Here is a 57671-nt window from a genome sequence, read left to right on the forward strand (position 1 = left end):
CCCTGATAGTTTTTCGTCTAGGGTTTTAATTTCCCCTGATAGTTTTTTATCTAAGGTTTTAATTTCCCCTGATAGTTCTGCTTGTCCAATTTCCAGTTTATTTAGTCTACCATCAATAGTTTCTAGTTTTTGGTTGACTTCGGTAAATTGCCGATCCATTTTTTGGTTGACTTCAGCAAATTGCCGATCCATTTTTTGATTGACTTCGGTAAATTGCTTCTCTATCTTTTGATCCAAACGAGATAATATTTCTTCCAGAGTATAAGTGAGAATTGGTGGGTTGGTTGTCATATATTTTGGTGATCAGTAGGTTGGCGTTAAAAATTGTCGTTATGACAAGGTAACAAGGAACAGGTTTTGGGCAACTTTACTTTTCGTTACATATTTCGGTTTTTTTCCGTTCACCATTGAGGAGATTGGGATCAATATCCGCAGTGGTGACGTTATAGTTATTTTGTCTGAGTGTTTCTGTAAATAAAGAATTAAAAATACCAATTTCTAGAACATTTTCAACCTGACTACCCAACGAAAACAATAACCGCGACTGATGATGATAACTAATAAATCTTTCTTGGGAAAGATATTGCGAACCTGTCATCACCTGAGTTCGACATAAGATAATTTGTGGAAAACTGCCCCAAGTATGAGTCTCAAACCCTGATGATCTCGTTGAAAAAAACATAACTCCGTTCGCGTAGCGTCTCCGAAGGAGAAACTCCTAACACCGAACTCAGGTGTCATCCCTAATGAAGAAATCAGTTCCATAGAAAGCCCCCTATTTATTAATGAAAATTTATTTAAAGTTTTTTACTAAAACTTAACCCGGTTTCAGCTTTATCAATGATGATAGTATCACCAGCAATGAAAGTATTTTCCAGTAACTTTGTCGCTAGGGGATTTTCAACCTCTCGCTGAATTGACCGTTTTAATGGACGTGCGCCGTAAATCGGATCATAACCAGCTTCGATAAGATGATCACAAGCGGACTGGGATATTTCAAAGGAGATTTTTTGTTCTTTAAGGAGATTTTCCACCCGTTTGAGTTGAATACGGATAATATGCCCCATTTCTGAACGATTAAGCGCGTGGAATAGAATTAAGTCATCAATACGGTTGAGAAATTCGGGGCGGAAGTGACTTCGCAAACCTTCCATAACTCTATTTCGCATCATATCATACTTAGAGTCATCACCAGCTACATCCAAAATATGTTCACTACCGATGTTGCTAGTCATGACTATGACAGTATTCCGAAAATCTACCGCCCGTCCTTGGGAATCCGTAACTCTACCATCATCCAATACCTGTAACAAAATATTAAAGATATCGGGATGGGCTTTTTCTACTTCATCTAAAAGCACAACTGAGTAAGGATGTCTGCGAATTGCTTCGGAAAGTTGTCCCCCTTCTTCATAACCAACATATCCGGGAGGCGCACCCACGAGGCGGGAAACTGAGTGTTTTTCCATGTATTCGGACATATCTAAACGCACCAAAGCATCATCAGAATCAAAGAGAAACTGAGCTAAGGCGCGGGCGAGTTCGGTTTTACCCACGCCAGTTGGTCCCATAAACAAAAATGAACCAATGGGGCGAGCCGGGTCTTTCATCCCCGCACGGGCGCGACGGATAGCCGCAGAGACGGCGGAAACGGCTTCTTCTTGACCGATTACCCGTTCGTGTAAATGACTTTCTAATTGCAGTAATTTTTGCCGTTCGGATTCTAAAAGCCGATTTACCGGGATTCCTGTCCATTTAGCAACAATTTCGGCAATATCGGCTTCCGTAACTTGTTCGCGCAACAGAGTTGAACCTTGGGTTTGAATTTCTAAAAGTTTCGCTTCTTTGACTTCTCGTTCTCTTTGCACTCCCTCTAATTTACCGTACTTGAGTTGAGCGGCTTTATTTAAATCATAGTCTCGCTCTGCTTGTTCAATTTGTACCCGCATTGCATCTTCTTCTTTTTTCAACCCGCTAATAGCTTCTAACAACTGCTTCTCACCTTGCCATTGTTCGTTAAATATTTGCTGTTTGACTGTTAAAGTAGCAATTTCTTGTTGAATCCGTTCTAATCGTTCTCTTGTTGGGGAAATACTCTGTTCCTCTCCAGATAATGACAGCTTTTCCATTTCTAGCTGCATTAAGCGTCTATCAATGGTTTCCAATTCCGCAGGTTTGGATGTAATCTCCATTTTCAATTTCGCTGCGGCTTCATCAACTAAGTCTATGGCTTTGTCTGGTAGAAAGCGATCAGCAATGTACCGCGCTGATAAGGTTGCAGCAGCGACTAAAGCGGAATCGGAAATTTTAACATTATGATGCACTTCATAACGTTCTTTCAAACCTCGCAAAATCGAAATTGTATTTTCAACTGTTGGCTGATCTACATATACCTGTTGAAATCTTCTTTCTAGTGCTGCATCTTTTTCAATAAATTTGCGATATTCATCTAAGGTGGTTGCCCCAATACAACGCAATTCACCCCGCGCTAACATTGGCTTAAGTAAGTTTCCGGCATCCATTGAACCTTGTTGATTAGAACCAGCGCCGACAACGGTATGGAGTTCATCAATAAAGAGGACTACTTGCCCATTTGATTCCGTAACTTCACGGAGGACATTTTTTAAGCGGTCTTCAAATTCACCTCTATATTTTGCTCCAGCAATCAGGCTACCGATATCCAAAGAGATTAATTGGCGGTTCTTCAAAGATTCAGGAACGTCACCATTGACCATTCTTTGGGCTAAAGCTTCGGCGATCGCAGTTTTGCCAACTCCCGGCTCACCAATTAATACAGGGTTGTTTTTGCTACGTCGAGACAATACCTGAATTACCCGGCGAATCTCATCATCTCTCCCAATCACAGGATCTAATTTTCCTGCTTTTGCTTGTTCTGTCAAATCTCGTCCAAATCTTTTCAAAGCCTCCTCTGCTACATCTGCTTCTGCTTTTGAAGATGCTTTTGCTTTGGGACTATTGCGAGTAGATTTAACCCCAAGTTCTACCTGAGCAAGATCTATATTTAAGCTTTTAAATAATCGTCTACCAACACGTTCATCATCTGCAAACGCTAAAATTATATGCCCTTCTGAGATTTCCTCCTCTCTCATTTTGGCTCTAATTTCATTAGCTTTGTCTAAGAGGATATCTAAATTTCTCCCTAGGTAAAGTTGATCACTTTTACCAACCTTGGGTTGACGTTGGGTAAAGGCCTCTAGTTGTTGTTTGAAGCGCACAGAATCAACTTCCGCACGGGTGAGAATGGCTGTAGCTAGGCTGGTAGGTTCTTCTAAAAGGGCGAGAATTAAATGTTCAACTTCTAATTGTTGTTGTTTATAAGCACGAACCACGTCTTGGGATTTCGTTACCGCTTCCCAGGCTGTATCAGTAAATTTATCAGGATCTGTAGGCTGCATTTGTAAAATTTTAGATTTTAGACTTGTAATTTAAGTTTAGGGGGGAATTGAGTAATGGGTAAAGAAGTTCTCTTCCTACCCGCTACCCTCAATTATGCTGGAGTTTTCGACTGAATCAATTCAACCTTATAACCATCTGGGTCTTCCACGAAAGCAATGACGGTTGAACCATGTTTCATAGGTCCTGGTTCTCGAACTACTTTACCACCCAGTTGTTTAATAGTCTCACAGGTAGCGTAAATATCATCCACACCCAAAGCAATATGACCATAGGCATTACCTAAATCATACTTTTCTACGCCCCAGTTGTGGGTGAGTTCTAAAACTGAATGATCACTTTCTTCTCCATAACCGACAAAAGCCAGGGTAAATTCTCCCGCTGGGTAATCTTTACGGCGAAGTAACTTCATTCCCAGAACATCACAGTAAAATTTCAAGGAATCTTCTAAATTACCGACGCGAAGCATTGTGTGTAGTAATCGCATATTTAACTTTTATTCAATTCTTATATTTTATATCTGATAGGGAATTTTCCCGAAATCTGCGTTTAATTCTGCTTTTAATTGCTAAATTGTTGATAATTCTATCTTAACTAATTTCAGCAGCGGCTTGTGGTAAAATTGATTTTAATTTCAGATGTAAGAAATTAGGACTTACGTACTGTACAAATTAACCATTATGTATAGGAATCCGGTTTGATTCTGTGAATTTACTTGTGTGGTCAGGGAACAGGGAACAGAAAAATCAGTTGTGTAATTAATTCTGTCCCATTACTTAGCTCAAAAATAGATCCCCGACTTCTTTAAGAAGTCGGGGATCTGGTATTTAGTGAAATAAGTTTTTATGGGAAAAGCTAACTTTTTTTGGCACGTATTCAGAACAGTCTATGGCTTCTTCTGTGAGAACAGTATCAGGCTTGACGGCACATTTTAAATAATGGTTATTGGCAAAAAATTGACATTTTTTACAAGGGACTTTTTGTAGAATTTTGTTTTTTACACATACCTGATCATCTGCATTGGTGCGGATTTTATGAAAAAGCAGGAGAAAAATAGCCCAAACAAAAATAAATCCCAGAGGAGCTAAAGATAGTGCTAAATCTGGTATTTGGATGTTGTGATATTGCACTTGGACTTTTTCTTGTTGAACTGCACCTTGACGAATGGACAAGTTGGTATTGTCGGTCATGAATGTATTTCCCAATACCTGCTCTATATACATCTTATTTTCCTTAATTATCTATAATGGTTCTTACAGCAATTCTCGTTTTTATGAAATACAATGGAGGGCGCAGGCCCTGCCCACATACGGATATAAAAACCGTACATCATAACATCAGAAAGCGCTGTAATTGACAACTGTGACAGAACCAAGTAGCAAACCCCTCAATATAAAGTCTGTTTTAATTGTGACTGATGTTCGATGTTGAAACTTTTAATTTAGGTCTATGATTGGTTTGGGTAAAGCTGTATATGGCTTCTGATTATAGGTTTATCAAAAGTAAAGATTAGTTATCTCTGTCAATAGTTTTGTTTTTTATTATGTGAATATATACCTGAAGTAGTACGTGGATATTAAAAATACAGTTAGTAACTCAAGTTGCTAGTTATCTCGTTGAGGCTGGTAATAAGTAATTGGTAATAAAAGCTCTGGTTTCATCCTGTTCATCCTTTAATCCTGGACATCCTGTATCCCTTACGGGAGGAGTTAGCCAATTTCGTCTTCTAGGGGACGAATAATAGTTGCTGGTGGTGCGAGTTCTGGTTGAAAGATTCCTTGTAGTGATTGTTCTAGGGTGGGTGCCATGATGATGCGATTTTCATAGGCTACTACTACTCTCACTAATGTTGGTAAACTATTTTGTGTGGCTTCTAAATAAATTGGTTCAACGTAGAGTAATGATTGTTCAATAGGAATTACTAAAAGATTACCTTGAATTACTCTTGAACCTTGACGATTCCAGAGGGAAATTTGTTGAGAAATAACTGGATCTTGATTTATTCTAGCTTCAATTTGTTCTTGTCCATAAATTAAGCGTTCTTTGGGAAAGTTATATAATACTAATTTGCCATAGTTTTCACTGTCGGAACGTGCTGCTAACCAAGCGATTAAGTTGGTGCGTTGTTTGGGTGTGTAGGGAAGTAGGAGGATGAATTCTTCAAAGGAAACGTTGGGGAGACTGGTGATTAAATAGTATGGTTCAACCTTACGGCTTTCGTTACCATAGATTTCATTGGGAATTTGCCATTGATCTTCTCGATTATAAAATACTTGGGGATCTGTCATGTGGTAGATCATTAAGCGTTCAGACTGAATTTTAAAATAATCTACTGGATAGCGGAGATGAGTGCGGAGATTGACGGGTAGATTCTTCAGTGGTTGAAACATTTTAGGAAATATTTTTGACCAAGCCGTAATTAATGGATCGGAAGCATCAGCAATGTAAAATCTGACTGTACCGTTATTAGCATCAATGACGACTTTAACAGAGTTACGGATATAGTTAATACTATTTTTACCGGTGTCTGAGTAAGGATAGCGATCGCTTGTGGTGTAAGCATCAACTATCCAATAAAGATAATTTTCTTTACCAGGAAATTGTTGATTTTGACCATCTATATGGGCATCTGCTACAACTAAATAAGGATCACTATCAAATTTTAAAAAAGGAGCAATGGTGCGAATTCGTTGATTAATATTTCGTCGAAATAATACTTTAGTTTCTGGCAGAAAATCCTGTGTAAATATCATCCTCCAGTCTTTTAAATATATGGAAAATAGCCATCTTTTCCATAGGGAGTTGATCTGAATACCACCTAATCCATCATAGCTATTATAAACATTATCGCTACCACTGGGATAATCTAATTCTTTAACTTTTGTTCCAGTCATGACATGAGTATTACTAATTTCTCCATAATAAATTCGGGGTTGTCCGATGGGAATACTGGCACGAATATTAGCACTAGAAGTATTTAATACGCTACCATTTTCGCCAATATCTTTAACAAAATATTCCGGTAATCCACCAGCAGCAACGGTATTCACGGGACTCATAGTGAAGCCATAACCATGCGTGTAAATCATATTTTGGTTTACCCATGTTTGTGCTTGGGGAGGAACATCTGGATAATTTAATTCTCTGGCGGCAATTAGTACCTGTTGTTTTTCTTGATTACCGTTACTTTTAATTAAATATCTATCAATATCAGCATCGGTAAATTTATAATAAGGGCGAATTTGTTGTAATTGACGGTTGGTTTTTAATAATGGTTCTTGATCCCAAAGCCGAATATTTCTAATTGTCAATTCATTGGCTTCGATATCTGCTTTTGTGAGTTTTCCCGTGGGGTTAAATATTTGAGAGTCAATCACATCCAAATTAAATGCTTGACGAGTTAGGGCGATATTTCGCATTATATAAGGTTGTTCTTTTTGTAATTCATTTGGCTCAACGATAAAATTTTGTACAGTCATAGGTACAATAAAGTTACCTATAGGTATCAAAGTTATATAAATACCTAAAGCATAAATTAGCCGGCGATGATGTGAAGATTTTTGTTGCCAAAATACAGTTAACCATAATAAGTATAAGGCTATAGCTAATGATAGAATATATAGTATTGTATCTGCTGGTAGTTGGGCTTGAACATCAGTATAACTAGCTCCATAGCTCACACCGCGAACCGAGTAAAGCAGTTGATAACGACTGAGCCAATAATTTAAAGATACGACTAACATTAAACAACCGACTAATCCCGATAAATGGCGCATTTGTGGAGCAGAAAACCCAGGAAAAACAGCTTTACTGAGACTATTTGCTGATAATAAATAGGTGAGAATAACGCTAATACAAGCATATAGGGATAATCCTATTAACCAAAATCCTAAAAGTTCCCAAAAGGGGAGATGGAAAATATAAAAACTGATATCCTTACCAAATAATGGTTCAGGATGATCAAAGGAAATAGGATGAAAAGATAAGAGAATTTTTGACCAATGTTGAGATAATATCCAGCCAAAACTGAGACTAAAAATAATAGCGATCGCTCCCAGGCACAATTTGCTATAAATTAATATAGCCATAGACAACCCCCCCAATAGTCCTAAAGACCAAGGTTGAGAAATTATCTGTTTTCCTAACTGTAAAATTATCTCAGACCGAAATAACAGTGGTACTGATAAACTAGATTGATTAACTTGCTCTAACCAATAGGAGAGGGCAACGTTTCCATAGTGTGTTAGCATCAGACACACCAAAAAAATTAACCCTAATATTAGAGGTAAGAGCGATCGCAATTTAATTTTACTGGTATAGTTGTCCCATTGAGGAGATTGATTATTTCTAGGATACTGAGGACTAAGAAAACTTGTTAATTTTCGACTAATTTTTAGCTCCTGTACTGACATAAAATTAGGAGAGGGAGGATATTTCCACCTTTGAGCTAAAGAGAGATTTCCTAACAAGTAAACAGCACTCACACTCACAACAAACAACCATAAACCCCCCTGAATTAACAATCGTTGCCAAAATACTTCTATATAACCAACTTCCTGAAACCAAAAAATTTCCGCACCCAAATGAGCAGCTATATCTAAGAATAGCCACACACCCAAACATCCTATCAAAACTTGAATAGTTTTCATATGCGAACCTCAACACTTCCGGTGCTGTGTAGATAATTGTAAGTTTCTGTGGGAGAATAATTTTCTAGAAAGTAGATCATAAGTCGGTAATTTTCTCACAATTGTCATCAGTAATTATGCTTACCAGTGTTGATCGGTTATTGTTTGTAAGACAAGTCCCCATTTTTAAAGAACTGCGGGATGATTTCATTGTCAGGCTGGCTTCTGTAATGAATGAGTTATCCTACCCAGCTAATTATACAATCTTTCAGCAAGGACAAGAAGGGCGATCGCTGTATATCTTAGTATCTGGTCGGGTTAAAGTCCATATTAGTGATACCAAGTTAGCAGAAGTTGACAAGGGAAACTACTTTGGTGAAATGGCGGTATTCGATACTCAACCTCGTTCCGCTGCTATTACTACTTTAGAATCTTGTGAATGTTTGGAACTTACCCAAGAACAACTTTATGATGCTATTGAAGAAACTCCAGAAATTGCGGTGAATATTATTCGTGAGTTATCTCGTTTAATTCGGAAACTCAATGAAAATATTAACTCAAGTTGCTAGTTATCTCCTTGAGGCTGGTAATGGGTAATTAGTGATAAAAGCTCTGGTTTCATCCTGGACATCCTGATTCTGACAATAGTTAAGCAGATAAACACATTGAAAAAACACTCGACGAATCATGTCTGAAAGAATGTCTAAAAGTGCTAATGGTAACATTTCTGGCTTTTCTGGATCAGATATAAGTTTGATAGCTTGATATAAAATTGATTACTGATTTAACCCTGTGGATACTGAGTAAGTATGTATTTTCATATACTCAATAAGTGTATTTATGCACGCTTACTTACATTTTTTGTATAGTCTCATTGATGATTTATTTGGGGATAAGAATAAATACTTACTGGTGATAGATCACTGTTATTGCTTGACAGTAATTGTATTAATTACGACTAATTATTCAGGCAACTTCAATATATTTACTTACTAAAACCAGAGATAAAAAACTAGGTGTGGGGTGAAAAGAGTCCAAGGATGTTGACGCTGGTGATATCTTTTGAGGAGTAAACTATTGGCAGTAAAATTTCATCTAGATACAAAAGAGATAGATGATTTTTTCGATACTTCAGAATTTACAACTACTGAGGATAAATATTAGGTAGTCATGGTGGAATTAGGCGATCGCTTAATATGAAGTTTCCCGAAGAAAATATAAAAATCTTCAAAAAAACGTTACATAGCCAAAATCCTGACTTGAAGACGGTTTACAAGCTTAAACTCAACTATAAATTTAGCCATATCCTGGAGACTTCCGCTAAAACCCTGATCCCCAAGCCCGAAAATTCATGTTAATGTATTCGAGTTACAAAACACAAAGTGAAAGCGGAACGGGTTCAAGTCTCCAGCGAGAGTCACTGTTCACAAGGTGAAAACCTCTAGCTAAAGAAAACTTAAGTTCTACAGTCGCTTTAAAATCGGACGCATGAATCAAAGACATTTGTGGACTATAGTTGCCGTAATTCTGGCCGTTTTGGGTTTACCCTCAGTTGGTCGAACTCAAACCAGGGAGGAAAGTTCCCCTACTAGGCAAACATCATCTATCAGTGGTGCAGTCAAAGTAGGAGAATACCAATCCCCAACAGGAAAACCTACCTCGGATGCTGTGATTACTAGGATTCATCCCCACAGTATCAAAGGTTTACAAGCAGCTACTCTTTATGTTCGGGACATTCCTGTTCTGACTTTTTTGGGTTCTACCCCAGTTACTAACAACAAAACTAAGGTTGGAGTAATTGGCAATAATGAGAATATCAATCCTGACTCTCTTGTTGCTACCAATACAGCCAAAGTTGCCAGTTTTAGCAATACTGGTAATACAATCAATTTTAACAAACAAGTTAGCTCCATTGACAATGATCCAATTCAGAAAGCTAGTGTGATCGCCGCTAGAATTAACGAACTCATCCAGAACAATGTAGATGCCAGCAAGATTACTGTCAGTTGGAAAACAGCGGATAATTCCGTAATTAACAATAAAGCCGATAAAAAAGGCTTCCTCCGTCAACAACCGTCAGTGGCTCGCTACACCATTACCATTGACGGTCTGGAACTGGTAGAAGTCAATGCGGGTACTAGATTAGCAGATACCACAGAAAATCTTGCCCAGGATGCCTTACAAGCAACTAATAGACTGCGGAGACTAATCGGCAACGCTTCTCCCATTCAGACAATTGCTAACTTACCTGTTAGTGAATCAGTTCCTAGTGCCAGTCTACCCCGGAAGATTGCCTTCGGTAATCTCAATATCAGTTTCCGGGGGATAGCTTCTTGGTATGGATATGATTGGTCTGGCAATAAAACCGCCAGTGGCGAAAGATATAATCCCGAAGGACTAACTGCGGCTCATCGTAGCTTACCGATGGGAACAAAAATCCGTGTCACTAACACCCGTAATGGTCGTTCTGTGGTTGTCAGAATCAATGATCGAGGTCCCTTCATCCGAGGTCGAATTATTGACCTTTCCGCCGGTGCGGCGCGGATTTTGGGCATGATCAGCAGTGGTGTTGCTCCAGTTAGTCTTGAGGTTTTAGGAAAATAACCCGTTTCCTGTGACAACCGGAAGAGGCAGTGGGGAAGGGAGCAGCGAGCGGGGGAAGCCCCGTCTTTCTATGAAGCTTATACAGGACTGATTGCCAGCTAAGTCCCAATATTCCCCCTTGCCTCTGCCCTTTTCCTCTTCGTGACTCTGTTTTCGCTTTTCACGATTCAGTTCCCCTGGTTCTTCGATTTTATCTCCCAATTATCCTTTGCGCCACGCTGCGCTATCGGATATACACTAACGGGGGAAAGGATAGAAACTAGGGGTATTTTGTGCTCGTGCTGACAACAGTTGTAGCTTTACGCTGCTATTTAAATCATCGTCGCTGGCAAGGCCATCTGAGGCTACCAGATGATCTCGGACTGGATGAACAAACCAGTTGGTATCCCACAGCGGTTGGTTTAGTGCCAACTATGGGAGGGTTACATCAGGGGCATTTAAGTTTGATTAAACGGGCTAGACAGGAAAATGCGACGGTAATTGTGAGTATTTTTGTCAATCCTCTGCAATTTGGACCGAACGAGGACTATCAATGCTATCCTCGCACTTTGGCACAAGACCGAGAATTTTGTGAACAGGCGGGAGTTGATGTAGTTTTTGCCCCAACTCCGGAAGAAATTGGTGTACCGGGGAAGAATATAGCAGCAACTCAAGTGACACAAGTGATCCCTCCATCTGATATGATATCTAGCTTGTGTGGTAATTTTCGTCCAGGTCATTTTACTGGTGTGGCAACTATTGTCACTAAGCTTTTAAACTTGGTACAACCTGACCGAGCTTACTTTGGACAAAAGGATGGTCAACAATTGGCAATTATTAAACGGTTAGTAGCTGATTTGAATTTGCCAGTAGAAGTTGTTCCTTGTCCTACGGTGCGGGAGGTGTCCGGCTTGGCTTTAAGTTCTCGTAATCAATATTTGACGGCTACAGAAAAAGAGCAAGCAACTGTGTTATTTAAAGGTTTAGGACAAGCTGAAGCGGCGTTTCGGGCTGGCGTTCGTGACAGTGGTGAACTCATAGCATTAGCGCGGCAAGAAATCGCAAAAGTTAGCACTATCAGCTTGGAATATATTGAATTGGTTGAACCGAATACGTTGATGTTTTTAGAAAAAGTTGAGGATGAAGGAATGTTGGCGATCGCTGCTCGTCTTGGTTCTACACGGTTAATTGATAATACGATTTTGCGCGATGGTAATAATGGATTACGCCAACCGATTATTGCTATTGATGGTCCGGCTGGTGCTGGTAAATCTACGGTGGCTCGTCAAGTGGCTCAGGAATTAGGTTTGGTGTACTTGGATACTGGTGCTATGTACCGGGCGATCGCTTGGCTAGTCATGGAACAGGGAATTGCCATTGATGACGATTGTGCTGTGGCGGAATTAGCCACTCGCTGCAAAATCGAACTCACTCCTAGTCAAAGTCTGCAAACTCCCGTCCGAGTCCAGATTAATGACATTGACGTTACTCAAAAAATTCGCACAGTTGAGGTAACATCTCTAGTATCGGCGATCGCTGCCCAAAGTGCAGTTCGTCAAGCCTTGGTCAAACAGCAGCAAAGTTGGGGACAACGCGGGGGGTTAGTGGCAGAAGGTCGAGACATAGGCACTCACGTCTTCCCCAATGCGGAAATCAAAATCTTCTTAACCGCTTCCGTCGGTGAACGAGCGCGTCGTCGTCAGCAAGACTTTCAAAAAACAGGTTCAATCTTGAGTTTAGAACAACTAGAACAGGAGATTGCTGAACGCGACTTCAAAGATAGCACCCGGAAAGTCTCCCCTTTGCAAAAAGCGGCTGATGCCATTGAACTGCAAACCGACGGTTTAACTGCTTCTGAAGTAGCAGCACAAATCATTAGCCATTACAACCAGCGCCTATCCCATTGGTAGATCACCCGTAGGGGCGCAGGCCCTGGGACCAAATTCCTCAAGGGCAAAACAGTGGTGAGCGCCTTTCAGTGCTTTGAACTACATCCTAAACTATTTCTAGATTCATTCATCTATCTTGCGGTGGATATTAGGCTTTTTTCTCACGCAGAGGCGCAGAGGCGCAGAGAGGAGTTTGCTCTAAATAGATGAAATTTGCGTTGTTTATAAACTAATTGGTGGGAATTTTCACTTTGGTAGTAGAATAGCAATGTTAAGTTTTGTATAAAATTCCTGAATACGAAACCTGTAATTTGCCTAGCTCTGGCAATGGCTTTCAACTAGAAAACAGTAAAGAGAGGATTTCACAAAATGGCATTTACCCAACCAGCTTTACCCTTTGCTTCTGATGCCTTAGAATCCTATGGCATGAAGGCTGAAACCTTTGAATATCACTATGGTAAGCATCATAAAGCTTATGTAGATAATTTGAACAAGCTTGTTGATGGTACAGAATTAGCTCACAAGTCTTTGGAGGAAGTAATTCAAATCGCTTTTGGTGATTCTACAAAAGCTGGAATCTTCAACAATGCTGCTCAGGTTTGGAATCACTCCTTCTTCTGGAATTGCTTGAAACCAGCGGGTGGGGGCGCTCCTACAGGCGCATTAGCTGCTAAAATTGATCAGGATTTTGGTAGTTTCGACAAATTCAAAGAAGAATTTTCCAATGCTGCTGCTACTCAATTCGGTAGCGGTTGGGCTTGGTTGGTTGATGATGGTGGTACACTAAAAGTCATGAAAACCCCCAACGCCGAAAACCCCCTCGCACATGGTAAAAAAGCACTGTTAACCATTGACGTTTGGGAACACGCTTATTACATTGACTTCAAAAATGCTCGTCCCGCATTCATCAAGAATTTCTTAGATAATTTGGTGAACTGGGATTTTGTGGCTGCGAATTTCGCCGCTTAGATTTTAATAGATAATGGGTAATGGGTAATGGGTAATTGCTAAGATTTTTACTTATTACCCCTTATCCAATACTGTTCGGTTAAGGAAATGTAGGTTGGCTTGAACGATAGTAAAACCCAACAAATGCTTACATAGCGGTATGCACTTGAGTGAGATACAATCAGCAAATCGTAAAACCTGTAGGGGCGGGGTTTCCCCGCCCTCAATTGTATTGATTCCGAACGATAACCGCTATAAATGTTGGGTTTGGTTGCGTCAACTCAACCTACGCAATTTTATTGTTTGAGCTTAACCGACAAGTATTGAAACTCATGCTATTTAATTTTTTTAAAAGTTCTCAGTCCGCCATTACAACAAATATTGAATTTAAGTCTAGTTGGTGTGTAGCTTACGGAAAAATCAATAATTTCACAAAAGATATAATTTGGCAAGATCAGCAATTTGCCGTTATTGCTGAATCAGATAACTTGGCAATCAGTTATAATCAAAGATTTGTCGTAGTTGGAGATATTTGGTTAACTAATCGTGGAGAATTATTGCAAAAATTAGGAATGGATATTCATGATAGTTGCAGTCATCAACAAATAGTAGCCCAACTTTGGCAGAAATACAATTCTGAATGTTTAAACCTCCTAGTGGGAATGTTTGGTTTAGTAGTTTGGGATTGTGAAAAACAGGAATTATATTTAATTAGAGATGCTATCGGTAGCCGCACTTTATATTATACTAAAATTGGTGCAACTTGTTGGATAGCGCCAAAATTAAGAACTCTGACACCTTATCGTTCTGATAATTTAGATTTAGTCGCATTACGAGATTATCTTTGTTGTGCATTTGTGCCGGGAGAAAGGACACTTTGGCAAGATATCAAGGAAATTCGTACTGGTAGTTTTCTGCAAATGCCGTCGCAACAAGTTTATCATTATTGGCAACTCAAAGAACAAATTATAGACACAAATCAATCTTTAGCATGGTATGGGGAAAAACTCCGTTCTCTACTTGAACAAGTTGTTAAAGAATATTTACCCGAAAATCAACCTGTTGGTGTTTTCCTTTCTGGTGGTTTAGATTCTAGTAGTATTACCGCATTAGCGGCAAAATTACATAATGCACCAATTCACACCTATTCTATTCATTTTGGGACGGAAACTGCAAATGAATTAGAATTTTCTAGTTTGGTTGCCAAACATTGCGAAACTCAACATCACATCTTAGAAATTACCTTTCGGGATATGTGGAAACGTCTTCCAGAAACAATGGCTTATTTAGATGATCCTATTGGTGATCCTTTGACAGTTCCTAATTTATTAATAGGGAGAATTGCGCGGAAAAATGTGCAAATTACCCTGAATGGAGAAGGTGGAGATCCTTGTTTTGGTGGTCCTAAAAATCAACCTATGTTAATTAATAGTTTATATGGTGCTATTAATAATCAGGATTCATTACAAGCATTTTTAATTTCTTTTCAAAAGTGCGCTTTAGACTTACCGCAACTTTTAAAACCGGAAATTTGGCAAAGTTTAAAAAATGAATCTAATGAATCTTCTGTATTTTATGATGATTTAAATGCCGATGTCAATTATTTAAATAGATTAATGGCATTGAATATTAAATTTAAAGGTGCTGATCAAATTTTAACCAAGGTGAATAATTTAACCCAAGCGGCAGATTTACAGGGTTTATCACCATTATTTGATCAGCGTGTAGTTGAATTAAGTATGCAAGTTCCTCCAGAATATAAACTTTCAGGAGTGGAAGAAAAGGCAGTTTTGAAAACCGCAGTGAGTGATATTTTACCAGATAGGATTATTCATCGTCCTAAAAGTGGGATGATGGTTCCCGTGCAATTGGGATTTAGAAAATATTGGCAACGGCAAGCCAGGAAATTATTGTTAAATGAAAAAAGTGAGATATCAGCTTATATTAATCAGGATATATTGCGTGAATGGTTAGATTTTAAGGGGGATGTTTGGGGTAGATATGGCATTAAATTATGGTTATTAGTAAGTTTGGAAATCTGGTTGGGGGTCAATAAATCAATATGATTGAGGGTGGGGTTTCCCCGCCCCTACCGGCTTTAGGATTTGGTGACTAGTAGTCTGTCAAAGAAATTTTCACGGATAAAGAAGAAATGAACCACGGAGGATGCAAAGAGCGCGAAGGAAGAAGAAAAATTTATTTACCCGTCAATTAGTCCTTGACAGACTACTAGTACAGCACGGCGTAAATAAAACAACCATTCTTCATCACTAAAAAGCTTACGCCATATTATTTTTGACTTTTGACTTTTGACTTCCGCCTTGCGGTACTCTAGTACATACCGCTATATTGTTAATTTACAATTTCTGCAATAATTCCTGAGTTAACTGCATAAATGCTTTAGAACCGGCTGTATTTGGACTTAGTAAAGAAACAGGCATAAAACTATCAACAGCTTTGGCTACATTAACATCAACAGGGATTTGAGCTTTACAGATTTTATCTACTCCAAAATCTTCGACCACTCGGTGCATTACCTGTTTATAATATCTACCATTCAGGAGATTGGCATTGGACATACTAAAGACAATTCCCAACATTTTAATATCTATTTTGGCTTCATGTTCGTGACTTTCTTTTAATTGGGCAATGCGTCTTTCTAAAAGTTGAATTCCGACTACAGATAGGGGTTCTGGTCTAGCGGGAAGAATGTAGAAATCACTGGTAGCTAAAGCACTTCGAGTCAAGAGATTATAACCGGGAGCGCAATCTAAAAGAATAAAATCATACTCATTGCGGATGGGTTCTAAAATATCTCTAATTAAGACCCTTTCAAAGCGATTCCAGATGGTTTCAAAATCCTGTTCTCCTAATGCTACTGATTGATTATGCAGCATTTCTGAAACTACAAATTCATCATATAAATCTATGTCTCCTGGTAATAAATTTAATCCTGTCAGGTTACAAAGTTGAGGTTGAATGATGTCCCCAATTGTAAATTTTGCCCCTGGTTCAGGGTTGATAATTTGATCTAGTAAATATCTAAATGTCTTTCTGTGTTTGCGACGTTTAGCAAAGTCAACGGGTGACATTAAACTCAGTGTGGCACTGATTTGACTATCTAAATCTAAAACAAGTACCTTTTTTCCGTGATTTTTGGCTAAACAGGTGGCTATATTCACGGTAATGGTGGTTTTACCGACTCCACCTTTCATGTTTGCGGTTGCAATTACATATCCCATTTTAATTCCTCTACTGACGCTTTCCCAATGATATAGCGTTCATATTATCTAATAAATTTTAACTTTAGTTATGTTACTTAGATCCCCGACTTCTTAGAGAAGTCGGGGATCTTTTTAAGGTAGCTGAATAGTTTTTGCTAATAAGCTTTGAAGACGTTGTAGTTGCGAACCACCTTGGTAAACTAAATCACCTTTGCCTAATAAATAGGCTGCTGTTGTTTCTTTTCCACCCAGAATAATACATGAGTCTGCTTGGCTGGAGGTACGCAGGGCGACTCGTCCAGGTAGGTTAGAACGGATAATTGGGGTGACAATACTGGCTTCTGGACGTTGTGTAGAAATAATTAGATGAATGCCGGCGGCTCTTGCCATTGCGCCTAAACGTTTGATACTTTGTTCTAAGATGGTGCGAATTTCTTTTTCTGCCATAAAATCGGCATATTCATCAAATATACAGACAATACGCGGTAAAGCTGAGGAAGAACGTTGATTATAGGTCATTAAATCTGCACATTTAGCTTTTTCAAATTTCTGATAACGAGATTCCATTTCTGCAACTAGTTCCTGCATTAATTCTACGGCGCGATCGCTATCTTTGACAACTGGTGCATATAACCATGACATTTGTTCAAATTCGGGAAATGTTACCCGCTTGGGGTCAACTAAGGCAATTTTGAGATGTTGGGGAGAATGACGATAGATTAAACTGAGGAGTAAGGATCTCAAAAACTCACTTTTTCCACTGCCTGTTGTTCCCCCCACCAAAAAATGACAAGTATTTGGATCTGATAAATCAGCCTCTAATAACTTACCATCAATACTTACCCCAATAGCAATTTTTATGGGTGCTGTTGGGGGTAAAAATTGCTTTTGAATAAAATCTTCAAATTTAGCAATTTGCCTATCTTGACGGGGTAAATCAACACTAACATAACCAGCTTGGGGAGCAATTAAAGGGGGATTTTCTAACCCTAATTGTACTTGTAAATCTGCGGATAATTTCAAAATTGAAGGAACTTTCACACCTAAATGTGGTTTAATTTTCACCCGAATAAATGCCGGACTTACATCAGCACCATAATAATCTACATTAACCTTAAAAGATTCTAGAATTGTCACTAAAGATGCGCCAATTTCATCAGCATTAATAGTTGGCTCGGGCTTTTTTCTAGGAGGTTCTGTATCTGAATTTTGATCATGATTAGATTCAACATCGAAAAAAGTCTGACATTTTTGTTGTTGGGGGCAAATTTCACATAAATGAGGTTGAGTTGTCGCTGGTGGTGGGTTAGGATTGGGAGATTCCCAACTTAACCATTCTTGCATTTTTAATAATTTATAGGGAATTAATTGATGAACCGTATTTTCTAACTGTTCCCAAGAATATTTGTACTCTTTAAATTCTGGTAAAACACAATAAACAGCAGAATCAACAGGTGCTTTTTTCTGCTTCCACAACATATAGCTATAAAGAGAAACTTGTGCTAATTGTGCTGATAAATCTACAGATTGATAGGTTTTAAACTCCACCATACAAAGGCGTTTAAGTTCAAAGTTAAAAACCAGACAATCAAACTCACCTCTAATTAATTGTTTTGTCCCATTAGGTAAATCAAAGTAATATTCTAAATTCTGTTCTCCAGAAATAAAAGTATTAGAAATAAGTGTTTCTGCACTGCAATAACGACGATTAATTACTAACAATTCAGTAAACTTTTTAATTAATCCTTGTAAACCTTGCCAAACTTGTAATAATACAGGTGCTTTACTTCCGTCTTGTACAATTACATCTTGTAAATAGGGAAAGAACTTAATTTGATAGAATAATTGTTGAATTTCCGATGTAATTTGATCTACATTTAATTGTGTTGTAGATGGATTAAATAAACTTTTAAATCTGGGTTCAATCAGCAGTAAATTAATAAAATCATCTGCTAATTTATGAAAAACATTACCAACACCCCCAAGAGTATCTTTAGGAGAGAATATTGCTTTACAATTAAAATGGTGATTTAGATAAAATAGTCGAGGACATTCAAAAGCTAATCTAACTTTAGTGGGAGTTAAAGAGGAATTTTCAGATTTGTGATCTACCATATTAAATACACGACTGATAACAGGATTGGATATTTCAAGCAAGCGACGATGAACAGCAGCTAAATAAACTGTATCCATTGCTGCATAGTTTAACTGTTTTTGAGTCAGGGGACGTTTTCCCCAATCACTGCTTCCTCCTTCTGCGTCTACATGAGAAAATTGACAGAGTTCAGCAGCTAGAGTTTTTAGTTTTAAGTTGGTAGTTTGTAAAACTTCTTTGGTGATTTTTCTCGCTATTTTCAAAGTACAAGTCACATTTTGAGCTAGTTCTTTTCCTAAATATTTTAAATCAAAACCAGCATTATGAAAAACTTTCTCAATTTGAGAATTAATCATGATTTGGTTAATGAAATATGCAGCTAAATCAGGTTTATCTAAAACATCAAAAATGTAAGCAGATTCACCAGTTAAATCTGTATAATCAGCCAATACCTGAATTAGTGCTAATTTTGGTTTATTGGTATACCAATCAGCAATTTCTGTGTCTATCCATAGAGTTTTAGATAGGGATAGTTGGGAAATTTGCTTGTAGATTTCAGAAGCTTCTGTTAGGTAGTGCATTGGCTGATATGAAAAGTGTGCTGGATAGATTACTTGTGAAGAACTAAACAAATTGATTGAGCTTCTGGCTTTTCGTCGGGGTTAACAATTTTAACTTTATCTTCCTGACATAGTTGTTCAATCAGACTCCAAATTTCACTTTCTTTTGCATCAGGAAATTGGTTAACTGCTTGTGAAATTAAAGTAGGTACTCCCATAAATGCTTGAGTTTTCACGAGATTTAATAGGAAATTTTTAACAGGTCTTAAATCTTTTCCTTCTTTACAATTTGTTTCTGACTTTCGATTTGATTTAGCAACAATATCTAAATCCTGTAATAAAGTACATTGATTCAATATCTCAGCTTCATTAATTAAGGTTTCTAATCTTTGTAAATTAATCGGTTTCCCACCAATTACTAACTCTTGAGATTTGGCAGAATTTACCAAACTTTGATATGTTGCTAAGTAATGAATAGAAGCCAGACTTGGTTTAATATGAACATGATTAGTATTGGTGAAAATCTTCCTATAGAGTTGATTTCCTGCCAGATTTGGTTTTCCTAAATCTCCAGCACGGATTAAGTGCATAGTGTGACAGAGATTTTTTTGAATTACTATTTGACAAGCATTCATTACATGATAAAAACTATTCATATTTGAATCTTCTGTCCAAACTATACCCAATTTTTCCCGATTTGTAGGATGTTGATAACTCAAGGAATAACTAGCATATTTTCCGCTTAAAAGTTTAGACTTAACTCCCTGTATTTTTAAAGTAGATATAGACTGTTGCAACATCTGAATTAAATCAGGTGATGATAATAAAGAAATCTTGGTAATTTTCCCCTGGCTTTTTGTATATTCGTGCTGCCATAATAATTGAAATTCTGCTTGAATTATATCTTGATCATTTAGAGGTGGTGCTGGAAGAATAATTATAGGTTTAGGAACAGTTTTTGCATTGGGTGTTGTTACCTTTATTTGTATTGTAACTGGTTCGGGCTTGGGTTTTTCATCTAATAATGAACCTTTATATTTTTGATATTCATCACGACCTAAAACTAATGTATTTCTAGGCATAGTTTTACCACCAGGGGAGGTCTTATCCAACATTTCCCGATTTAGGGGAAAAATAGGAGATTCAGGTCTAGGATTTGCTAGTTGATGTAATGGCTGAAGTTGATAAGCCCAAAGTGCTTCTGCCTGTTCTATAGTAATACGTTTTAAATCAATTATTTTATGTATTCCGGCTTTATCTGCTGGGAGAACTCGATCAAAATGCCGTTTTAATGTGTTTGTAATAACGCTAATTATCACCAAGAAATTTTTTAAATTATCCCCATGAATTGTGGTGTTGACATTAAAAAAAGGTTGTATGTCCAAAAAACCTTCTGGTAACTGGGGCATAGTATCTAAATTGTCAAAACATAAAACAATCGGTTGGGTTTGTGTAGAAATTCTGCCAAAGTTTGCTAAGATATTTTTTGCAGCATCTTCTGTATCAATGCAAGTTTTGACCTTGATTTCTTTCATCGAATCTTCATTTAAATCATCACCACGCAGCCATTCACAAGCTAAATCATATAATTCTGGATTTGCGAGATCATGTAACACTCCAAAAAACATATCAGGGTTATAAATACCTGTTTTTTTATAACTATCCTTGAGGTGTTTTATAAATTTTTGCCGATTACTTTGTAATGCTTCCCAAAAATTATCATTAAATATTCGTTGCTTGATATCACTTCTTGTAAATGCGGTTAAACTTTTCAACCACAACATTAACTGTGATTCTTTCTCCCCTTCAGGAACTTGAATTAAACTATCAACGGTGTGACGTAGAATATGCCGCCAGATATTACTACTATCAGCCCAATTACAGAGAATATAGGCGAAAAAGGCTTTTCGGTTAAGAGTACGTTTAAGCCGACCTAATAAATAACTTTTACCAGAACCAGACTCACCAGCTAATAAAGCTGTACGACTACGATGATCTTTACCTACTAAATCAAGTAAACCTTCAATTTCTATGATTGTCTCTTGATGAATTGATTCAACCATGAGTTTTGAATCTTGTTCTTCAGCCCAAAAATTAGTGGGCTTTAAATTAATCACGTCAAAAGGGTTGACCTCGCGTTTAATAATGTCCTTAATGTCTGTCATAGATACACATTGGTGAGAGGAAGAAGTGATGAAAAAATGAAAAATATTGGAAACCCTGTTAATTAACTATGATAAAGAACAGTTGTCCACCAATATTTTGAGGAATTCCCGCGTCAATTTGTTCTGGTGTATAAGCACTGACTTCTTGTAAGGTACTAAAATCAATTTTGTCACTTTTTTGCAACCGATACAACGCCTGATCTAAATCATCTCGTAATAAAGGCGGTTGTAACTTTTGCCGTAAATGGAAAATTGGTAAATAATTCTCTGTACCCAATTCTTGATCTAATTTCTTGATAGTCTCTAAAATTTCTTCATCACTGATATTGCCATTAATATCAGAACGTGATTCTACATTATCAGAACTAGAAACTTGTTCTGAATTAAGCCGTAAATTCTTGCGTAAAAACCGCACATAATTACCCAGCAAATTAAAGTCTATATTTGCTTTTCCCTCGGGATTATATTCATCCCGCAAAACCTCAATTCCTCTTTCCGTTAACCAAACTTCAGCCTTAACCCTTTTCATCTTGATTTCAGCAGCAATTAAACCCCGTTCACTCAATGTTTTTAAGATTGCGTCTCGTTCATCTGATTTTAGTGATGAAATTTTGATTTCACTGGGCGCTATTTTTCCAGAACTTTTACCTATCTTCTCCAGTACCTTCAGTTCTTTATCATCAATAGGTAATTGTGCCGAGTCGAGTTTCAGCAGTGCTTGACCAGGAGGTAAAATCTTGACTGTGGCAATTTCGCGGGAATAGTCTACATATTCCAGTTCCCCCAAATCTCGACAAATTTTGGTTTTCTCACCTTTAAAACTATCAAAAGTGCTAGAACTCAAGCCAGTACGATAATTGGGACATCCCAACAGCTTTAAGATGAACTTTAACTCTTTCGTTTCCATAGGGTTAGTCTTGCTGTATTCGATACTTGACTACTTTAGCGCGAATCACAAAAAAATAACACACAGTTTCCATATTAACTCTAATAAGAGCGATTTTTCACTAAAAACTCAAAATATTATCCAAGTTTTCACTGATTACTTTCTAAATAAAAGACGGATTTTTTCTAGAGTTTTTCTACAAGCTTCCATGACATCAAAAAATTGGGAAGACTTGGATCTTCTATCCATTCGACTTTTTTAGAAAAATTTTATACAGATATTAAGTAAGTAGACGAAAATAAATCAAAGTAGATTAAGTAATGTAAAAAATCTGGAGATGATTTCGTAGTGAGGGCTTCAGCCCTCAAATGACGAATAAATTCCTCACTACAAACTTTGAATTATTCAAGCCGTTCTACTTAAATAAATTCCACCATATAGCGAGATTTGTATGTATCATCTTTTAGATAACCAGATCATTCTATCTTTGACATTTCCTGCCCATTCACAAAAGTTTAACTATTCATATTTGCACATTCTTGACCGGAAATTCACAGTATCAATTTATCAGAGATCAAATCATGAGTAATTACCTCCACTGTCCACGCACTTATCTACTACAAAAACCAGTAAACAATAATCAAATACCAGAACAAGGATTATGTGATTTCTGCTGGAATGAATATAGTTTTTGTTGGTCTGAATACTGTTTAAATGAATGGTATGAACTGCAAATAAAACATGACAATCTCAAAAGTAAACATCATACAAAAGACAAAAACTAAAATAGACCTGACAACCTTTAATTACTCTCCTTTTTTGTGGGAAATAAAAAGTTATATAGCGGTAATCATGCTTGGTGCACTATAATTGATGGCGCAGGTGCTGCGCCCCTACTTGAGATTTGCTAACTGTATCTCATTCAAGTGCATACCGCTATGGGGTAGGTTATTCTACCCTAATCAACAATGTGCTAAAATCAAATTCCACTCATCTGCTGACAAAGGTTTTAACTCTATTTCCATAGCAAAACAATCACAAGCTGCGGCTATTAAAGCCTTAATTATTGTTTCTTGATTGATAGTTTGGGGAAGTTGAACAGGATGAAAAAACTCTTGATTAAATACCTTTGCAAACAAATCCGGATCTGGATTTAATCGCATAGAACCATGTTGAAGAACTGCGTCACCTTTCCGTAATTGAGCGCTACCAATCAGTTTAGAACCATCTGCTAAGACTAAATCCGCACCTGTGGCTGTTCCAAAACAATTAGGATTGTGAATATAACCGCGTCCAGCTTGACCATAGTACAATTCTATATTGAGCGATCGCCATCCTTGAATCAAAAACTCACAAATCTGTCCATACACATCCAAACGATTTCCCCTCAGTCCAGACGTGACCACAGAGTAAGTTAAATCACCCTGATGTAAAACAGCCCTACCACCTGTAGGACGACGCACCAAATCTAATTTCTCCCCTTTCCACGTCAAATTTTGCCAAAATTCAGGATATTGACGTTGATGATAACCTAAAGAAATTGCGGGTGGCGACCAAGTATAAAAACGCAAAGTTGGCGGATGTTGTCCCGACTCATGTTGTGCTAATAACCAGCGGTCTATAGCCATCTGAACATCACCAGCGGCAGCTAAAATGGGAATAAGTCGCCACACCTGCGAATCAGGCATTAAATATCACATCCCTCAACTAAAATTATCGAAACCTAAACTGCACCAAACTCGGATTGCAGATATTCATCATTATCATCAGCAATAGTCGCAACAATAGTAATGATGCGGGAAACTTCCCCTGGTGACAACTCCGCTAAAGTGCGTGTAGAAATCACCACCACCTGATGCTCAATAATGCCAAAGCGGGCTTCAAAGGTACTTACACAATTTAACTCTAAGAGATATCGTGTCAATCTGGCTTCATCTTGTACAGGTAACTTTAGCACCGCAGCCCAAACCGTGATCGTATCTTCATCAGTAATTCCCGTTAACTGCACAAATACTTCTACACTGCCATATTGGAATTTCCACAGATACTCACCCTCAGAACCATGACTAACCATTGCACTTTGATCTTGTGCCAGGGTATCAATTACATTTTCAATAACTTCCACATGATTTGGGGCTGTGGTTTCTTGAATAACTTCATCCAGTAACTCATTTGGAGTTGGGGTTTCTAGGTAGCTGGCCATACAGATTTTTCTCAGTAATATAGTCACTGCTTCAATCTACTATTATGCTACCAAAAATGCCAGCATCTCATCCACCTGTCTTCCCAACTAGAAATATCACTTGATTCTGGATTGACGTTAGCGAAGCGTACGCAGCGCAGCGAGTATTTTTCCGTCCTCAAGAACGGGGACTCATACCAAATTTTGTAAACTACTATGATATAGGCTAGACTTATGGTTGCACGGGTAAAACTTGATTAAGTTCTCAATTATTTTTTCCCGGTTTCAGGCGTTCACATCCAGAAACATTTAGATGTAAGTCACGTTCACCTTCATTGGGCTTTAACTTTAGGTAAAGATTTGTAAATTTATTATCTATTGTGTCTCATTAACCAGACTGATGCCCATTTTGTTTATGTTACATCATTAAATTTCTGCTGTCGGTTACATAAGCTACTAATTTTAGTTAAAATAGGTAAACCAAAGCAGTTTATTTTGGCGTAGCGCAAAAATTACTCGCTAGTTTAGCGTCACAAGATGTAAAAACAAGGAAAAAAGAACAATTTGCTTATTTTTAGCATCAAGGGATCTGGAACTGTGAGTTAAATCGTGAGTTACATAATGTACGAGCATTGATCAAAATTCAAATTGACAAATTGGGGTGCTATCTGCCACAAGGTTCTAGAATCTGACGTAAAAAATCCGAAAAACCCCCAAAAACTTTTTTGAGATTTTTCCGGATTAGCCCAAAAATCTGCGATTATTGTTACACTGATTTTAATAAGCACTATGAATATTAAGCTTGACCACAGCACCCCATGTCATTTAACTTCCTTCTTCACCCTACTCATCAAAGAAGGTATTTCCCCCAATCAAATCGTTTTGGGTATTGTTCAATTAGCCACCCAGACCCATGAATTAGATGGAATGATGGCATCAGCAGATTGTTTACGGTTGTTATTGGTACTGATGCCAGCAGAGACCTGTGCCAAAGGAGTTTCTGAGTATATATCATCTTTAGCCGCGGAAGGTATTACTACCTTAATTTTATTAGATGCTCTGAGCCTAGCTTGCTATGTTTGTGGACAATTAGATGAAGCTAACCTAGTTCACTTGACTTACAAAAGACTGCAAGCTGATGCCATCATCTCCCAAATGCTTCGTGATTAAAAGCTAAGTTGTTAATTTTTCATCATTTTTTCATAGTCTAACTATTTTCAAGTTAATTTCTACTTGTACATGGCAATTTTGTACTTGATAGTTCCATTTGTTCATGAGGCAATCGCTTGGCTTGATTAATATATAATTTTCTTGGCAACTGTTATGCAATGGCTGTTGGCTTTGGCTTGGCTATGATTTGCAATGTTGCAATATTTCTTGTGAGTTTGACAGCACCGCATCTATCATTTATCATTTGGGATGGAAGTCTCTAGTGGTGGGGTAATCCCTGCACCCATAACTTCTCAAGTTTTCCTTTAACCCTGTTGATATTCCATTAAAGCCGGAAACTAAAATGGTTATCTGCCAAAATGCCAAAATCTAAGATCATCAGCGGAACATTTCGGGAACTCTATATTTTGCCAGTGAAGCCAGCATTTGATTTGCCATTAGATTGATAATTTCACCTTTATTTCACCTGGGGTTGGCATCTTGTGAGATGAACAGTATCGAGCTAATCACAATGCTTACTTACTCTCCAAACCCAACCTTCAGAACCAACTTGCCAAAATCACCCCTATTGGCAACGGTGACGGACGCACTAGGTAACGTTCCTATTGTCCGATTAAATCGAATTTATCCAAGTTGTCAACAACATCATTTATATTTAAAATTAGAATCTTGTAATCCTGGTGGTAGTATTAAAGAAAAAAATGCGGCTTATCTGGTAAATGAAGCCGAAAAACAGGGTTTATTGCGAGCAGGTGGGACAATTATTGAATCTAGTTCTGGTAACTTTGGTATTGGGTTAGCAATTGTGGGCGCTACCAAGGGTTACAGGGTGATGATTGTGATTGATGCCAAAACCCCTGTCACCATGCGAAGAATGCTTAATGCCTACGGTGCAGAATTGGTAGAAGTGCCTTTAAGTGCTGCTGATGCTCAAGGTTCGATGCAGGTAGCAAGAATGACAAAAGCTCAGGAATTAGCAGCAAATATTCCTGGCGCTTGGTATCCTTGTCAACATAAAAATCCTATTAATACTGATGCCCATGAACTTTGGACGGCGCGAGAAATAGAAACTGCTTTTGGTGGTGCGCCGGATGCTATTGTTATTGGAGTTAGCACAGCCGGACAATTAGGTGGTATTAGTCGCTATTTTAAAAAGCATTATCCCCAAACTAGAATTATTGGTGTAGATGTGGCAGGATCAGCAATTTTTGGTACTCCCAGACACCCCTATAAGATGACTGGACTGGGTTTATCTTTCGTTCCCCCCAATTTTGACCCACAGGTGTTAGATGCGGCTTATAGCGTGGATGATGCTTTGGCGTTTTCTGTTTGTCATGCTTTGGCTAAACAGGAAGGTATGCTTTTAGGTGCTTCCACTGGTGCAATTGTGGCCGCAGCTTTAGCAGATACTCAAAGATCTACTCACCCTCAAACTATGTTACTACTTAATCCTGATCGGGGCGATCGCTATCTAGAAACAGTTTACAATGCTGATTGGTTAACAGCACAAGGAATTAACATTCTTCAAAATACCAATTTGATGGCAGCAATTGGGAATCTTCTACCTGTACCATTGGATATTGTCGGTAGGAGTCAAGTGTGATAGAGAGAATTTTTATCACGCAGAGGCGCAGAGGCGCAGAGAGTAAGAGTTTAAAGAGTGGATTTTTGCGCTTATTGCACACATAGGGTCATGATGATATGAAATTAAAAGAGACTCAATCTCAACCTGTTAGTTTAGGGAGTTTATGGCGGGAATTTTTGCCTTTGTCTCTCAGTGATGTGACTATGGCCTGTGGTGATCCGATGATGACCACTACATTAGCTCATCTTCCTGATGCTCAAAATAACTTAGCGGCTGTAGGTATTGCTAAATCTTTGGCAATATTTTTTGAAAGTCCGATTATTATGATTTTGCACGCTGCTAATGCTTTAGCTGGTTCTGAAGGTTCACGTAAGGCATTATGGCGGTTTACATTATTTGTCGGTGCAGGACTAACTTGTTTATTAAGTTTGTTAGGATTACCGATCATTTTTAACTTTGTCGGTGTGAGTCTATTGGGCATTCCATCAGCAATGTTAACTACAGTCAGTCGAGTATTATTACTAATGGGTGCTTGGCCATTTGCGATCGCCTGGCGGCGTTATTTTCAAGGGTTATTAATTTATCATGGTCAGTCTCGCGCTGTGGCAAAAGCCAGTATTTTCAGGTTATTTACATTAGCATTAGTCCTCACGGGTGGATTTTTCTTCCCCATATCTGGGGGTATACTTGCTGGACTTGCCCTCATCAGTGGAGTGGTTGTCGAAGCAATGGCTGTAACAGTTTTTGCTCGGCTTTCTGGTGCAACTATACCACCACAAATAGAACAACCTAATTTACCCCGCAACTTAGCACAGGTGTGGAAGTTCTATTTACCTTTAGCTAATTCTATGATGGTGGTTTGGGGCGGAAGAGCGATATTAATTAGCATTCTTGCCCGCGCTGAAGATGCGACAATTGCCATTGCGGCTTGGTCTGCGGCTTGGGGACTGGTTCTAGTAATTGCCAATTCTACCCGGATGGTACAGCAAATGGTGATTAAATATCGTCATCAAGTGAGCGATCGCCAACTCTTGACTTTTGCTATCAGTGTGGGTACTGCTTGTTCCAGTTTACTATTATTAATGAGTATAACACCAATAGGCGATCGCATTGTGCAAAGTTTTATTGGTAATGATCTCACCCTAGCTAACAGCATCAAACCTGTACTTTTAATCTGTGCAATTGTGCCATTATTTGTGGCTTTACAAAATGCAACTCAGGGGTTTTTAGTCAGTGAAAATCGCACAGGTCACGTCAATCTATCTACTTGGTTAGGAACAGGAACTTTATTAATAATTGCCACCTTTGCTATTAACAAGGGCATGAATGGGGCAATGGCCGCCGCTATTGCCATGATTACATCTATGTTAGTTGAAGTTACTTGTTTACTTTGGAGACGAGCGGCAAAATCACAGTAAATGTACTGCCCTTATTTACATGACTTTGTACTTCTAATTTACCTTTGTGAGTTTGGACAATAGCCAAAGTAATAGCTAAACCTAATCCCGAACCACCAGTATTGCGAGAACGATCTGCATTAACTCGATAAAAGCGCTCAAAGATGTGGGGAAGATCAGAATTAGAAATACCAACACCTGTATCTTTAATAGTAATTACACCTTGATGATCATTAGTCATCAGACTAATTTTTACTTCCCCAGATTCAGGAGTGTATTTAATGGCATTACCAACTAAATTCAACAACATTCGATAAATTTGACTTTCATTACCGTGAATATAAAAATCAGATTGATCAGGAATATGACTAGATAATAAAACTTGTGCATCCATAGCTATTGGCATTAATTCTTCTTCTACATCTGCAACTAAATCATTCAAACAAATTTGCTGTAACTTAGCTTCTTGTAATCCACTTCCTAATCTAGATAATAATAACAAATCCTGTGTTAATGTTACTAATCTTTTAATTTGTCTCTTCAATGCTTTTTGAGTTTCTGGGTTAATTGAATTTGTTTCGATAATTGTTTGTAAAGATGTAATAGGAGTTCTTAATTCATGTGCTGCGTCAGCCGTAAATTGTTGTAACTGTTGATATGATTTTTCAATTGGCTGCATAGCTAAACCTGCTAACCACCAACCCGCACCACCAATAATGATCATAGAAGAGGGAATACCCAATCCTAATAACCAATGTAAACTATTCATATAATCATTTAATCGTTGTACAGTGCGTCCAACTTGTAAATATCCCCATAATTGATTATTGTTGATTTTTAAGGGCATTAAATGTAAATGATATAGTTCACCATGACGATTTTTGATATCATAAGAATGATTGAGGTGAATATTAGCAGGAAATTCATCGGGATTATTACCAATAGCCGCAATAGCTTCTCCTGATACTGTTAAAAATCTGAGATAATATCCTTCTGCTAATAAATTCAGTAAATCTGATTCTGATTGAATGGGTAAACAAGATTGTTGTTTAAAACAAAGTCCTGGTAAAGATTTTTGAGTAGTAATAGATAATTCTCCAGGAATTTTTAACTCTGCTTTTAATTTATCCTCAAAAACCTTACCAAAAACTTCCAATTCTCGATCAACCGTGCGAGTAAAAGCTTGTATCATCACACTGTGAGCGATGCAACCACATAGTAATAAAGTTGATCCCATCACACCAGCATAGGTAATCGCTAATTTAAACCGAGAATGATTAAAGAGTGAATTATTAGGTATCCAACCTTGGATTTTACCTATCTTCTTCCTTTCTTCCTTCGTGTCCTTCGCTGCTTCGTGGTTCATTTAATTAATATTCTTATCTTTGCACTATCCACAAAAACGATAACCAAAACCTCGGATAGTTTCAATTGCTTTAGAAAAACCACATTCTGATAATTTGCGTCTTAATAATCTCACTTGTGCAGCAACAACATTACTCACAGTATCACTTTCAAAATCCCACAATCTAGCGCGAATTTGTTCATGAGTGAGTATTTGTTGAGGATGTTGCATGAAGTATTCTAAAAGTTGAAATTCTTTAGCCGTGAGGATAATTGGTGAAGAATTTTCCGCTGCTAAATTCACAACTGAAAAATTACTATAATCTAAAATTAAACTACCTACTTGTAACTGCGGTGGTTGAAAATTTGGTAATCTTCTTTGTAATGCTCTTACCCGCGCCAATAATTCTTCCATACCAAAGGGTTTAACAAGATAATCATCTGCACCTGCATCTAAACCCGTAACACGATCATTCATGCTATCTCTAGCTGTTAATAACATAATTGGTAACTGATTTTTTTGCGCTCTTAATCTTTTACACAATTCCAATCCTGACAACTTTGGTAACATCCAATCTAAAATCGCAATTTCATATCTTTGGGGTATTGTCTGCAAATAATCCCAAGCAGTCTCTCCATCTTCCACCCAATCTACTATATAATCGCGTTGAATAAGAGCATTATGAATACCACTTCCTAAATCATGTTCATCTTCAACTAATAATAACCGCATAATAATAATTATATGTAAGATTGCACAGAGGAATTATCATCTGCCCTTATCCGCGTTTATCTGCGTTTATCTGCGTTTAATTATTCTTAAATTCCTATTCTATGCAGTTTCATTTTAATTTAGTACAAGTAAAAATTAAAGGTGTTTTACGGAATATTTCTAGTTAGTTGTTGATTATACTGAAAACGGTTTATAGTTTAACCAAATATAGAACCCCTCTCCAAACCTCTCCCCGCAACGGGGAGAGGCTTTGAACTTGTTTTTTATATCATAGAAAAGTCCAGATTTTAGCCGTTTTGAGTATATTTATTGTCAGAAAATTTTTAGTCCCATTAAAAAACGTCTGGGAGTGTTGCCGTGTTTCCACCCCAGACGTTTTTTAAACTTGCTCCTCACACACAAATATAATTTATCACCCTTTTTTGGAAATGGCAAGTACCTTAGACAACAATTTTAGAAATTGCTTGGAACAGGGAACAGGGAATAGGGAATAGGGAATAGGGAATAGGGAATAGGGAATAAGGTTTTTACCAATGACCAATGACCCATTACCAATGACCAATGACCAATGACCCATTACCTAATGCAAAAAGTGGCGTACACCAGTGACAACCATTAATAATCCCAGTTCGTTAGCGGCTTTGATAGAATCCTTATCCTTGAGACTGCCTCCGGGTTGGACAATAGCGGTAATTCCGGCTGCGGCTGCGGCTTTGACGGTATCATCGAAGGGGAAGAAGCCGTCACTAGCGAGGAATGCGCCTTGGGCTTTTTCTCCGGCTTGTTCGAGAGCGATTTTTGTCGAACCGACACGGTTCATTTGTCCAGCACCGACACCTAAGGTTGTGCGATCGCTCGCAATAACGATAGCATTAGATTTAACGTGCTTGCAAACTTTCCAAGCAAATAGTAATTCTGCTAACTCCCTGGGAGTAGGTTGACGTTCAGTAACAACTTGCCATTGACGAGGATCAGCAATGATATCATCAGCAGATTGGACTAAAAACCCACCAGCTACAGCTTTCACCGTTTCCTTTGGTCCAGTCAGCAAATCTGGTAAAATTAAAACGCGGACATTGCCTTTTTTCGTTAAAATTTCCTGAGCTTCCTCGTCACAACCAGGAGCAACCACGCACTCTAAAAACGTCTTCGTTAATTCCGTCGCTGTCGCTGCATCAATAGGACGATTTAAAGCCACAATACCGCCAAAAGCCGAGATAGAATCAGCATTAAAGGCTTTTCGATAAGCGTCGAAAATCGTTTCTGCTTCCGCAGTTCCACAGGGATTAGTATGTTTGATAATTGTCGCCGCAGGACTGGTTGTAAATTCAGCAATTATCCGCCGTGCAGCTTCCAAATCTACCAAATTATTGTAACTGAGTTCCTTACCTTGCAGTTTTGTCGCTGCTGTCCAACCTGTAGCTTCACTTCCCGTTTGATACCATGCTGCGGGTTGGTGAGGATTTTCTCCATAACGCAAAGATTGGATTTGTGTACCAGAAATGGTAAATTCTTGTGCTTGTGTGCCAGCTAAATAGGCTGCTATGGCATGATCATAACTAGCAGTATGTAAAAATCCCTTTAAAGCGCATTTTTGGCGAAACTCTAAAGATGCCTCTCCATTTTGGCGTAATTCTTGCAAATACTCACCATATTGAGCAGGATCACATAATACCGTCAAATGGGCATAATTTTTGGAAGAAGCCCTTAACATAGCCGGGCCACCAATATCAATTTGTTCCACCGCGTTAGCTAAAGTCACACCTGGTTTAGCAATAGTTTCCGCAAAAGGATAAAGATTAACAACGACTAAATCAATAGGACGAATTTGATTATTTTCCAAATCTGTGACATCTTGCGCCACATCTCGCCGTGCTAAAATCCCCCCATGAATGCGAGGATGAAGAGTTTTCACCCGACCGCCTAAAATTTCCGGTGAACCCGTATAATCAGAAACCTTAGTAACTGGTATTCCCGCATCTTTCAGGGTTTTGGCTGTTCCCCCACTGCTGATGATATCAAAGCCAAATTCTTCAACCAAACTCCGGGCTAAATCAATTACACCAGTTTTATTAGATACACTCAGCAGGGCTAAACGCGCCATAATTCCCTAGATTCCTTTGGACTAAATTGCAAACAGAAGAACATTTTACCGAAAGGGTGTTAAAAGTTCATACCAAATTCAGATGAAACTGCATGGAATCAGATTTATAAAATAATTAAACGCAGATCAACGCGGATGAATGAATTTGATGATTCTGTGCCGCTTCATATAAAAATCATCTAAAATAATTAGGGCTTTAACCTCAGAAAACTGGATAATTCGGGCAGAATCCAAACAAAGTTATGATTAGTAGTGTATAGAAAACCGGACTTGTAATAGCTTCGGTCTCAATAGCAAAGGTTTAGAGATGTTTACTTCATCGGAAACTCCTATAATTGCAGCCATTGTGCTGATAGCGTCCGGCATTTTAGGCTGGGGCTTTTATCGTGCCAGACCTTTTGGTAAACTAGGCATCCTCGCCTGGTTACAATCAGTTGTCTTAATGACTCCCTGGCTTTTGTTCTTTGGATTATTTGCCGCTGGGATTTATATCAATATTGTTGGTATCTTGTTCCTGGTGGTAGCTTCCGCTGGATTGTATATTTTCCTGGGTAGAAAATTACGGGAAGCAGGTCAAGATGCTATTCTCAAGCAACGGGCAACAGAGCGACTTGCAGCCCAAGGTGATAAAGATAGTTCCGTTACGGTCCCAGAACTACAATTAGAACCAACGCCCATACCCGAAGCAGATTTAAGTCTGATTCGAGGCATTTTCGGCATTGACACATTTTTTGCCACAGAAACTATTCCCTACCAAGAAGGAGTGGTTTTTAAAGGCAACTTACGGGGAGAACCAGAAGCCGTTCATAACCGACTGACAAAAAGTTTACAGGAACGCTTAGAAGATAAATATCGCCTATTTTTGGTAGAAAATACTGACGGAAAACCTGTCATCATTATTCTCCCTAGCCGCACAGACCCTCAACGCGCCCAGTTAGCACAAAAAGCTTTTGCAGTGATTTTGTTTATTGCAACTATCGCTACTAGCTTGGAGGTGGGAGGTATATTACAGAATTTCGATTTATTTAGCAACCCTGAACGCTTTGCAGAGGCTTTACCTATTGCTTTGGGTTTATCGGTAATTTTGATCTCTCACGAAGTTGGACATTGGTTGTTAGCACGTCGTCACCAAGTCAAATTAAGTTGGCCGTTCTTTTTACCAGCGGTGCAAATTGGTTCTTTTGGGGCAATTACTAGATTTGAATCCCTTGTCCCTAGCCGTAATGCTTTATTTGATATTGCTTTGGCAGGACCGGCTTTTGGGGGGATTACTTCTTTGTTATTCCTGGTGATAGGGTTGCTACTTTCTCACCCAGGAAGTTTATTCCAATTACCCAATCAGTTTTTCCAAGGTTCGATTTTAGTCGGTAGTTTGGCACGGGTTGTCCTGGGTTCGGCTTTACATTCTCCGGTGGTGAATATTCATCCTTTAGTGGTTATTGGTTGGTTGGGATTAGTTATCACTGCGTTGAATTTAATGCCCGCTGGCCAATTGGACGGGGGGCGAATTGTCCAAGCAATTTATGGACGCAAAACCGCAGGGAGAACCACTTTTGCAACGATAATTTTACTGGCTATCGTATCATTAGGTAATCCCTTGGCGATGTATTGGGCAATTGTGATTTTGTTTTTACAACGGGATTTAGAACGCCCTAGTTTGAATGAAATTAGTGAACCAGATGATGCTAGGGCGGCTTTATGTCTTTTGGCGTTGTTTTTAATGATTGCTACTCTTTTACCTTTAACTCCGGCTTTGGCTGGGCGTTTGGGTATCGGTAGTTAGGAATTTTGGCGTTGCATAGAATTATGTTTCGCGCAAAGATGCAAAGGAGCAAAGGCGCAAAGTTTATGATTTTAAATTTTTCACTTTCATCCTTTAATTCTGCAACGCCAGATTTTCTTTACAAATTATCAATTTTTTAAGGTTTCCAGTTTGCTAATAGGTTGGGGTAATTGGTGGGTGTGGGGAAGATTTTTTGCCATGTTTGTTGGCGTTGTTGGGGGTTTTCTTGGCTCATGTTCCAGAGGGTTTCGTAGAAGAAGAAGGAAACGCCGGCAAATTTTCGCTCTCGCACTTTTTCTATTTGGGTTTTGATTTGTTCTATGAGAACTGTGCGATTTTTTAACCCACTTAAAATGCCAATGCTGACGGGAATATGGGTTTGGGCTTGTTTGACTTCGGGATATTCTAATTCGCTGATAAAGACGTTTAAATCATTGCGATAAATCTGTAAAACTAGGTCTTCGACTATTCCCATTCTTTCCCATTTTTGCCAATCTGCAAGGAAGTATTCGTAGGAAAACCGCTGCGGATTAGGAGCGACGGAAACGATACAATCTTTTTTATTTGCTTTAATTGCTGTAAATACTCGCTTCATGAAATCGGTGATTTTGTTGGCTCTCCAATTTACCCATTCTGGATCTTTGAAGTCTGCGGGGGGAAGTTTACCTTTGTGTTCTTTTTTGTATAATGCTGTGGTGTAGGCATCATATCCTAGTTCTGATGGTAAGCCGAAATGGTCATCAAATTGAATCCCATCAATGTCATAGTCTTTGACTATTTCTATAATTAGATCTTCAATAAATTCTTGCACTTCAGGACGAAAGGGATTTAACCAAACTCGGTTATGTATGCCTTCTTTGACTATTTTTGTACCATTTCTACGATTTGTTAACCAAGTAGGACGATTTTTTGCTAAAAGGGAATCAGCAGGTGCCATGAAGCCAAATTCAAACCAGGGAATTACTGTTAAATCTTGTTTATGTCCCTCGGTGACTATTTCTGTGAGCATATCTCGCTTTTGTAGTCCGGGGGTAGGGTCTACTGATTTACCAATGACTTTGGCGGCGACTTTGCTAGGATAGAGGGTGTATCCCCAATTCCAGACGGCGGGATAAACGGTGTTAAAGTTGAGTTGATGTAATGTTCGTAAACTTTGTTTTAGTCTGTTACTCTCAAATAAAACGTCACTATCAATATTTGTTAACCATACTCCCCGTAATTCTGTGGATTTGGGAATTTGAGCATTGAGGGGGAGTGATAGCATGATGGATGCAACCATACTCACGGCTATCATAACTGCTAAAAATCCCAGTTTTCTAGTTTGACGCTGCCATTTGATCACTATTTTCTCCATCGCTGATTCTGTGTTGATTCCTGGTTTATTTAATGCTGTGCAGTTGGGGGAGAAAAGCGTGGAATTAACCACCACCAACGATTGTGACTACTTCTAGGCGATCGCCATTTTTGATTTGAGTTTCTAACCAAAATTGACGATGTAAGATTTCACCGTTGTATTCTACTGCGATTAAGCGCAGATTAAAACCTAACTGTTGGAGTAATTCGGGTAAAGCAGTTGGGGATACACAGTTGCGGGGTTCTCCGTTGACTAGGAGATTAATTTGATTGGACATGGAGAAAAAATTTGAATTTAAGAGTTATAAAAATAATAATCTAGTCAGAATCAGGATGTCTAGGATGCAATAGGGATTTTATCACCAATTCTCAATTGTACATTATTGAAATCTCTTTCTAATATTTACTAATTGATATTGATGTAAGTAGGTTGGCGTTGAAAATTGTCGTTATGGCAAGGCAAAAGGCAAGAGGCAAGAGGCAAGAGTGAAGAGGGTTTGGGCGATTTTACGTTTCTTTACACAGTTTGGTTTTATTGTGTTCACCTACTTATTTCCTTCTGCGTAGTTGAGATTTTTTGGATATTCAATTATTTTTCGTTGTGCAACAGATATTTATTGGCATAGTTTAAATTCCGCTCATATTGCTGAATTTTTTGGACAGCAACAAGATAATGAGGATGATTTTTGGGAACAGTATTTGAGCCAACATCAACGAGTAAATAACCTTCAACAGCTTCATATATATTTTGTAGTAATTCTTCAAAAGTATCTCCCTGGGTAGCACAACCAGGAATAGCAGGAACTTTTGCCCAGTAACCTGTTTCTTCTTTGTGAATAATGACTTTTATTTTCATGGTTTGAAGGTGATGATCTAAACAATTATATATTACAGCAATTCTCGTTCTCATGATATACGATGGAGGGCGCAGGCCCTGCGCCCCTACGGGTTTTGTGATAAAAACTGTACTTCATAACATCAGAAAGTGCTTTAATAGTATCCCTTTGTTTAATCCGATTTTTCTTCTTTTCTATTTAATTCGGTGCAGTTGGGAAAGAAAATACTGAGTTGCTAGGGTAGGTTGATCTGATTCGATGAGCGATCGCACTACAGCTACTCGTTGCGCTCCTGCATTCATCACATCATTCAAATTACTCATATCTATTCCCCCAATTGCAAACCAGGGAATTTGACAATTTTGGCAAACATACTTCACATATTCTAAACCCGCTGCGGCTTTACCCGCTTTTGTCGGTGTTTCATACACAGGTCCCACACCAATATAATCTGCTCCTTCGGCAATTGCCCCTTGCATTTCTTGGGGATTTGTGGTAGAACGTCCGATGATGCGCTGACTTCCTAGTAATTGACGCGCTACAGCAATGGGCATATCCTGTTGTCCCAAATGGACACCATCAGCATCCACTGCCAAAGCCAAATCTACCCGATCATTAATAATGAATAAAGCACCGTAATGGTGACATAATTCCCGCAGTCTTGTCGCCCGTTCTAAGCGGACTAAATCATCAGCGGTCTTTTCCCGATACTGTAACAGAGTTAAACCCCCTTGAAGGGCTGCTTCGGCAATGGCGAATAAATTATCTGTAGGAGATGTTACCAGATATAAATGCGATCGCCATAATAACTGATGACGCTGATAACCCAGCAAATTACTTTCTAGGGTATAAACCTGATAACGCATTTGCTTACAAGCCCCTCCCATATTTTCGTGATAAAGCTTGCCATACTCTTCTAATACCCGCAATGCTTCCTGCACACGGCAAAAATTAGCCTGTAATAGCGATGTAATATCAGCCCGTTGTTCCTCTTGGGGGTGACTTAAATCCGTTCCTGGATCACCTGGTGTATCGCGGGCTGCGCGGATTTCTGCCGTATGCCAAGCTCCCAACTCTTGGCGCAAGTGTTTACATATACCTGAAAACTGGGAATTACTTAAACCAAACCGACACCATTCTTCAATAATTCGCAACCCTTCACGAGCGCGATCTAAATTAGCATCTAAAATGCGATAAACAGTTTGTTGTGTGTGACTATGGGCTGAAACCATTACAAAACCTCATTTTTAATGTTTTTATAGTAATAGCCAGCTTGATTCATATTCTAATATTTTGATTATTAAATACTTGCTAACTAATCGCGGTCAATTTGTCAAGATCCCCGTAATATCGTGGAAATGCCACTATATAGGGCTTGCTGAAAAAGTTATCTGTGAGGGCTAGGACGGATAAAGAAGAAATGAACCACGAAGGACGCAAAGAGCGCGAAGGAAGAAGGAAGAAGGAAAAATTTATTTACCCGTTAATTAGTTCTTGACATTCCCATATTAACAATAAAGCGATTGGTGATTGGTCAAACAACGAACAACTGACAACTGACTAAAATGCCAACTCCAATCTTTCACTAGTCATAGATTTGAGTTTGGAGGTGAAGGATTCGGTGCGATCGCTCTTTTGGGGCATAAACTGACCAATAGGGGGATGATTGGCTGTTGCTGGGATTGTCAACGGTTGGGCTGGTGGGGGTGAAATTTCCTCAATAACTTGCTTTTGTCTGATATTTCCGGTTAATTGCCCAGAAGAAGGGGCTGGGACTAGGCTTTTTGGAGTATAGTCTCGGTTTTCTTCTATTGGCTGTAAATTCTTATTTATTTGATACTTGTAACTCACTGGAGCAGGTAATAAACGAAGATTTTTATATTCTTCCATCCTGATTTCTTGTTTAGTGGGTGGTAAAACTTGTAGAGACCCAGAAGTGAGCCGTTCAGGGAATTTGCTACAAATCATGCGCTCAAATTCCATGTTGAAATGGTAGGTTGTCTCGCCCTTTCGTCGCCAAAAGGTGAGGATTTGCTGTACAGATACGGCTTTATAACGACCTTGATACAAAGCTTCAATAACTGCCAAGTGTAACCAATGCAGAGGATATTCGGATTGCCATTGGCTAATCAACTCACTGGCATTGTATCCGTTGAGATCAAAGCTGTAGTGAGTTAATAACTTAGCTGCTAGTTCGGCAGGAGGTGCGAAAGTTTGAGTGACCGGGGCTGTTGTTAACATGGGCTGTGAGTTATAGGCAATAGGTATAAACATTGCACCCATCGCATCTAGTCTAACGTACTTTTAGCTACATGAGTGTTTTTTCACCAGCAGCAAAAGTGATAGGCAGTGTTTTCCATTCTACTTGTCAATTGCTGATATGCAAAACAATATAAGGTGAGTTAATAACTTTTGTGCGTTGACTGGTGACTAATGCCTGATACACCATTGCAGCAACTTCGGCACGGGTGGCTTCTCTGGTTGGTGCTAGTAAATTAGGGTCGGGATAATTAACAATAATTTTTTGCTGGGTGGCGATGGTAACGGCTGTGCGGGCGTATTCGGGAATTTTCTCTTGGTCAATGTAGGTTAAGGTTTTTTGAGCAGTTGCCACAAGCCCCAGTCCGTTGACCAGGGAGACGATGACTTGCAGCCGTTGGACGTTTTGGGTAGGACGGAAGGTGCGATCGCTAAATCCGCCTACAAAACCCCCTCTGGCTGCGATTTCAATGGCCTTAGCTGCCCAAAAATCCTTGGCTATGTCTGTAAATTCTGGGGACGGACGTTTGGCTGGGGGATTAAAGGCGGCAGCAATTAAAGCTGTATATTGAGCGCGGCTCATGGCTTGATCTGGTTGGTATGTGCCATCAACAAAACCCTGGGTTAAGTTCATACTAACTAATGCCCGAATAAATGGTTCTGCCCAATGACCAACAATATCGGAAAAAGAGGGAATCTCTGTCTCTGGTTTGACAATATAGGCGGAGGGGAGGGGATTTTCTTGACCGGTGGCGACCAATGCCTGATAAATTAGGACTGCGATTTCTGCACGGGTAATTTCCCGCAGTGGTTCTAATTGATCTGGTTGGGGATAATTAACGACTAATAATTTTTGTGTAGCTACGGTGGTGGCATTGGTAGCGTAGCTGGGAATTTGGGCGCGATCGCGGTATACCATTAAAACGTTAGGATTACCACCACTCAAGTTTAAACCGTTGACAATGGAGACTATTGCTTGAATTTTGGTGATGTTATTTCCGGGTCGAAATGTGCCATCGGGAAAGCCTTTCAAAAAGCCTCTATCGGAGGCACTGGCTATGGCTTTGCCAGCCCAAAAGTCGGATTTAACATCTTTAAATTTATTGAGTTGATTACTTTCCGGTAGTTGGAATGTTTTGGTGATTAAAGCTGCGTATTGGGCGCGGGTAATGGGTGTGGCTGGTTGAAAAGTGCCGTCGGGAAACCCGCTAATAATCTCTTTACTGACTAAAGCTTCGACGAAGGCGGCCGCCCAATGTCCTTCTAAATCAGCAAATCTACTGCTAACTCCGATTTGACTGGGGGTGTCAGCGGTAGCAGCGATGAAATCTATCGCCCCAATTACCTGGGGAACACTTAATTGATTACCGACGGAGATAATTTTTTGATCTGTGACATTTTGTAAGTCGAATTTACCCTGTTCTCGAAAAATGTTGTCGGCTGGGTCTTGGGGACTACCTAAATCGGGAATGGCATTACCGGCGATTAACAGACCGCCTTGGGTATTGCTGGTGATGAGATTTCGCCGTAATACTGGTTTAGCATCACGAGATAGGGCGATCGCTGTCCCATTACCTGAAAGTTGATTATTTGCAACTAAAGGGGCGGCAAGGTCACTAATGGCTATGCCTAAAGCATTATTTTGAAATCCATTCCGCAGGACTTCTCCTTTGCTATTCTTGGCTATGACTAATCCACAAACTTTGTTATTAATAAATAAATTATCTACAATCCCTGGTTTGCTATTACCGGTAATGAAGATGCCTTCTCTGGTACAGTCTTTAAATGTACTATTAGCTACAGTGGGTATTGATGATTCAATCCACGCCCCAGTCCCTTTTGTTCCAGGATTAATCACTGTCACACCTAAAAGACTGGCATCACCGAGTAAGAGTAATGTAATATTCTGTATTCCAAAACTAGGGCTTTGATATTCCCCACTGCCGGTAATAATCGTTTCCTGACCTTTATTGGCTTCGTTTCCTACTACTAATACTCCCGGTGCAATGACTAAGGGAAATACTTCACCATTGGCTGTGCTATAAGTTCCACCGACTAACTGAATAATTGTTGATGTTTTTGCTTGTTTAAGGGCGCGGGTAATGGTTTTGAGGGGATCAGAACGAGAACCAGTATTAGCATTGTTTCCTGTCACAGGATTAACATAGAGTGTGGCAACAAGACTAGAATTAACCATAAATTTTTAAACGAGCAGGGTTTTAATGGTGACATCCATAATTAACCATATTTTTAGCACAATCAGGAAGACGGAAGAGGTTTTAGGCAACTTTACTTTTCGTTACATATTACTCTTTGAGAAGCCGCTCCGCGTCTACGGTTTTTTCTGTTTATCTACTTAGGAGATTTACCTATCTGCATGAAAATAGCGGTCAATTAAAGCTTGTGCAGATTGGCGGTGTTGTTCCACTAATTGAGGGGGAGATAATACTTCTGCTTTGTCCATATAACGATAAACCCAGCGACTAAATTCATTTAAAGACCGAGGTGGTAAATCTACGGCATATTCTATATAAGTATGTTGCCCTGTTTGATCAATGAATCCAGTGGTAATTTTTTGGTGAGGATGACGACGTTCCCCTTCTAAAATAAATGCTGATATTGGTGGAAAAAAACGCACTTTTACTTGAATAAATTTGAGATCTCCTGCTATTTCTAATTTTTGAGGTTCTGGGTCGCCTAAATTTAAACCCCAGCCATTTTCTAGTAGTTTGTATGCTGTAACTAAACTTTCTCTTTGTTTTTCTAAACCCCGTGGTAGCATTTTCAGTAATTTACAATAATTATTAAACCGATTTAATCTTCCTATTGCTAAATGGGAATTTTCACAATATTCATACAGTAAATACCAAGCAATATCATGGTAAATTAGTTGTAGAGGAAAAACCTGTATCCGTCCAGTTCTATTAAAACCATAAAAGTCATTACTACGAGAAATTTCAATAGCTTCTCCCTTGCTAATAGCTGTTTCTAATAATGGTAATTGATGAAATAATGTATCGCGGGTTGCTCCCTGAGTTATCATTTCTTCCGGGTCAGTATGAATAATAGCCCGGTTAAGATGTTGCCGAGTAGGATAAAAAAAATCACCCTTGAGTTCCATATCTAACCCACGTAATCTTTTACTCAGAGTTTCATGAATGCGTCTAGCTTGGGCATCACCTTGATATTGAGCTTGGGAGGCTAAAGCATTAAATGCTACTTTTAATTCTGCAATAGAAAGCGCACCAGTACCTAAATAATATCCCCAACGATACATTCGCCGATCAAGAATAGCGTAGCGTCTCAGGGTTTCTAAATCTTTGCGTAATGTCGGAATTGCTGGATATTCTGCGGGTAATTCTATATCTAATTCTGCTGCTAATTTTTGCAGATATACTTTCACAGAACTAATTGCATCATGATTTTCATGATTACTAGAGTCCAGAAAATCAGGACCACCTATACCTGGATATTTGAGTAAGGTAGCAATTAACAATAATAAACGTTCAAATGCTAAACGTTCTGTGTAAGGATGAGTAGGTTTTTTAGCCATGGTAAAGGAATCACTGGTAGGAATTTATAGTAAATTAATCTCAGTGCAAAAAGAAAATATTTAGAATGCTAATAGAAATTGGCTGTAGGCATTGTCAATATTGCTTTAGGGAAGATAACTATAATAATTGAGTTTATAACCTTTTTCTAGCTTTTGGCTAATTCTGCGGTTATGGTAGTCAATATCATTACTTTGAAGTCAGTCTTTTTAGCACTATGTATATTTCCCGACGTTCTGCCACTGTCAGAAATGTTTCTATATCTACTGTTAATGGTGGTATTACTTTAGTGATTTTGTTGATTGCACCTTTAGGTTTAGCGGCAGTAATTATTAATACTATGCTAGTTGCTGTCGCTACTTATATAGTTGCCAGTGCAGCCGATAGAGTTGTTTTGTGGTTAGAACCGGAACAGAATGCAGAATTAACATCTTCTGGAAAGGGTGAATATTCTTCTCCTAAGAAGTCTAATTTACAACGTTGGTGGCGTTAATAATTGATAATTTCATGCAAACTCTTTATGTTTCTGAGCAGAATTGCTATGTGTGTTTACAAAAAGAAACTTTGCTAGTTAAACAAGGGGAAACTATTTATGCTGAAGTGCAGTTACCTTTGTTAGAGCAAATTCTGATCTTTGGGAAATCCCAATTAACAACCCAAGTTATTCGTGCTTGTTTATGGCGAGATATTCCCATTGCTTACTTATCACGCATGGGTTATTGCTATGGCAGAATTTTACCGATTTCTAGGGGATATCGGCAGTTATCACGTTATCAACAACAATTATCTCCTGTAGAAAAGTTGATTACTGCTAGAGCTATGATTAAAGGTAAGTTAAAAAATAGCAGGGTGTTGTTGCGAAGACAAAGGAAAAAAAAGGAATCGGAGCTTTTAGAACGGGTTTTACAAAGTTTAGATTATCTAGCTGACCAAGTAGCACAGGCTGATAATTTAGAACGATTAATGGGGTTTGAAGGTGCGGGGGCGGCTCAATATTTTTCGGCTTTTAGTGAATGTTTAACAAACCCTGATTTTGTGTTTTCCGGTCGGAGTCGTCGTCCTCCAGGAAACCCAGTCAATGCCATGCTCAGTTTTGGTTATCAAGTGCTTTGGAACCATTTATTGGCGTTAATTGAAATTCAAGGACTTGATCCTTATTATGCCTGTTTACATCAGGCTCATGATGGTCATGCCGCCTTGGCTTCTGATTTAATTGAGGAGTTTCGCGCCCCACTTATAGATTCTTTGGTGATGTGGTTAATTAATCGCAAAATTATTAATGCTGAAGCTGATTTTGAGTTTAAAAATGGTGGCTGTTATTTGAATGATGCGGGAAGGAAGAAATTTCTTCGGGCGTTTTTACAAAGGATGTCTGAAGAAATACAAACTGATGAGGAAATTAAACAACCAAAATGGGATTTATTAACTAAACAGGTGAGGGCTTTTAAACAGTTTGTTTATAATCCTAGTCATCATTATCAACCCTATCGAATTGACTAAAATTAAGTAGGTTGGCGTTGAAAATTGTCGTTATAGCAAGGCAAAAGGCAAGAGTTAAGAGTCAAGAAGTTTTCAGCGATTTTACGTTTATTTACACAGTTTGGTTTTATTGTGTTCACTTACTTATGTTATGTTTTTGTATGTGATCGCTTATGATATTCCCTGTAATAAACGGCGCAAAAAAGTAGCTGATTTATTGGAAGGTTATGGACAGCGTGTACAGTATTCTGTGTTTGAATGCCAGTTGGGTACAGAAAAATACCAGGATTTACGTCGTCAGTTGAGGAAAAAGCTGAAGTTAGAAGAAGATAATGTCAGGTTTTATCCTTTGTCTCGACATACTCTATCTCAGGTGGAAACTTGGGGTGTGGGAATACCTGTGATTGAACCACCTAGTTCAATTATTATTTAGTTTGTTTCCAACAGCGTAGTGTGGCGTTAGCCGTGGTTTAGGGAAAATCGCTGAAGTGTTGATTTTATGGTTGTGAACTTCGGTTGCTTATTGGGTAAGGGTTACGCGGTTTTTAATGGTCGTTTTGTGGGCTGGTTGGCGGTGCTTTTTGCTGACCTTCGGAAAGTGGGTCTAGACTCTTTGCACAGTAAGGGGTTAAAATGAAGGGATTCCCACTCGCTGGGGATATTAATTGAATGGAAACAGCCGTAAAGATTGATGACCGGGACGCCGAAGACACGCTCAAGGATTCCCACTCGCTGGGGATATTAATTGAATGGAAACTAATCGCATACCCAATCACCGCAAGTTGTCCATTCTTATTCCCACTCGCTGGGGATATTAATTGAATGGAAACATACTGTAACCAAAGCGATCGCAAAAAAACTAATTAAATTCCCACTCGCTGGGGATATTAATTGAATGGAAACAGTGTAACATTCTAATATCTTTGCCTTGAGGGTTGAATTTTTATTCCCACTCGCTGGGGATATTAATTGAATGGAAACTAATGATTCTACCATCATGAGTAAGAGTTAATGCTATTCCCACTCGCTGGGGATATTAATTGAATGGAAACTATATAGCACCCCATTTATCTAACTTTTTTAAACAGTAATCTAAATTCCCACTCGCTGGGGATATTAATTGAATGGAAACTCCTCTAGTTCTCAACCAAGTAACAGCCTCTTCAATTCCCACTCGCTGGGGATATTAATTGAATGGAAACCGCTAAATCAGTGGCCAACTTTTGGGCAATCTCAGGGTTATTCCCACTCGCTGGGGATATTAATTGAATGGAAACATCCATCCCTAAAGCCCTATCTTCTTCAAATCTTAATTCCCACTCGCTGGGGATATTAATTGAATGGAAACGAGAGTCTGTACCCGTCTTACTGCGATCAAGCACAGTCATTCCCACTCGCTGGGGATATTAATTGAATGGAAACTTATTAACTTTTAACTCAAAATCAGGAAGGATTTTGACATACATTCCCACTCGCTGGGGATATTAATTGAATGGAAACTCGGATAAATCAACTACAACTGGACTACAAGATGTGACAATTCCCACTCGCTGGGGATATTAATTGAATGGAAACATTAGAATTCCTTTAGTTAACTGAAGATGATGCACTATTCCCACTCGCTGGGGATATTAATTGAATGGAAACTAAGCTGCGATTAATTCGTTCATCGTGACTCCTAAATTCCCACTCGCTGGGGATATTAATTGAATGGAAACTCAACGTCATTCCTGATTTGGCGCGGGCTTTTTTGATTATTCCCACTCGCTGGGGATATTAATTGAATGGAAACAATTATTGGTAGTAGTTGAAAGAAGGAACAAAGTCGAGATTCCCACTCGCTGGGGATATTAATCGAATAGAAACAGGGGAGGGAGGCGATCATCGGCAGTATATATAAATACATAATAAAATATTTACTGATATTTTGAGAATCAGTAAATTTTAACTATCAATGTTTGGTAAGGGAAACGCTGTAACTTGATAGCTGCATAAACAAGAACCCATGTCAAAGACAAGAAAATATTTGTAATAAAACTCTCAAAATGAGGAAAAGCTTACAGAGTAACAGTTAGAGAAAACCTTACAAAAATCTTGAGATATTTTAGATTTCTAGACAAACACTGAATCGCGCTCTTATAATTCATCTATAAGCTACACAGGGGATCTACCAATGACGGCAGAATATTGGCGGGCTAAGATTTGGGGGTTACTACATGACCCTGTATTAAAGGCATTACATGACAATAGCGGACGGGGTAAAAATAGCTTCTATAAACAACTAGAAGTAATGAAGCCTTGGGTTGAGACAGGTAAAACCCCTGATCAATCAAGTGGTAAAGTATTAGAAAATATCCTCTTAGCGGATTATATAGCTTCAGCTAGTGATAGGTCAGCTATAGGTAGCGTCACAGCTAGTATAAATTATGCCCCAGGTAAAAATCGTGAAAAGGGGTTAGAGATTACACATTTATTATCAGGTGCAAGACAGGAATTTAAAATCAAACTCCATACAGAACTTATAGAATCTAAACGACAAGAATATTTACAAAAAAAAGAAGGAGAACTATTAGCAGAAATAGACAATCATTTAAGAACCGATATTAAAAACATCAAACATTTATTTTGGTGGTTATGGCGTTGTTTACCCCAAGCAACCTGTGATTTATTTGATAAAGATAATTCATTAATGTTAATGCCGGCAGAAACTCGTTTACCCGATGCTTCTATTTGGAGTCATTTGAGTATGACATCAGCATTAGCCGGTGCATTAGCAGGATATGATTTAACAGCAGCACAAATACAACGTTGGCAAGGAAATGATGACTTATCTCATCCTTATTTAGCAGTATTTAGTTTTAGTCCAGTACAGGAATTAATTAAATCTAGTCGCAAAATGCGGGATTTTTGGGCAGGTTCTTGGTTATTACATTATTTATCAGCTAAAGTTTGTTGGAAACTAGCCAATCAATATGGACCAGACACCTTACTTTATCCTAGTCTTTATCAACAACCATTAATAGATCATTGGTTATTGCAAGAAATTGAAAGGTTGAAAAAAGAGGAAAAAATTGATTTTGATTTTTCCGAATGGGTAAAACAACCATCATCAAAATCATTATTAACCGCCGGATTTCCTAATGTTATATCATTAATTTTACCTAAAGACAAAGTACAAGCGGCCATGCAAACAGCACAACAAACGCTGTTAGAAGAATGGTTAATAATTGGGGATTTAGTATTCAAAGAATTGCATGATAAACGTCATTGGATGAGAGAATTAAAACCAGATCATAATAGTTGGCAAGGTTGGTTAAAATCCCAATGGCAAGTTTACTGGACAGCATTACCCATAGGTAAAGGTAAACAATTCAAAACTGCTGCTATTCCTGAAAACGTTAATGATCAATTACAAAATTGGCTAAATCAACAAAATCAAGCCTATAATGTCAGTGAAAAGCAAAAGTTATTTCAATCACAAGAATTAAAATTTTTACGGGACGCTTATGATAAACGGTTAGAAGAACAACATAGAAAATTTAGCGTTAACGTTGGTTCATGGTGGGGTTATATTTTCGACGCAACCCGCGCTAGTTTAGCAGCAGTTAAAAATGCTAGAAATTGGGAACTTCCCACAGCCTTTGGACCCCGTTCTACTATTTCTGGTATTGGTCCAGTTGTCAGTCCTGGTAAAGATGGAAAAGACTGGATAACAGAAGGTGATACTAAGGAATCATGGGAAAAAAAGGAATCATGGGAAAAACATGATGCAGGTTTTTTTGATGGTACAGAACAATTAAACGCTACGGAAGTTGTCAAACGTTGTTTGCATGAAATTCTACCTGGTTTATTAGGCATAAAAAAAGAAGATATTGCAGCATCTTATCCAGATTTAACTTCTGGAGTTGCTGGATATTTGAAAGTTAATCAAACAAAACAACAAGAAAATTTTGATCATGCTTGTGAAGCAATAATCAAGGCATTTCCCAGTACCAAAACAATAATTGACCAAATGTACAAAAAATGGGGTATTCCTTGGATAGATAGTTCAGAGTCTCAAAAATATCATTGTCGCTTGTTAAATGCTGGCTGGTTAGTGGAGGATTTACAAACTCCAGAATTAAACATATTACAAATACAATTGGAGAAAGCTAAGGAAGAAAATAAGGAGGTAATTAGAAAACAAATCATTGCGAAAAAACGTGATTATCGTGAAGACATTCAAAAGATAATTACCGAACACTATCCTAAGAATAATCCATCAGATTGGTATGTATTAGCAGCAGGTGATGGTGATAGTATGAGTGAATGGTTAAAGGGAATAAAACTCAAAAATTACGGTGATTATATACCATCAGAATTATCAGTTAATTTAGAGAGTTTTCCAGAGTTTTTAGCCATTCAAAAACGCATGGGACCTAGTACCCACAGTGCATTAAGTCGCGCGTTATTAGATTTTTCTAATCAATTAGTTCCTTATTTGACACAAAGCCGTTATGCAGGTAGATTAATTTATGGTGGTGGTGATGATGTTTTAGCTTATACCAATCTCTGGGAATGGGATAAATGGTTATGGGATATCCGTCAATGTTTTAAAGGTGCAAAAGACCCCCATGAAGAAAAAGAGTTTAGTAATGATGGTGATTATTGGAAATATTTAAAAGATGATGGTGAAAAAGTTGGTTTAGTTGACCGTCCATTATTTACAATGGGAAGTGAGGCTACAATTAGTTTTGGTATCATAATTGCCCATCATTCTGTACCCTTAGCAATAGCTTTAGAAAGCCTGTGGGAAGCGGAAAAAAAAGCCAAAGATCATGTTTATATTGATAACAATGGTGAAAAAAAAGCCAAAGACGCTGTACAAGTGCGGGTACTCTACGGAAACGGAAATACCTTAAAATCCACTGCTAAATTCGATGTTTTTTCTGAATGGCAGCAATTAATCACAAATGATTTAGAAAGTGCGATATTTGAACAAGCTGCGAGTTTATGGAGTCAACACCCCGCACCGAGTTTAGAAGCTATTGTACCTTGGACAAAGGCATTTTGCGATCGCCGAGATCAATTCCAAAATGATAAAAATTCCACCTTGTTTCAAAAACAGTTAGCGGACTTTTTCACAGCGTTGTTTATTACTACCGAAACCAAACAACTAGATAATGAAATTCAAAGTTGGTTAAAACTAGCGGCATTTGTCAAACGTAACCGTGATATAAAAGTAAGAGGTGAGAATTAATGTATTGGTACAAACTCACACCATTAGACATATTAATGTTAAGAGATGCTAAACCATTTTCACCACAAGAAAGGGCATGGGCTGGTAGTATATTTCCTCCTAATGGTCATACTATAGCTGGTGCATTTAGGGGAATATTGGGGGAAAGGAAAGACTTTAAAATTGTCGGTCCATTCCTTTGTTATCAAAACACAGAAAATACCCTATATCTTCCCCGTCCTTTAGGTTTTGTGAAATCTGTACCCCTTGTCCCTTTAACTTGGGAAACCAAATCTCATATACATAATGCTTTATGGGATAAAACTCAACCTTGTCCATTAGTTAAACCTCATAATAGTAAAGATGATGATGATGATGATTTGGTTAAAGGCAATGGAGTAGAAACAAAATTCAGACAATATTTACCATCCTCTGTTGTTAAGAAATATTTAAAAACGGGGAAAATAGATAAAAATGATTGGAACATAATTAAAGACAGTCATGAGGATAAACCTTGGGAAGAAGAAACCCGTTCTCATAATAGCATTGAACCGGGAACAAAACAAGTTAAAGATGCCGATGGTTACTTTGTAGAAAAGGCCATTCGTTTACATCAAAATTGGAGTTTTGCCATAGGCATTAATCACGAAATTACAACACCTGCGACAATCAGATTAGGAGGAGAAGGACACAGAGTCATAGTAGAATCTTGTCCTGAATTGGGGGAACAATGGCAAGAATTAAAAACTATTTCAGATGGTAATTTTCAAGCTAATACTAAACAAGCTGATACTAAAGATGATACCAAATCAATAGCTTATTTAGTTACTCCTGGAGTTTTTGAAAGACCACATGAAGATAAGCAGAGAGGAAAAGTTAATTTATGTCGTCCTTATCCCTGGGAATGGAAACTCAAAGACGGTAATTTTGTGAGTATGTCCACAGATAAAGCAGTACCAATTAGTTGTAGAATTAGGGGGAAAGAAGACAATACAAAAAGCATTCCTGCACCCCAGGTTTTTGCTGCACCACCAGGGACATTGTACTATTTGAATAAGCCTCAAGGATTGTTTCAGGATAATGAAAGTTTAGCAAATGAGCAAAAAAATCGTGTAAACAATTGGCGACAATTGGGTTATTCGGAAATGTTGTGGATTAAATATCAAGGAAATTAGGAGAATATGAATTATCTAACCTATAGCTATCTTTTAACACCATTACATACAGGTGCTAGTACCCAAGCTGGTAATTTGTTAGGAATTGCCCGTGAGGCACAAACTGAATTACCTTATATTCCTTCATCTTCTTTGCGGGGTAAATTACGTTCATCATTAGAATCTATAGCTGAAATAAAGTCCGAAGCTGGATCTTTTTTTGGAGAACGGATTAAAGATGGACAACAACCCACAGAAGGAGAAGTATGGTTTGCAGATGCTACTTTATTATTCTTTCCTGTTGGTTCATTTAGCCATCAATTTCTGTGGATTACTTGCCCATTATGGTTAAGTAGATGGGGTCGTTGGTTAGGAAATGATAAATTAAATCAGTTGATTAAACAATGGCAGTTAGATTTATTAACTGATGGTAAAAAGGCTATAACTTCAGCATCAGGTAAACAAATTTATTTACAAGGTGCTATTCTTAATGAAGATAACATTAAGGCGATCAATATCAGTAATGACTGGGATGTATTCAAAGATATTCCTGATGGTAATGGTATTTTAGACTTAAAAAATAAATTAGTCATTCTTTCTAATGAAGATTGTGGAGCATTAGTAGAAATTGGATTACAGCGAGAAGTGCGTATTGCATTAGATGAAAATGAAAAGATTGTTGCTGGTGGTTCTTTTCGTTCAGAAGAAGCAATACCATCGGAAACTATTATGTTTTTCCCTTGGGGTATGAAACCAGAAAAAGAAGCTAACAAAACTGATAAGGTTAGAGAATTTCTGATCAAGATTTTGAATGATAGGCTTCAATTTGGTGGGCTAGAGGGATTAGGTAGAGGTTGGACTGAGAATCAAACTATTGCAGTTAATAAAGCAGTTAATAAAAAGGGGGAATAGTTCATGCAGAAATTAGACACTAGAGAGTTTAGTCGTCATGCTTATAATGGGTTAATTAAAGTTAAAGAAAATGTTGAAACTGCTAACCATCAAAAAGCAAGTGGTACTGTTCAAGGAATACCCGCATACATCTCTACATGGGGATTACATCGTCTATCAGGAGATGGTTTAAAGTATAAAAGTAGTTACAAAGGTCAAGTATATCAAGAATTTCTCAGAAATTTACAAAAATTAAGTAAAGTGCCTTTTGCTTATGATGATGCCAGCAGTTTAATTAATCTGGAATTAGAGAAATATACTGGTTTAAATCGTTTAGCAATTGAATTAGCAAAAGAGTGGTCATTTTGGGCAGTACCTATTCTTGGGGAGGCAGAACAAGAATGAAAAATCAAAAATCAGAAGCAGATATATGGCGGGATTTTGTCCAAACAGAAGTTAAGAGCAAATCCAAATTAGGAAAAATCTTAGAATCTTCTCAATATGGTGGTTATAATAAACCAGAATTAACCATTTATTTTCCTGATGAAAATTCTCGTAAAGCCGCCCAAGGACAAACAGAAGCCATTAAGAAAAAACTCAGAGAACAATATAGATTATTGTGCGATCGCATTAACTTTAATTCTGGTTCTACGACTTCTACAATCGTGAAAAATACTCCTGTTTCCAGAGCTAATTCTACATCAGTTTTACGCGCTCCTAAAAATCATAATCCCTTACAAGCTCTGTATTGGGTTGAACCTAATCTTCCAGAAACTGATGCTAGTCAAAGGATGTCAATTCTCAGAGAAACAGTAGCCGCAGAACAAGGTTGCAATCAAATTTACACCAAACTTTATCAACGGACTTTACAACTAGCCAACGGTAAAGAAAATACAGTTTCAGTCTCGTTTAACTGGCGAATGCGTATTGGGGGAACTCGTGGTTTTAGAGAATTACTATTACCAGTATTACATCCTATATTTGGTATTCCCTATATTCCCGCTTCTACATTAAAAGGAGCAGCAAGAGCTTGGGCAAGAGAAAATGACACACCAGCGCGAGTACAAGAACTATTAGGAATGCTCAATGGTAGAAACGCTAAAGCTGCCAAAATTGAATTTCTAGATGCTTTCCCTACTAAACATTGTCTGAGTATAGATGTAGCAACACCTCAATGGAAATGGAAAGATAATAAAGTCATGATGTATGGACCAGAGCCACATCCTCTTTTAAGTTTAGAACAACCTCAATTTTTAATAGGATTACGTCCTACTAGCAGACAAAATTCTGATTGCCAGGATGATCTTAAAACCGTTAAATCATGGCTAGAAAATGCTCTTAATAGTGGCATAGGTTCTCGCGTTAGTAGTGGTTATGGTAAGGCTTTGGGTACAATTCCTATCACCAATACTCGAAAAAGTTATGACTTTGAATTGTGGACTCAAGGAATGTATGGGAGTAATCCTCAAATTCCAGAATTTAGACCCTCTGCTGTTCGAGGAATACTCCGCTATTGGTTTCGTGCTGTAGCATTGGGATTATATGATGTACCAAATTGTCAAAAATTGGAAGAAGAAATATTTGGTAATTTAGGGAAGCAAGGTAAAATTTCTCTTAGCACTAAAGTTAATTCATCTGATAAAAAAGATCCTTGTTTTTATGCTGGTAAAATCTATTTAGAAGCTACCGAAATCAAGTATCTAAATTTAGCAGAGAAATTATTATTTTTAGCAGTACAATTAGGCGGTGTAGGACGTGGTTCTCGTCGTCCTTTGCATTTACTTGATCGTCGTATGCGTGGTTGTCACTGGGAAATAGTAGGAAAAGATTTACCTCTTGATTATGATGGTGAGCAATGGCGTAAATTCTTCACAGAACTTAAACAGGTATTTCAAGCAATAAAAACACCGATAGGTTCTTATGCTGTTAGTCCTGGTAGACCTGGAGCTAAACAACAAGATGTATTAGATAAAAATGCACAAATTTGGCTATTAAAATCACCATCACAAATTCATCCTGAAAAAGTTAATTGGCAAACAGATGGAAGTTCTAGTAAAGTGCGTGGTGCAGGATTAGAATTACTTTACAGTGATACCCGATTTAAAGGTCAGGGACAAGGACAGGGAAATCCTAATGTTGGTGGCAAATTAGGGACTCCTTCATTTGTATGGATTAAGTCAATATTCACTGATAGCTTACCTTATCAAGTTATTACAATTTTTGGCAGTGATTACCCAGATAGAAAAGAGTTTGCTAAGGAGTTAAAAAACCAAGGTGCAATTTTAGTATTTCCAGAAATACCACCAAATAAATCTGGTATATCTTCTCCCATCAAAAAAAAATAGTTACCTAAACAAGAGTTATGAAATCAGTTTTAATTGCCACAATCGGTACTAGAGATTTAATGTTCCAAATCGCCTCCGGTGAATGGTTCAATATTGGTGATGATAGAATGCAAAGTGGGGAAATTATTGGTGAACAAGCAGAAGTTATTTCTGACTTAGGATTACATAATATTTCTTTTAGAGATTTAACTAAATACCTATTAGATAATATTGATACATACATAGACCGTTTAGAACCAGCAATTACAGGAAATATTTTTAACAAAAACGCATCAGAAATTGAGAAAGTATATTTAATTGCTACTGATCAAAAACCAGAAGTAAAACAGAGAGAAAAAGATACATTATATACAACAGAGATCATCAAAAAGTGGATTATTCGTAAATTCCAAAATCTGAACAATGATAATACCTCTATTCTTTATGTTGGACAAGATGGTACTAACCCCTCTGATTTTGAACAGATGTTTAACTGGTGGAGAAAAACATGGAGAAATGAAATTCATATTCAACCTCATCAACCCATTTGGGTATGTGTGAAGGGAGGAGTAGGTCAAACATCAGAAGCGGCAAGAGTTTCAGGGCTTAGTTTCTATGGCGATCGTATTTTATTTTTTGAAGTTCAACAAAATACATCCGCTAATCGTCAAGGTATTCCCTCCGATTATAAAGGTCCATTTTTAGGTACTAACTATCTTTGGGATAGAACCCAAAAACAGGCTTTAAAATTATTAGAAAGCTATGACTATACAGAAGCTTATGATTTACTACAACCATATTTTCAGCAGTCAGGTTCAAAATTTGGAGCAATACCAAATTTATTAAAAGCTGGTAAATTATGGAATCAAGGACAATTTGAAAAATTCTTATCTCTTGCTAAAAGTTCTACACAAATATCTAGTGTGGAAGGCAGATTATGGATGGCTTATGAACAGGCTTATTTAGGTGTAATTCGTCTTGAGCAAATGAATACTACAGAAGCAATGTTACATAGCTATCGGGCGATTGAAGGTTTATTATATTGGTGGGCTGCTGATTCTTTTCCAGATCATTTTCAAGAAGAGAAACAAGGATGGCCATTAGTTAATATTTTGATTACGAAAAAGTATTCATCTTTAGAAAGATATTTTACCGGATCAGAAAATACAGCTAAAGTTGATGGATGGTTATTAAAAGATTTATTAAATGAAGCTATTCCTGAAACCAAAAATAGTATTGATTTTAAAGCATTTTGGAAATCAGCTAAATATGCAAGAAATTATTTTTCTCATCGTTTAGGTGGTTTAGCAAAACAAGATGTTTTCAAAGCGTGGTCTAAAGATATCAATAACCCAGATATCAAAACTTCCGAACAATGGCAAAAAAGGATTTTAAACTGTATTAATTTAGTCACTGAAAAATCTTTTAATACCCTATCGGAAGCCAGTTTATTTTGTCAAATTCACAAACAAGTTTTAGAAGCAATACAAAAACAAGAAATTATTAATTATGACAACAACAAATAACACAAATCAAGTTAGCACCCTGATCATTACCGTAGGAACTCGACAAATAGGCTGGCGTTGTCAAGATGGTATTATCCGTTCCTTTGGTGCAGATGGTAATATTAGTTATCCTTCACATATCAACGAACTCTATCAAGAACTAGGAATAGAACGGGGTAAACATCAAGACGAAGATGGTAAAACCTATCCTTGGAGTGGTCGAGATTTAGGTAAAAGATATTATGATTACTGTCAAGAATGGTTAGGTGGTGATTTTAGTAATGTGGAATTATTGTTAGATAAAACTGTCATTGCAGGAGGAGTAAAACAAGGCTTAAAACATATTATCCTATGGGGAACAGACCAGCCGGAAAGTATTACCTGGAATTTTCGCCGATTAGATACTTTATGGTTAGCAGAATTAATAAAAGGAAAAATTAAAAGTTTATTTCCTGATATTAGAGTTGATGTTCACGCCCCAAAAATTAATGCTGGTAATAGTGATGAAATTCGTGAAGAATTAGAACAACTGGTTTTAAAAGAAGCTATCAATGCTAACGAAAATCAAGAGTTTGTTCTCTGGATTCAAACTAAAGGATGTACCCCTGTAATTGCTTCTAATGTAGAAATTTGTGCTGCTGCTTTAGTACGTCAGTATCAAGTATTTAATGCTAGTCCTGATGAACCAAAGGAATTTTTTACTACTTTAGAAAATGGTTTAGTTACTGCTAATCATTCCCAAACTTTCAGTTTAATTTCTATGGCTGAATATTTTTGGTCGCTAGAAAAAGTAAAAATTCAGTCTGCTTGGGAACGGGGAGATTTTTCAGAAGCACAAATTTGGCTGAAAGTCCATCAACATCGTCATCCAGTATTATATAAATTAGCAGGGTTTTTAGCACAATATAGTAATTGGGAATCTAATAAAGATTTTTACCAAAAACTCAAAGATTGGGTGAGTTCTAAGGATGTATCTAAGTTAGTCAATGCAGAACAAGTTGAAAATTGGAAAACCCAACTGCAAAAGCTGCAAGATGACAAAATTACTAATTTATGGGAGTCTACCCTGATATTAGAATTAGCATTAAATCGGGAAAACTACACCACAGCATTTATTCAATTCGTCCAGATTTTAGAACAATTATTATATCTGCAATCTATCAATCAAAAATGGTATGTCAAAGGTTGGATAGTTAATCATCAAGATGAAGCTACCCTACAACAATTAATGCAAGGTTGGTGTATTTACAAAAAATTCAAAGAAGATAATAAATGGTCAAAATTAATGGCCGATATTAGGAAAAAGCGCAACACAATTATTCATGATGGCGAATCTATAACTTCAACGAAAATTGGCTATCTTTGGGCTAATAATGGATTTGACGGAGTTAAGATACCAACAACACCAGAAATCATTAAAAAGCTGATGATGGGACTACTCAAGGAAGTTAGCGCTCCCCCCAATCTCAACAATCTATTAATGCGCTCTTTGTATCAATGGGGATTGCAATACTTAGAAGATACAATTTAACCAATAATTGAGCGATCGCCCATACATCAAAGCCAAACAGTTAACCGTTGGGAAAATAGGCATTTTCAACCTTCACCTATTGCTATGAAGTTGATGCAACAAAAGCTTCAAAAATCCTGCTAAATTCAGAGGGAACAGAAAAAACTCATGTTTTTGAAAAGATGGAAATAATGGCACTGTTTTTTTCAGACTCAGCATCTTTTTTTTGACTAAAGCTCTAAACTGGTGAAAATGAGTGTTTATTACCCATTACCTGTTCCCTTTTTTGCAACAAGTTAAAATGAATAACAATGATTTAGCTTTTACTCCGGCTTTAGAGTTAGCACAATTAATCCGTCTACGGGAGGTGTCGCCGCTGGAGTTGGTGGAAGTATATTTGGAAAGAATTGAACGCTTAAATCCCCAATTGGGGAGTTATTTTACAGTTACGGCAGATTTAGCGATCGCTGATGCTAAACATAAAACGGAATTACTAACTACAACTTCAGAATTACCGCCGTTTTTTGGTGTGCCAATTTCTATTAAAGACTTAAGTTCAGTTGCAGGTGTTACTTGTACTTATGGAAATCCAGCGCTGTTAAATAATATCGCTAATCATGATGATGGCGTGGTGACGAAAATTAAACAAGCGGGATTTATTATTCTGGGTAAAACCGCCACTTCTGAATTAGGTTCTTATCCTTACAGCGAACCTACGGGATTTCCCCCAGCCAGAAACCCTTGGAATTTGGCATATACTCCGGGTGGTTCTAGTGGTGGTGCAGCGGCATCGGTAGCAGCAGGATTAAGTGCGATCGCTCAAGGTTCAGATGGTGGTGGTTCAGTGCGTGGTCCGGCGGCTTGTTGTGGTGTTGTGGGCATTAAACCAGCCAGGGGAAGG

The 57671-nt window shown here is 38.0% G+C and carries 43 protein-coding genes and 1 CRISPR repeat array (1 of these 44 running past the window's edge); of the genes, 21 read left to right on the forward strand and 22 right to left on the reverse strand.

The features are described from left to right. From PN471_RS14115 to PN471_RS14140, 6 genes are all read right to left on the reverse strand, one after another. On the reverse strand, positions 1 to 291 hold a 291-nt coding region (locus tag PN471_RS14115; protein ID WP_271777393.1), incomplete at its 3' end, for a hypothetical protein. A gap of 76 nt (positions 292 to 367) precedes the next feature. Next, complete coding sequence (locus tag PN471_RS14120) at positions 368 to 682, reverse strand: hypothetical protein (RefSeq protein WP_271777394.1); 315 nt, start codon at positions 680 to 682, stop codon at positions 368 to 370. A 115-nt stretch (positions 683 to 797) separates the two neighbouring features. Next, a complete protein-coding gene (clpB, locus tag PN471_RS14125; RefSeq protein ID WP_193890637.1) occupies positions 798 to 3416 on the reverse strand; it encodes an ATP-dependent chaperone ClpB in 2619 nt (872 codons plus the stop codon). Between the two features lie 92 nt (positions 3417 to 3508). Further along, positions 3509 to 3901, reverse strand: coding sequence for a lactoylglutathione lyase (gene gloA / locus PN471_RS14130; protein WP_193890640.1), 393 nt, complete (start codon positions 3899 to 3901; stop codon positions 3509 to 3511). Positions 3902 to 4241: 340 nt separating this feature from the next. Next, entirely contained in the window at positions 4242 to 4637 is a 396-nt protein-coding gene (locus PN471_RS14135; RefSeq protein WP_193890643.1) for a hypothetical protein, read from the reverse strand. Between the two features lie 486 nt (positions 4638 to 5123). Continuing rightward, the gene (locus PN471_RS14140) at positions 5124 to 8063 is read right to left on the reverse strand and encodes a UPF0182 family protein (protein WP_271777395.1); all 2940 of its coding nucleotides are present in this window, start codon (positions 8061 to 8063) and stop codon (positions 5124 to 5126) included. A 116-nt stretch (positions 8064 to 8179) separates the two neighbouring features. On the opposite strand from PN471_RS14140, the gene PN471_RS14145 reads away from it, so the two are divergent. The 5 genes from PN471_RS14145 to PN471_RS14165 all read left to right on the forward strand — a co-directional run bounded on the left by PN471_RS14145 (position 8180) and on the right by PN471_RS14165 (position 15528). Then, complete coding sequence (locus tag PN471_RS14145) at positions 8180 to 8611, forward strand: Crp/Fnr family transcriptional regulator (RefSeq protein WP_193890650.1); 432 nt, start codon at positions 8180 to 8182, stop codon at positions 8609 to 8611. A gap of 919 nt (positions 8612 to 9530) precedes the next feature. Beyond that, complete coding sequence (locus PN471_RS14150) at positions 9531 to 10646, forward strand: septal ring lytic transglycosylase RlpA family protein (RefSeq protein WP_271777396.1); 1116 nt, start codon at positions 9531 to 9533, stop codon at positions 10644 to 10646. Positions 10647 to 10918: 272 nt separating this feature from the next. Next, positions 10919 to 12535 carry a bifunctional pantoate--beta-alanine ligase/(d)CMP kinase gene (locus PN471_RS14155; protein ID WP_271777397.1) on the forward strand — a complete coding sequence of 539 codons (1617 nt, stop codon included), beginning with the start codon at positions 10919 to 10921 and terminating at the stop codon, positions 12533 to 12535. Between the two features lie 348 nt (positions 12536 to 12883). Continuing rightward, the gene (locus PN471_RS14160) at positions 12884 to 13483 is read left to right on the forward strand and encodes a superoxide dismutase (protein WP_271777398.1); all 600 of its coding nucleotides are present in this window, start codon (positions 12884 to 12886) and stop codon (positions 13481 to 13483) included. 311 nt (positions 13484 to 13794) lie between these two features. Continuing rightward, positions 13795 to 15528, forward strand: a complete 1734-nt coding sequence (locus PN471_RS14165) for an asparagine synthetase B family protein (RefSeq protein ID WP_271777399.1) — start codon at positions 13795 to 13797, stop codon at positions 15526 to 15528. Between the two features lie 291 nt (positions 15529 to 15819). On the opposite strand, the gene PN471_RS14170 is transcribed toward PN471_RS14165, so the two are convergent. The 4 genes from PN471_RS14170 to PN471_RS14185 all read right to left on the reverse strand — a co-directional run bounded on the left by PN471_RS14170 (position 15820) and on the right by PN471_RS14185 (position 22413). Then, positions 15820 to 16704 carry a ParA family protein gene (locus tag PN471_RS14170; RefSeq protein ID WP_271777400.1) on the reverse strand — a complete coding sequence of 295 codons (885 nt, stop codon included), beginning with the start codon at positions 16702 to 16704 and terminating at the stop codon, positions 15820 to 15822. Between the two features lie 114 nt (positions 16705 to 16818). Further along, a complete protein-coding gene (locus PN471_RS14175; protein ID WP_271777401.1) occupies positions 16819 to 19362 on the reverse strand; it encodes a DNA translocase FtsK in 2544 nt (847 codons plus the stop codon). A gap of 29 nt (positions 19363 to 19391) precedes the next feature. After that, on the reverse strand, positions 19392 to 21506 hold the full coding sequence (locus tag PN471_RS14180) for an ATP-binding protein (RefSeq protein ID WP_271777402.1): 2115 nt from the start codon (positions 21504 to 21506) through the stop codon (positions 19392 to 19394). Between the two features lie 58 nt (positions 21507 to 21564). Beyond that, positions 21565 to 22413 carry a transcription factor RcaD gene (locus PN471_RS14185; protein WP_271777403.1) on the reverse strand — a complete coding sequence of 283 codons (849 nt, stop codon included), beginning with the start codon at positions 22411 to 22413 and terminating at the stop codon, positions 21565 to 21567. A gap of 560 nt (positions 22414 to 22973) precedes the next feature. On the opposite strand from PN471_RS14185, the gene PN471_RS14190 reads away from it, so the two are divergent. Further along, positions 22974 to 23177 carry a hypothetical protein gene (locus PN471_RS14190; protein ID WP_271777404.1) on the forward strand — a complete coding sequence of 68 codons (204 nt, stop codon included), beginning with the start codon at positions 22974 to 22976 and terminating at the stop codon, positions 23175 to 23177. A 177-nt stretch (positions 23178 to 23354) separates the two neighbouring features. Here the strand turns inward: PN471_RS14190 and PN471_RS14195 are convergent, their stop codons facing one another. After that, positions 23355 to 24080, reverse strand: a complete 726-nt coding sequence (locus tag PN471_RS14195) for a lipoate--protein ligase family protein (RefSeq protein WP_271777405.1) — start codon at positions 24078 to 24080, stop codon at positions 23355 to 23357. A 35-nt stretch (positions 24081 to 24115) separates the two neighbouring features. Beyond that, positions 24116 to 24595, reverse strand: a complete 480-nt coding sequence (locus PN471_RS14200; RefSeq protein ID WP_271777406.1) for a YbjN domain-containing protein — start codon at positions 24593 to 24595, stop codon at positions 24116 to 24118. A gap of 768 nt (positions 24596 to 25363) precedes the next feature. Here PN471_RS14200 and PN471_RS14205 point away from each other — a divergent pair. The 3 genes from PN471_RS14205 (at position 25364) to PN471_RS14215 (ending at position 28747) form a co-directional block, all read left to right on the forward strand. After that, a complete protein-coding gene (locus PN471_RS14205) occupies positions 25364 to 25744 on the forward strand; it encodes a hypothetical protein (protein WP_193890673.1) in 381 nt (126 codons plus the stop codon). A 511-nt stretch (positions 25745 to 26255) separates the two neighbouring features. Next, positions 26256 to 27347 carry a cysteine synthase family protein gene (locus tag PN471_RS14210; RefSeq protein ID WP_271777407.1) on the forward strand — a complete coding sequence of 364 codons (1092 nt, stop codon included), beginning with the start codon at positions 26256 to 26258 and terminating at the stop codon, positions 27345 to 27347. Between the two features lie 98 nt (positions 27348 to 27445). Next, positions 27446 to 28747 carry a hypothetical protein gene (locus PN471_RS14215; RefSeq protein WP_271777408.1) on the forward strand — a complete coding sequence of 434 codons (1302 nt, stop codon included), beginning with the start codon at positions 27446 to 27448 and terminating at the stop codon, positions 28745 to 28747. On the opposite strand, the gene rppB is transcribed toward PN471_RS14215, so the two are convergent. From rppB to purH, 3 genes are all read right to left on the reverse strand, one after another. Continuing rightward, entirely contained in the window at positions 28707 to 30092 is a 1386-nt protein-coding gene (rppB, locus tag PN471_RS14220; protein WP_271777409.1) for a two-component system sensor histidine kinase RppB, read from the reverse strand. The two genes, PN471_RS14215 and rppB, sit on opposite strands and share 41 nt — an antisense overlap. Before the next feature lie 24 nt (positions 30093 to 30116). After that, positions 30117 to 30803 carry a two-component system response regulator RppA gene (rppA, locus tag PN471_RS14225; protein ID WP_271777410.1) on the reverse strand — a complete coding sequence of 229 codons (687 nt, stop codon included), beginning with the start codon at positions 30801 to 30803 and terminating at the stop codon, positions 30117 to 30119. Between the two features lie 580 nt (positions 30804 to 31383). Further along, a complete protein-coding gene (purH, locus tag PN471_RS14230) occupies positions 31384 to 32907 on the reverse strand; it encodes a bifunctional phosphoribosylaminoimidazolecarboxamide formyltransferase/IMP cyclohydrolase (protein ID WP_271777411.1) in 1524 nt (507 codons plus the stop codon). 307 nt (positions 32908 to 33214) lie between these two features. Between purH and PN471_RS14235 the strand changes: the two genes are divergently transcribed. Then, on the forward strand, positions 33215 to 34690 hold the full coding sequence (locus PN471_RS14235; RefSeq protein ID WP_271777412.1) for a site-2 protease family protein: 1476 nt from the start codon (positions 33215 to 33217) through the stop codon (positions 34688 to 34690). A gap of 136 nt (positions 34691 to 34826) precedes the next feature. Here the strand turns inward: PN471_RS14235 and PN471_RS14240 are convergent, their stop codons facing one another. The 7 genes from PN471_RS14240 to PN471_RS14270 all read right to left on the reverse strand — a co-directional run bounded on the left by PN471_RS14240 (position 34827) and on the right by PN471_RS14270 (position 42691). Continuing rightward, the gene (locus PN471_RS14240; protein ID WP_271777427.1) at positions 34827 to 36044 is read right to left on the reverse strand and encodes a glycoside hydrolase family 10 protein; all 1218 of its coding nucleotides are present in this window, start codon (positions 36042 to 36044) and stop codon (positions 34827 to 34829) included. A gap of 64 nt (positions 36045 to 36108) precedes the next feature. Next, positions 36109 to 36321, reverse strand: coding sequence for a sulfur carrier protein ThiS (gene thiS, locus PN471_RS14245; protein ID WP_193890687.1), 213 nt, complete (start codon positions 36319 to 36321; stop codon positions 36109 to 36111). Positions 36322 to 36632: 311 nt separating this feature from the next. Further along, complete coding sequence (locus tag PN471_RS14250; RefSeq protein WP_271777413.1) at positions 36633 to 36899, reverse strand: type II toxin-antitoxin system HicB family antitoxin; 267 nt, start codon at positions 36897 to 36899, stop codon at positions 36633 to 36635. 174 nt (positions 36900 to 37073) lie between these two features. Further along, entirely contained in the window at positions 37074 to 38111 is a 1038-nt protein-coding gene (locus tag PN471_RS14255) for a thiamine phosphate synthase (RefSeq protein ID WP_271777414.1), read from the reverse strand. A 328-nt stretch (positions 38112 to 38439) separates the two neighbouring features. After that, a complete protein-coding gene (locus PN471_RS14260; protein ID WP_271777415.1) occupies positions 38440 to 39153 on the reverse strand; it encodes a hypothetical protein in 714 nt (237 codons plus the stop codon). Positions 39154 to 39247: 94 nt separating this feature from the next. Beyond that, positions 39248 to 41335 carry an S-layer homology domain-containing protein gene (locus PN471_RS14265; RefSeq protein ID WP_271777416.1) on the reverse strand — a complete coding sequence of 696 codons (2088 nt, stop codon included), beginning with the start codon at positions 41333 to 41335 and terminating at the stop codon, positions 39248 to 39250. Positions 41336 to 41503: 168 nt separating this feature from the next. Beyond that, positions 41504 to 42691, reverse strand: a complete 1188-nt coding sequence (locus PN471_RS14270; protein WP_271777417.1) for a helix-turn-helix transcriptional regulator — start codon at positions 42689 to 42691, stop codon at positions 41504 to 41506. Positions 42692 to 42906: 215 nt separating this feature from the next. Here PN471_RS14270 and csx18 point away from each other — a divergent pair, with 215 nt between their 5' ends. The 11 genes from csx18 to PN471_RS14325 form a co-directional block, all read left to right on the forward strand. Next, positions 42907 to 43182, forward strand: a complete 276-nt coding sequence (gene csx18 / locus PN471_RS14275) for a CRISPR-associated protein Csx18 (protein ID WP_193890701.1) — start codon at positions 42907 to 42909, stop codon at positions 43180 to 43182. 14 nt (positions 43183 to 43196) lie between these two features. Continuing rightward, on the forward strand, positions 43197 to 44189 hold the full coding sequence (cas1, locus tag PN471_RS14280; protein ID WP_193890703.1) for a CRISPR-associated endonuclease Cas1: 993 nt from the start codon (positions 43197 to 43199) through the stop codon (positions 44187 to 44189). Between the two features lie 130 nt (positions 44190 to 44319). Beyond that, positions 44320 to 44601, forward strand: coding sequence for a CRISPR-associated endonuclease Cas2 (gene cas2, locus PN471_RS14285; RefSeq protein ID WP_193890705.1), 282 nt, complete (start codon positions 44320 to 44322; stop codon positions 44599 to 44601). A 208-nt stretch (positions 44602 to 44809) separates the two neighbouring features. After that, positions 44810 to 46034: direct repeats of the CRISPR family, unit length 36 nt; unit sequence ATTCCCACTCGCTGGGGATATTAATTGAATGGAAAC. Positions 46035 to 46341: 307 nt separating this feature from the next. Then, positions 46342 to 49407: a type III-B CRISPR-associated protein Cas10/Cmr2 gene (cas10, locus tag PN471_RS14290; RefSeq protein WP_271777418.1), complete on the forward strand. Its 3066-nt coding sequence runs from the start codon at positions 46342 to 46344 to the stop codon at positions 49405 to 49407. Further along, a complete protein-coding gene (locus PN471_RS14295; protein WP_271777419.1) occupies positions 49407 to 50561 on the forward strand; it encodes a type III-B CRISPR module-associated Cmr3 family protein in 1155 nt (384 codons plus the stop codon). Before cas10 ends, PN471_RS14295 begins: the two co-directional genes overlap by 1 nt. Before the next feature lie 6 nt (positions 50562 to 50567). Then, positions 50568 to 51452 carry a type III-B CRISPR module RAMP protein Cmr4 gene (cmr4, locus tag PN471_RS14300; RefSeq protein WP_271777420.1) on the forward strand — a complete coding sequence of 295 codons (885 nt, stop codon included), beginning with the start codon at positions 50568 to 50570 and terminating at the stop codon, positions 51450 to 51452. 3 nt (positions 51453 to 51455) lie between these two features. After that, complete coding sequence (locus PN471_RS14305; protein WP_190388252.1) at positions 51456 to 51836, forward strand: hypothetical protein; 381 nt, start codon at positions 51456 to 51458, stop codon at positions 51834 to 51836. Continuing rightward, positions 51833 to 53776 (forward strand): type III-B CRISPR module RAMP protein Cmr1, encoded by a 1944-nt coding sequence (gene cmr1, locus PN471_RS14310; RefSeq protein ID WP_271777421.1) that lies wholly within the window; start codon positions 51833 to 51835, stop codon positions 53774 to 53776. The genes PN471_RS14305 and cmr1 overlap by 4 nt, the downstream gene beginning before the upstream one ends. Positions 53777 to 53793: 17 nt before the next feature. Continuing rightward, positions 53794 to 55281 carry a hypothetical protein gene (locus tag PN471_RS14315; RefSeq protein WP_271777422.1) on the forward strand — a complete coding sequence of 496 codons (1488 nt, stop codon included), beginning with the start codon at positions 53794 to 53796 and terminating at the stop codon, positions 55279 to 55281. Next, on the forward strand, positions 55265 to 56791 hold the full coding sequence (locus PN471_RS14320; protein ID WP_271777423.1) for a hypothetical protein: 1527 nt from the start codon (positions 55265 to 55267) through the stop codon (positions 56789 to 56791). The genes PN471_RS14315 and PN471_RS14320 overlap by 17 nt, the downstream gene beginning before the upstream one ends. Before the next feature lie 280 nt (positions 56792 to 57071). Then, positions 57072 to 57671, forward strand: partial view of an amidase gene (locus PN471_RS14325; protein WP_271777424.1) — the 5' portion only. 792 nt of this gene lie beyond the right edge of the window; the window shows 600 of its 1392 coding nt (coding positions 1–600); the start codon lies at positions 57072 to 57074; its stop codon lies beyond the right edge, outside the window.

The organism is Aphanizomenon sp. CS-733/32 (assembly GCF_028330045.1).
GTDB lineage: Bacteria > Cyanobacteriota > Cyanobacteriia > Cyanobacteriales > Nostocaceae > Dolichospermum > Dolichospermum gracile.

Coding starts and splice junctions, on each gene's coding strand:
- PN471_RS14120 (WP_271777394.1), bottom strand. CDS start 682: ATGTTTTTTTCAACGAGATCATCAGGGTTTGAGACTCATACTTGGGGC.
- clpB (WP_193890637.1), bottom strand. CDS start 3,416: ATGCAGCCTACAGATCCTGATAAATTTACTGATACAGCCTGGGAAGCG.
- gloA (WP_193890640.1), bottom strand. CDS start 3,901: ATGCGATTACTACACACAATGCTTCGCGTCGGTAATTTAGAAGATTCC.
- PN471_RS14135 (WP_193890643.1), bottom strand. CDS start 4,637: ATGTATATAGAGCAGGTATTGGGAAATACATTCATGACCGACAATACC.
- PN471_RS14140 (WP_271777395.1), bottom strand. CDS start 8,063: ATGAAAACTATTCAAGTTTTGATAGGATGTTTGGGTGTGTGGCTATTC.
- PN471_RS14145 (WP_193890650.1), top strand. CDS start 8,180: ATGCTTACCAGTGTTGATCGGTTATTGTTTGTAAGACAAGTCCCCATT.
- PN471_RS14150 (WP_271777396.1), top strand. CDS start 9,531: ATGAATCAAAGACATTTGTGGACTATAGTTGCCGTAATTCTGGCCGTT.
- PN471_RS14160 (WP_271777398.1), top strand. CDS start 12,884: ATGGCATTTACCCAACCAGCTTTACCCTTTGCTTCTGATGCCTTAGAA.
- PN471_RS14165 (WP_271777399.1), top strand. CDS start 13,795: ATGCTATTTAATTTTTTTAAAAGTTCTCAGTCCGCCATTACAACAAAT.
- PN471_RS14170 (WP_271777400.1), bottom strand. CDS start 16,704: ATGGGATATGTAATTGCAACCGCAAACATGAAAGGTGGAGTCGGTAAA.
- PN471_RS14175 (WP_271777401.1), bottom strand. CDS start 19,362: ATGCACTACCTAACAGAAGCTTCTGAAATCTACAAGCAAATTTCCCAA.
- PN471_RS14180 (WP_271777402.1), bottom strand. CDS start 21,506: ATGACAGACATTAAGGACATTATTAAACGCGAGGTCAACCCTTTTGAC.
- PN471_RS14185 (WP_271777403.1), bottom strand. CDS start 22,413: ATGGAAACGAAAGAGTTAAAGTTCATCTTAAAGCTGTTGGGATGTCCC.
- PN471_RS14190 (WP_271777404.1), top strand. CDS start 22,974: ATGAGTAATTACCTCCACTGTCCACGCACTTATCTACTACAAAAACCA.
- PN471_RS14195 (WP_271777405.1), bottom strand. CDS start 24,080: ATGCCTGATTCGCAGGTGTGGCGACTTATTCCCATTTTAGCTGCCGCT.
- PN471_RS14200 (WP_271777406.1), bottom strand. CDS start 24,595: ATGGCCAGCTACCTAGAAACCCCAACTCCAAATGAGTTACTGGATGAA.
- PN471_RS14205 (WP_193890673.1), top strand. CDS start 25,364: ATGAATATTAAGCTTGACCACAGCACCCCATGTCATTTAACTTCCTTC.
- PN471_RS14210 (WP_271777407.1), top strand. CDS start 26,256: ATGCTTACTTACTCTCCAAACCCAACCTTCAGAACCAACTTGCCAAAA.
- PN471_RS14215 (WP_271777408.1), top strand. CDS start 27,446: ATGAAATTAAAAGAGACTCAATCTCAACCTGTTAGTTTAGGGAGTTTA.
- rppB (WP_271777409.1), bottom strand. CDS start 30,092: ATGAACCACGAAGCAGCGAAGGACACGAAGGAAGAAAGGAAGAAGATA.
- rppA (WP_271777410.1), bottom strand. CDS start 30,803: ATGCGGTTATTATTAGTTGAAGATGAACATGATTTAGGAAGTGGTATT.
- purH (WP_271777411.1), bottom strand. CDS start 32,907: ATGGCGCGTTTAGCCCTGCTGAGTGTATCTAATAAAACTGGTGTAATT.
- PN471_RS14235 (WP_271777412.1), top strand. CDS start 33,215: ATGTTTACTTCATCGGAAACTCCTATAATTGCAGCCATTGTGCTGATA.
- PN471_RS14240 (WP_271777427.1), bottom strand. CDS start 36,044: ATGGAGAAAATAGTGATCAAATGGCAGCGTCAAACTAGAAAACTGGGA.
- thiS (WP_193890687.1), bottom strand. CDS start 36,321: ATGTCCAATCAAATTAATCTCCTAGTCAACGGAGAACCCCGCAACTGT.
- PN471_RS14250 (WP_271777413.1), bottom strand. CDS start 36,899: ATGAAAATAAAAGTCATTATTCACAAAGAAGAAACAGGTTACTGGGCA.
- PN471_RS14255 (WP_271777414.1), bottom strand. CDS start 38,111: ATGGTTTCAGCCCATAGTCACACACAACAAACTGTTTATCGCATTTTA.
- PN471_RS14260 (WP_271777415.1), bottom strand. CDS start 39,153: ATGTTTATACCTATTGCCTATAACTCACAGCCCATGTTAACAACAGCC.
- PN471_RS14265 (WP_271777416.1), bottom strand. CDS start 41,335: ATGGTTAATTCTAGTCTTGTTGCCACACTCTATGTTAATCCTGTGACA.
- PN471_RS14270 (WP_271777417.1), bottom strand. CDS start 42,691: ATGGCTAAAAAACCTACTCATCCTTACACAGAACGTTTAGCATTTGAA.
- csx18 (WP_193890701.1), top strand. CDS start 42,907: ATGTATATTTCCCGACGTTCTGCCACTGTCAGAAATGTTTCTATATCT.
- cas1 (WP_193890703.1), top strand. CDS start 43,197: ATGCAAACTCTTTATGTTTCTGAGCAGAATTGCTATGTGTGTTTACAA.
- cas2 (WP_193890705.1), top strand. CDS start 44,320: ATGTTTTTGTATGTGATCGCTTATGATATTCCCTGTAATAAACGGCGC.
- cas10 (WP_271777418.1), top strand. CDS start 46,342: ATGACGGCAGAATATTGGCGGGCTAAGATTTGGGGGTTACTACATGAC.
- PN471_RS14295 (WP_271777419.1), top strand. CDS start 49,407: ATGTATTGGTACAAACTCACACCATTAGACATATTAATGTTAAGAGAT.
- cmr4 (WP_271777420.1), top strand. CDS start 50,568: ATGAATTATCTAACCTATAGCTATCTTTTAACACCATTACATACAGGT.
- PN471_RS14305 (WP_190388252.1), top strand. CDS start 51,456: ATGCAGAAATTAGACACTAGAGAGTTTAGTCGTCATGCTTATAATGGG.
- cmr1 (WP_271777421.1), top strand. CDS start 51,833: ATGAAAAATCAAAAATCAGAAGCAGATATATGGCGGGATTTTGTCCAA.
- PN471_RS14315 (WP_271777422.1), top strand. CDS start 53,794: ATGAAATCAGTTTTAATTGCCACAATCGGTACTAGAGATTTAATGTTC.
- PN471_RS14320 (WP_271777423.1), top strand. CDS start 55,265: ATGACAACAACAAATAACACAAATCAAGTTAGCACCCTGATCATTACC.